Origin of the sequence: Amycolatopsis sp. NPDC051758 (assembly GCF_044453095.1) — a bacterium.
Classification (GTDB): Bacteria; Actinomycetota; Actinomycetes; order Mycobacteriales; family Pseudonocardiaceae; genus Amycolatopsis.
The window spans coordinates 1-41521 of record NZ_JBITCJ010000007.1 but is presented as its reverse complement, the minus strand read 5'-3'; the positions used below and the strand labels follow the sequence as shown (position 1 = coordinate 41521).

Genomic DNA, 41521 nt, shown 5'->3' with positions numbered 1-41521 from the left:
CCGCACCCCGCCACCGAACCCACCGGCCGACGACGGACCGCAGGCCCCGAGCCCGACGGAACGTCGCCCGCCCACCCACGATCGGCCACCGACCCGCAGCCACTTGCCGCGAGATTTCCAGGCACCGGACGAGAACCACGCCCGCCAGCGCGGCCAGCACGCTTGCCAGCACGATCCCGATCCACTCGACCGTTCCTGCCGTGCCGGGCAAGCGCACCGGCGCGCCCGGTAACACGTGCGCAGTAAGCGCTCCAGCGACCGAACCCGCCACCGCCGCCGTGAACTCGAGCCCTGTCACCCCGTCCAGCAGCAGCTCCAGCACCAGCACGACCCCGGTCAGCGGCGCTTCGAACGTCCCACTGATCCCGCCCGCGACGGCCGCGACGGCCACCGGCCGTGTGGGAACCGCCGCGAGGCGGGCCAGCGCCGAGCCGAGGGCTGCCGCCAGGTGGATGATCGGCCCCTCGGTGCCGGCGGATCCGCCGGCACCGACGGTCAGCCCGCTAGCCAGCGCATGCGCGCCCGCGGACCGGCCGCCGACCGGTGCGTCACCTGCGAACGCACGGCGCACCAACGGGATCCCGCCCGCGGTGACCAGCGACCCGTACAGCAAGCCGCCCACTGCGGGTGTCACCAGAATCATCAAGCCGTGCACCGAAAACCGGGCCAGCACCTGTCCGAAAGCGACACCGGACACCGCGGCGAGCACGCCCGCGAGCGCCGACCACGCCAGGGTCCGCGCCCGCACCGCTCAGGCCGAGGTCAGGCGCCGGAACAGCTCCCACGACGCGCGCTCGACGTGGTTGTGCAGCAGCTTGCCGTCCTCGCGCACTTCCCACACCGCCGTGCCGCTGAACGAGATCGGCTGCCCGTCCGGCTCGGTGCCGAGGACGCCGTTGTTGCGCCCGTGCACCTTCCACCGGGACGCGACGCGGCTGCCGTCGTGGTTCTGGAACGTCTCGACGATCTCCAGCTCGAGGTCGTGGACCTGCTCCAGGAAGGCAGCGATCCAGGCCTTGAAGTTCTCCCGTCCTTCGATGCGCTCCCCCGCGTTCGTGATGACGAAGTCCTCGACGACGAACTCGTCGACGGCCTCCGGATTACGCCCGTTCCACACCGCGTGCCAGAACGATTCGACGATCTCGGCCGAGTTCATGCCCACCTCTATGTTTGACAGCAGTGTCAAACATAGGCGCGCGGCACGACCCTGCCAAGGAGGTGCGAGCAGGACCACACGGTTGACCAGAACTCGCGATCTCTTGCTCGATCCTGCCGAGTTGCCCGCGGACCACTCCGTCCGCTCTAGCGTGCCGGTCGAGGCAACGAGAGGAACACGATGACCAATCCTGCGCACAGCGAGATTTCGCTGCGGGTCAACGAGGTGACCCACCACCTGCCGGTGGACCACCGCCGGACGCTGCTCGACATGCTCCGCGAGGACCTGGGGCTTTCCATGGCCCTGCACACGGTCTAGGCGAAATCGGCACCTCGGGCACCGCGGCGGCGATCGCCAACGCCGTGTGGCACGCGACGGGCACCCGCCGGCGCTCCCTCCCGATCCGCCTCGACCGGGTGCTGGAGCCCAGCGCCGGGGAAGCCGTGGCCGGCTCGCAGTGATCACCCGATGTGCCGCTGCGGCAGCCAGGAAGTGCCGCAGCGCCGACCGGTTGCGCCGAGATCACCGAAGCTTTCGACGTCCCGGCCGGCGCCCGCCGGCTACTTCTGCCACTGCCCCGGTTTGGGCACCCCCGGCAACGCGGTCGTGTTCGTCCAGCTGGTCTGCGGGTTGGCCAGCCCGCCGCCCGGCTGCTTCCACAGCTGGAGGTTGATCGGGCGGCCGCTCTCCATCGCCGCGGCGAAGGAGTGGTGGCCGTCGCCGGCGAGCTTGAGCTGGTTGGAGCCCGGTGGGTAGTAGACCTTGACGTCCAACGGCTTGTCCATCAGGCCGTCCTGCTTCCACTTCGCGATCTTGTCGTCGATCACGCCCTGGAAGACGTGCTCCTGCATCGGGGTCACGTCGCCGTAGTTGCTGCCGCTGATCTTCTGCGGCTCCGGCTTGAACGTGTACTCCCCCTGCAGCTTGCTCGGCGCGCCCGGGGGCGGCTGGTGGAAGTCGTCCTTGCCCGGCGGTGGCTTCGGCGCCGGGTTGCCCGCGGTGCCCGGTGCGCCGCCCGCGTCCGGCTTCGGGTTCGACGGCCCGGGGGTGTCCGGGGTGTCGGGCTTGGGGTCGATCTTCGGTTTGGTGTCCCGCGGCGGCACCGGGGGCGGCGGCGGCTTGCTGCCCGACGGCGTTGTGGTGTCCGGCTTCGGTTTCGGCTTGGGCGGCACGATGGGCTTGCCGTTCGGCCCGAGTTTCGGCGGGATCTTCGGCTTCTTGTCCCTCGGCGGCACCGGCGGCGGTGTGGGCTTCCCGTCGCTGCCGCCCGTGTTTCCGGCGTCGTGCCCGCCCCTCGGGGTCTGCGGAGCACCGTTGCCGCCGCCCGCGGACTGCGAACTGGTGGAACAGTTCATCAGGCCCAGCGCGTCGAACTCCGCGTACGGATCGGGCACGTAGGCATACGGGTCCGGGCCCGGTTCGAGACCCAGCGGGTCCTGGCTCAGGTAGCGCGCCGTCGCCGGGTCGTAGTAGCGGAAGACGTTGTAGTGCAAGCCTGTTTCGGCGTCGGCGTACTGGCCCGGGAAGCGCAGCGGTGTCGGCGCGGCGGTCAGCTCCCGGCCGTGCGCGGTGCGGCGGCTGGTCCACACCAGCCCGCCTCGCTCGTCGAGCAGGTCGGTCGGTGTGCCGACGGAGTCGGTGACGAACGTGCGCAGCCGCGTGCCCTGGGCGTCCCGCTCACGCTGGACGACCGGGGTCACGGTGCCGGGCAGGTGGTCCCAGGTGACGACCCGGCCGGGCCCGGCCTCCTCGATCAGGGTGGTGCCGTCCCAGGTGTGGATCGTGGTGACGGTGGTGCCGTCGGCGCCCTGGCGGGTCTTGCCGATGCGGCGGCCGAGCGGGTCGTAGTGGTAGCTCCAGACCGTGCCGTCCGGTGTGGCCGCGGCCGTGAGCCGGTCACCGGACCACGTGAACCGCAGCGCGCCCTGGCTCACCCGCCGCCCGTACCCGTCCTCGGTGAGCGCGAGGTCCGGCGGCGGGAACAGCGTGCCGGTGGGGTCGTAGCGGTACTCCTCACGCCCGTGCGCCGCGGTGACGCCGACCACCCGGCCGGCGACGTCCCGGGTCACCGCGGTGGTGCCGGTGACGTCGTCGTGCAGCGTCGCGAGTGTCCCGTTCGCCTGGTAGCCGAGCGACCGCCGCTGCACCGGGACACCCCCGGCGACGACGGTCTGCGTGACGAGCTCACCGTTGCCGCCGAAGGTCTGGCCGAGCTGGGCGGCGCCGTCGTGCCGGCCGACCACGCGGGACGCGGTGTCGTGGCGGTACACGATCGCCTGCCCGCCCGCGAGCAGGCCGATCGGCCGGTCGAGGTCGTCGAAGAACCAGGTGGACTCGACACCGCCGGGGGTGCGGCGGTGGATGTAACCCGACTCGTCGTACTCGAACGTCACGCTCCGCCCGTCGACGGATTCCCGGACGACGCGGCCGAGGGCGTCCCATTCGAATTCCACTGTGGACTCGCCGTTCGCGGCGTGCACCAGGTGGCCGACGGGGTCGTAGCGGTAGGTGGTGGTGCGTTCCGGCGTCCGCACCTCGACGAGGTTGCCGACGACGTCGTGGCGGTAGGTGGTCACCAGACCCGCCGGGTCGGTCGAGCGGACCAGCTGGCCGGCGGCGTCGTAGGCGTACGTGCGGGTGCGTCCGGCGAAGTCGGTCTGCGCCTGCAGGCGCCCCAGCTCGTCGTAGCGGTAGTGCCACGTGCGGCCCTGCGGGTTGGTCACCGAGGTCAGCCGCAGCTCGGTGTCGTAGCCGTACACCGTGCGCGCGCCCGAGGGGTCGGTGAGCGCCGTGAGCACGTCGAACGGGCCGTACTCGCGGCGGGTGACCCGGCCCAGCTCGTCGACGTGCTCGGTCTCGTTGCCTTCCCCGTCGTACCGCCAGAAAGCGCACTCCTGCCGCGGCCCGACCCGGCCGGCCCGGCGGCCTTCGACGGTCCAGCTCAGCGCGACCGGCCCGGCTGCCCTCGGCCGCCCGAACTGATCGGGCTCCACCCCCTCGGGAGCGGGCGGTTCCGCACTGTCCAACGAGATCGAGGTGGCGACGCCGACCGGTGTGGTGCGCGGATCCGGCGCGTCGTCCTCGTACCGGCGGCGCCAGCTGCTTTCTCCACTGTGGACGGTGATCGCGGGCCCCTCGACCAGCACCACGGATCCGTCCGGTCGGTGCACCTCGGACAGGACGCCGTCTTCGTCGTAACCGTAGCGAGTGGTGCGGCCCAGCGGATCGGTCCGGGAAAGCAGCCGGTCGTAGCGGTCCCATTCGGACACGGTGACGCCGCCGACCGGGTCGACCTCGCGCACGACCTGGCGCGCGTCGTTGAGGTGGAACTCGGTGACGTGCCCGAGCGAGTCGGTGTGCCGCGTGACCTGGTCCGCGTAGCCGAACGTGCCGCTGAGGAAACCGCCGTCGCCGCTGGTGCGGACGCACCGGCCCAGCTCGTCGTAGGTGTAGGCGTAGTGGACGTCGTTGCGGTCCTGCCACGCCGTGAGGCGCCCGGCCTCGTCGTACTCGAACCGCTGCGCCTGCCCGGAGGAGTTGGTCACCGCGCTCAGGTGGCCGCTCGGGGAGTAGTCGAAGCGCATCGCCGTGACGTCCGGCAGACCGTCACCCAGGACGACGAGCTCGGTCACCCGGCCGCGCCGGGTCCGCAGGGCGACGCGGACGCCGTCCTCGCGGCGCAGCAGGGTCGGGGTGCCGAAGTCGTCGTAGAAGACCTCGACCCGCTGCTCGCCTTCGAAGGCGCGCAACGGCACCACGCGACCGGAGCCGGAGAACTCCAGCACCGCGTCGTCGGTGGTGAGGGTGAACGTGTCGCCGTCGCGGGTGAGCGGCCAGCGCGCTCCCTCCAACGGCAGCTGCTCTCCCTCACCGCGAGGGTAGACGAGGATCGTGCCGGCCGGGGAGAAGTAACAGACGTGCTCGTCGTCCACCTCGAGCCGCTGGTCCACAGTGGACGACCAGGAGACGCCGAACCAGTGGCCCGCCCGGTAGGTCGACACGTGCGTGCGCGCCAGCACCAGCGAGCCGAGCTCGAGGTCGAGCTGTTCGAGGATCACCTCGCCGCTCGCGACGTCGACCGGGTCGTCCTTGCACACGCGGTTGTCGGGATCGGGGGCGGTGTCGCGCGGGTTGTCCGGTTTGTTCGACGACGGGGTGGTGCCGTTGCCCCCGGACGAGCCGTTCGACCCGCCGCCGCTGCCGCCGGGAGAGCCGCCGTGGCCGCCGGGCGGGGTGTCGCCGTTGTTGCCCGCGCCGGAGGGCGAGGTGCCGTCGTTCTTGGGCGGCGGGCCGTCGTGCTTCGGCGGGGGCGGGCTGCCGTCCGCGCCGGAGGTGGTGGTGCCGTCACCACCCTTGGGCTTGGGCTCCGGCGCCTTCGGCGTGCCGTCGATCTTCGGGCCCTTCGGCGGCGCGGACACCTTGCCGGGCTTGATGTTCTTCAGCGCCTTCGCGGCGTCGTCGAACAGCGAGCCGGCCCGCTTCAGCAGCGGGATGAGCGCCTTGAGGGCCTTGACGAGCCGGGTGACGAGGTCGGCGATCTTGGACGCCGTCTTGGCGACCGCCGCGACGACCTGCGGAACGACCCAGGTCAGGCCGATGCCGAGGGTGAACACGACCTGCAACGCCCAGCTGATCAGGTGCCCGACCAGCTCGGCGATGATGTCGCGGACCAGCGCGCGGACCGCACCGACAACCTCACCGGCGGTTTTCACGCCGCTGGAAGCGCCTTCACAGCCCTTTTGCGCGGTTTCCAGGAGCGTCGTGGTGTCCGACGCGCGCTGGCGGTAGGCGTCGGCCGCCGGGCCGGTCCACGACTGCAGGTCGGCCTTGACCATGTCACCGAGGTCGGTGCCGACGCTCTGCAGCTCTCCCGCGATGTTCTTCCACGTCTCCGACTGGGCGGCGATCTCGTCGGCGTTGCCGGTGAGGCCGTTGAGCGCCTCCTTCAGCGGGCCGACGTGCTCGATCAGCCAGCCCACGCCGGCGGCGAGGATCGCGCCGAAGGGGTCCATGGCCATCGACAACGCGTCGAGGGCGGTGCCGACCGCCCCCATCGCGACCGAGGCCCAGTCACCGCTCTCGATCGCGGACTTCAGGTCGTTCGCCGTCTCCAGCAGGGAGATTCCCGAGTACGCCTTCGTCGAATCCTGCGTCGGCGCGATCAACGGGTTGCTCATGTGGTGGGACCATCCTCGTCGCAGAAGCCGCTCTCCGGCTCACCTTGGTCGGCCCGAGATCGTTTTCCAAGCTACCAACCCCCCGGGATGCCGCGCCGGGCCCACCGGTTCGACTGCCCGTCCGGTCACCCGCGATGCCCGCAGGTGCCACACATGCCCGTGTGACGGAACCGCACGGGTTCGTGACGGTTCCGCCGCGACTCCGGGCCGGTGTGCCGGAGCGCCTTTACGATCATCGAGCATTTCGATCCCGGGAGAACCATGTCGCGCATCCTGCTCGTCGAAGACGACGCTGCCCTGGCCGAAGCCCTCACGCTCGCGTTGAAGGCGCTCGGGCACGACGTCGTCGCCGCGCCGACCGGGGAGCGGGCGCTGGAGGCGCTGTTCACCGACCGGCTCGAGCTCGAGTTCGTGCTGCTCGACGTGATGCTGCCCGGCATGGACGGCTTCGAGGTCTGCCGCCGGATCCGCGCCCGGAGCCGCCTGCCGCTGGTCCTGCTGACCGCGCGCGGCGACCCGATCGACATCGTCGCCGGGCTGGAGTGCGGCGCCGACGACTACGTGGTCAAACCGGCCGAACCGCGGGTGATCGACGCGCGGATCAAGGCGATCGGCCGGCGCGCGGTCACCGCGCACGGGCCGTCCGCGGGCCTGCTGCGGATCGGGCGCCTGGAGATCGACGCGGGCGCGATGAGCGTGACCCGCGACGGCGCCGAACTGGCGCTCACCGCGACCGAGATCCGCCTCCTCGTCGAGTTCGCCGAGCACCCCAACCAGGTGCTGAGCAGGCAGGCACTGCTGAAACGGGTCTGGGACTACGGTTACGTCGGCGATTCGCGGATCGTGGACGCGGCGGTCGCGCGGCTGCGGGCCAAGATCGAGGACGACGCGGCGAACCCCGTGGTGCTGAAGACGGTGCGCGGACTCGGCTACCGGCTGGCGGACCGGTGAGGCGGCCGTCCGTCGGGCTGCGGGCGAAGGTGACGGCGGCGGTGGTGCTGGTCACCACGACGGCGACCGCGGTGATGGCCTTCACGGCGTCGAAACTGCAGGAAGACGACGCCGTCGACAGCTTCGCCTACACCGCGACGACGTCGTTCGGCGCTTTGTTCGAGCAGTCGTGGCGCGGGCTCGAAGCGATCGGGGCGGGCCGGGCCACGGTGAGCGACTTCGCCCGGCAGATGAGCGGCCGGACGGCGGAGTGGGCGCTGTTCACCAAGCGCCCCGACGGCTCGGCCGACCTGGCGGAATACGCTTCGACCGACCTCTGGTACCGGCCGCATCCGGTGCCGGTCCGGGTGGGCGACCGGGAACGGCTCGTGGCCGCCGTCGCCGACCGGGTGCTCGTCCGCACGGACAAGACGATGGACCTGCTCACGGCGATCACCGAGGAGCAGGAGACCGGCCGGCGGCTGCTGGTGGTCAGCGGGAACTTCACCGGCTACTGGCTCGTGCAGTTCTTCGACCTCACCCCGCTCGACCTCGACCTGGCCGCGCAACGGACGAAGCTGGTGTACATCGCGCTCGGGGTGACGGTGCTGGGGATCCTCGCGGCGGTGTTCGCCGCCTGGAACATCCAGCGGCCGGTGCGCCGCGTCGCGTCCGCCGCCCGCGAGCTGGGTGACGGCGCCTTCGACGTTCGTGTCCCGGCGAAGGGCCGCGACGAGCTCGCCGGCCTCGCCAGGTCGTTCAACGTCATGGCCCAGCGGGTCAGCGAGTCGATCGAGGAGCTGCGCGCCAAGGACCGGCAGCAGCAGCGGTTCGTCGCCGACGTCGCCCATGACCTGCGCACCCCGCTCGCCTCGATGGTCGCCACGGTCGACAGCCTCGACAGCGCCGCCCCCGAGACCCGGACCCGCGCGACCGAACTGCTCGGCACCCAGGCCCGGCGGCTGGCGCGGCTGGTCGAGGATCTGCTGGAGATCTCCCGCTTCGACGCGGGTTCCGCGGACTTCCGTCCCGAACCCGTCGACCTGCCCGCGCTGGTCGAGGACGCGATCGAGGTCAGCGTGCCGGACACGGCCGTCGAGGTCACCAGCGCCGGTGACACGAGCGTCTTCGCCGACCCGCGCCGCGTCCACACCATCGTGGGCAACCTGCTGGTCAACGCCGCCCGGCACGGCCGGAGCCCGATCACCGTGTCGCTGGTGGGGACGGCCGACGCCGTGACGATCCGGGTGGCCGACTCCGGGCCGGGGATCCCCGAAGACCTGCTGCCGATCCTGTTCGACCGGTTCGTCCGGGGTGACCACGCGCGCCGGGCGACCGAAGGCAGCGGGCTGGGCCTGGCGATCGCCCGGGAGAACGCGCTGATCAACGGCGGGGAGCTCACCGTGCACAACGATCGCGGCGCGATCTTCACCTTGCGTCTTCCACGGGAGTCACCAGCGTGAGCCCGCGGGGCGCGTAGCCGTCGAAGTACGGCATCGGCACGTGCGTGAGGACCAGCAGGAGCGCGGCCAGCACGCCGGCCCGGGGCAGGTCCAGTTCGCGGCGGCCGAGCCGGAGCCACAGCACGAGGGCGAAGTTGCTCACCAGCAGGAAACCCCAGCGCGCGTCGTCCCAGCCGCCGAAGGCGAGCAGCACCGGCGCGGCGACGGCCACCGCGGCCGCGAGTGCCGGCCGCTGCAGGAGCAGGAGACCGCCGATCACCACGATCGCGATCGGGACCAGGTAGAGCAGCACCCGGGTGACGGAGTAGAGCTGCCAGCTCTGGGCCTGCGTGCGTTCGAACAGGCTCAGCGCGTCGACGCGATACCGGAAGTCCGCCGTGGACAGTGTGTTCCGGAGCTTCTCGACGGCACCGGGAGCGGCCGGCGGCAGGGCGAGGATCACCAGGCAGGCCACGGTGGACGGCGCCAGCAGCGCACCGGCGCGCCGGAACGGGAACTTCCGCAGCAGGGCGAAGCCGAACACCGGCAGCACGGTGAACAGCGCGATTTCGTGCACCGTCACGGAAAGCGTCATCACCACGCTCGCGAGCACCGGCCGGTTCCGGTGCAGTGCCCACGACGCCCCGGCCAGCAGCAGGTACAGCACCTGGTCGAAGTAGCCGACCTCCTGGAACAGGTAACCGCCGGTCGGCGCCAGCAGCCAGCCGACGATCACCAGCCGCCGGCTTTCGGTGCGGCCGCGGAAGAACGCGATCGCCACGGCCGTCAGCAGGGCGGCGAGGACGAGGAAACTCGCGACCGCGTAAACCAGGTAGTGGTGGCCGAACGGTGCCAGCAGCGTGCCCACGAGGAAGCGCCGGTGGAACCCGTCGGTCAGGGAGACCGACTGCAGCGTCGCCGCCCACTCCCCCGGCAGCCGGAACCCGGTGTAGGCGGCAACTCCGACGGCAACGACGAAGAGGGCGGTGATGGTGGGCCGCGGGGTCTTCGCCTGGACGCGGATCGGAGCGGGGCGACGGTCGAGCAACGTGGTCATGACGTCAAGCTAGGAATGGATCATGCCCCTGCGGTGACCGTGGAGCACCGGTTCCGCACGGCTTCGCCGCCTGGTACCACGCCTGCTGAAGTCCCGCCGGTGACCGGCCACCCGGGAGCCGCGCGCTCCCGGGTGGCCGGAGTCTCAGCCGACCTGCAGGTCGATGCAGGAGTAGAACGCGTTCGACGTGTCGGCGATGTTCCACACCGCCAGCACCGTCTGCCGTCCGGTGTGGCCGGACAGGTTCACCTGGTGCGAAACGGTTTCCGGCGGCTGCTCGTTGTTGCCGCCGATGTCGGCGACCTTCTCGTTGCCGATCCAGTACTCGTAGTTCGACGTCTTGTGGCGCGCGGTGAAGGTCCACGTGAAGGTCGCGTCGGTGCCGATCGGGGTGGCGTGCCAGCCCTTGCCGTTGTCGTTGAGCTCGGCGAACTGGGAAACCCCGCCGTTGCAGGACTTCAAGCCCTTCGGCCCTTCGACGCTCTGGGGCTCGTAGGTGATCTGGCCACACGACACCGTGCCCTGGGCGCACTGCGCCTGCCGGCTGGCCGGGGAGTTCACGTAGCCGTGCGCGCTCGCGATCCCGGCGGGGTTGAGCACCACCAGCACCGGGGCGAGGAGAGCACCCGCGGCGACCGCGACCAGTTTCCGGTTCGCTTTCATACCAGCTCCTTCGGGGGGACGGGCTCGCTTCCCGCCGCCGGGTACGGCGAAATCGCGGCCACGGCCTCGCCGGGAGGCCCCGCCGCGCTCGGGAAGGGGGTTCGAGCGAAGGAAAATTGTGGTCTAGACCATACGTCCCTTCGGCACCCAGGTCAACAGATGGCAAAGTACTCACTCATGTTGGTAAGACGCCAACTGTCACCCGATGTTCCGGTCAGCGGGACCGGGCACCCGGACCAGGCGGCGCCCCGTGGCACACCTGCCTCTAGGATTCCGCTGGTGACCACCTACGACGACACGTTCGAGCACCTCGACGCCTCCGCCCTGCCGGAGCGGCAGCAGAAGATCCTGGTCGCGATCCGGGACTGGGTGGTCGACCACGGCTACTCCCCCAGCACCCGGGAGATCGGCGAGGCCGTCGGGCTGCAGTCGACGTCGTCGGTGTCGAAGCACCTCGCGAGCCTCGAGGACAAGGGCTTCCTGCGCCGCGGCGCCACGGTGTCCCGCCCGATCGACGTGCGCGCGTTCCTGCACGGCACCGCGGCGGCCGGGGACGGCGACTCGGTGCCGGTGCCCGTGGTCGGCGACATCGCCGCCGGCACGCCGATCTCGGCGGTGGAGCACGTCGACGACGTGCTCAAGCTGCCGCGCGACCTCACCGGCCGCGGCACCGTCTTCGGCCTGCGCGTCCGCGGCGACTCGATGATCGACGCCGCCATCTGCGACGGCGACATCGTCGTGGTCAAGCAGCAGAGCGAGGCCCACTCGGGCCAGATCGTCGCCGCGATGATCGACGAGGAGGCGACGGTCAAGGTGTACCGCCGGCGCGACGGCCACGTGTACCTCGAGCCCCGCAACCCGGCCTACGACGTCATCGACGGCGACCGCGCGACGATCCTGGGCACGGTCGTTTCGGTGCTGCGCAGCGTCTGACCGGTATCACCAGGTGATCGGCAGCTCGTAAACGCCGTAGACGGATCCGTCGTGCTTGAACGGGATCCGCTCGACGCCGGTGGCCAGTGCGAGCGTCGGGATGCGCCGGTACAGCGTGCTGTAGACGACCTGGAGCTCGAGCCGGGCCAGCGGCTGGCCGAGGCACTGGTGGACGCCGAACCCGAAGGCGATGTGGCGGCGCGCGTCGCGGTTCAGGTCGAGCCGGTCGCCGTCGGGGAACACCTCCGGGTCGCGGTTCGCGATGTCGTTGGCCATGATCAGGCCCTCCCCCGCGCGGATCACCTGCCCGGCGACCTCGATGTCCGCCAGCGCGAGGCGGCGGCGCCCGTTGTGCGTGATGTTCAGGTACCGCAACAGTTCTTCGACGGCCGAGGCGACCAGCGCCGGGTCGTCGGACTCCCGCAGCAGCGCCAGCTGCTCGGGGTGCTCCAGCAGGGCCAGGGTGCCGAGCGCGATCATGTTCGCCGTCGTCTCGTGACCGGCGATGAGCAGGAGCACGCCCATCTGCGCGGCCTCCAGCCGGGTCAGCTCCCCCGCGCCCACCCGGGTGGCGAGGCCGGAGAGCAGGTCGTCCGCGGGGCGCTCGAGCTTCTCGCCCATCAGCCGGTCGAGGTACCCGACAAGCGCCTGGTGCCCGGCGGCCCGCTCCTCGGGCTTCGCGTCCCGCCGGATGATGACCTTGCTGTTCTCCTGGAAGAAATCGTGGTCGGTGTAGGGCACACCCAGCAGCTCGCAGATCACCAGTGACGGCACCGGCAACGCGAACGCCTCGACGAGGTCGACCGGCTTCGGGCCGGCCAGCAGGGCGTCGACCTGGTCGTCGACGATCTTCTGCACGGCCGGGCGCATCGCCTCGACGCGGCGGATCGTGAACGGCGCGGTCACCATCTTGCGCAGCCGGGCGTGCTCGGGGTTGTCCATCAGGATGAAGCTGATGCCGGTGCCGCCTTTCGGCAGCGGCGCCGGGCTCGGGTAGCCGGGGCGGCTGACGTCGGCGCTGACGCGGGGATCGGCCAGCAGCGCACGCTGTTCGGCGTAGCGGGTCACCAGCCACGGGGTGCTGCCGTCCCACAGCCGGACCCGGGCGAGCGGGGTCTCCCCCTGCAGCGCGCGAGCGGCGGGCGGCGGGTCGAACGGGCAGCCCGCGGCCCGGGTCATCGGGAAATCGGGGGCTTCCACGGTGCTCGTCATCGTTCCTCCAGCCGCCTTCGTGGATCCTCCTCGGCACCGGCCGGGAGCTCGTGATCAGTCAACCGAAGACTGCTACGCTAAGTCAAGCGACTGATTTAATTCGGACATCCGGAGGCCCGCTCGTGCCCGCTTCATCCACGCCCGCCAGAGAGGCGTCGCCGCGCGCGAACCTCGTCGTCGCGGTCCTCGCGCTTGCGGGCATCACCGTCTCGCTGATGCAGACGCTGGTCATCCCCCTGATCCCGGCCCTGCCGGGGCTGCTGCACGCCTCCGCCGCCGACGCCACCTGGGCCATCACCGCGACCTTGCTCGCGGGCGCGGTGGCGACGCCGACCATGGGCCGGCTCGGCGACATGTACGGCAAGCGCCGGATGCTGCTGATCAGCCTCGGCGCCCTGGTCGTCGGCTCGGCGATCGGCGCGCTGTCCGACACGCTCGTGCCGATGGTCGCCGGCCGGACGCTGCAGGGCCTCGCCGCCGGCGTCATCCCGCTCGGGATCAGCATCATGCGTGACGAGCTGCCGGCCGAACGGCTCGGCTCCGCCACGGCGCTGATGAGCGCGTCGCTCGGTGTCGGCGGCGCGCTGGGCCTGCCCGCGGCGGCACTGCTGGCCGAAAACGCCGACTGGCACGTGCTCTTCTGGACCGCGGCCGGGCTCGGGCTGGTCGTCACCGCGCTGGTCGTCGCGCTCGTGCCGGAGTCGCCGGTGCGCACCGGCGGCCGGTTCGACGTGCCGGGCGCGGCCGGGCTCTCGATCGCGCTGGTGTGCCTGCTGCTGGCGATCTCGAAGGGCGCCGACTGGGGCTGGGGCAGCGCGGCGACGCTGGGGCTGTTCGCCACCGCGGTGGTCGTCCTGCTGCTGTGGGGACGCTGGGAGCTGCGGACCCGGCAGCCGCTGGTGGACCTGCGGACGACCGCGCGGCGCCAGGTGCTGCTGACCAACATCGCGTCCGCGGTGTTCGGCTTCGCGATGTTCGCGATGTCACTGGTCCTGCCGCAGCTGCTCCAGCTGCCGACGGCCACCGGGTACGGGCTCGGCCAGTCGATGCTCGCGGTGGGTCTGGTGATGGCGCCGTCCGGGCTGGTGATGATGGCGCTGGCCCCGGTGTCCGCACGCATCTCGAGGACCCGCGGCCCGAAGACGACGCTGATGCTCGGCGCGGTGGTCGTCGCGGCCGGTTACGGCATCGGCATCGTGCTGATGAGCGCGACGTGGCACCTCGTGCTGGTGTCGAGCATCATCGGCGCGGGGATCGGGCTGGCGTACGGCGCGATGCCCGCGCTCGTGATGGGAGCGGTGCCGGTCTCGGAGACCGCGGCGGCGAACAGCCTCAACACGCTGATGCGCTCGATCGGCACGTCGGTCTCGAGCGCCACGGCGGGTTTGGTGCTGGCTCGGTTGACCATCCAGTTCGGACCGGTGGCCCTGCCGTCGGAAGGCGGTTTCCGGCTGGTGCTGGCGATGGGATCGGCTGCGGCGTTGATCGCGTTGGCGGTGGCGGCGTTCCTGCCGGGCCGCGCACCGGCTGCGACGGCTGCGGTCGCACCTGAGCCGGCGGGCGTTCTGCGCGGCTGACGCGGGTTCGACTGCGGCGCACATCGCGCTGGCGGTGGCGGTGGCGGTGTTCCAGCCGTCGGCCGCGGCGCCGGTCACTCCGGCCGGCGTTCGCCGCGGCTGACGCCCGGTCCGGCGCGGCGCACATCGCACTCGCGGTGGCCGCGTTCCTGCCGGGCCGCACGCCATCGGCCACGGCGATCACCCGGCGGGCGATCGCCGTGGCTCGATGCTCGGTCGGCCGCGGCGCGCATCGCGTTGACAGTTGCGGCCGGGCTCGTGCCGGCTCCGGTCCCCTGAGCTGGCGCGCGACTTGCGCGGCTGACGCCCATCCGGCCGGGTCCTCCTGCAACCCGGCCGGACCGGCGTTCAGGCTCTCGCCGCCACACCGTCGAGGTGGAGCACACCCTCCGTGTGGTGCTCGGCCACGAACTCCGGCCCCTTGGTCACCAGCCGCGCGATTGCGGTCGCGTGGCCGTGGCCCAGGCCGTGGTCCGTCTTCAGCCATGCGACGATTTCGCCGTGCTTCGTCAGCTTCTTGCCCGCGGCCAGGTCGAGGAAGCCGCGCGGGGTGATGCCGGTCTGCTTCTCGGCGTTGTCGAGGTAGGCCTGGAAAGACATGGCTGCTCCCATGGTGGCGGCCACGATCCGGCTGGGGTCAGCCGTTCGCGCCGAAGGTTGTCCGGTTCGTTTCGCTGCGCACCACCGTCTCACCGACAACTTTTCTTGTCAAGGCTTCGCCGCAGCCACCGCGAGGGTCGTGTACGGCAGGACAAAAGCGCCGCCGATGCCGTCGATCGCGTCTCCGACTTCGGACAGGACCTCCGCCAGCACGTCCGGCGGCAGCCGCGTCAGGCCGCCGGTCGTGGGCAGGAAGTCCAGCCATTCGTCCCGCGTGTACGACCGTTCCCAGCCGAACCGCCACCGCTGCGGGTCACCGAAGCCGCCCGCCTCGCGGATCCCGTCGGCGAACCGGGTGAACATGACGTCGTAGATGTCCGCGGCACTCCTCGACTCCCCCGCGAACGGCGAGTCCGGCAGCACCCGCCGAATCGCCGCGGCGAGTGCGTCCGCCACCACGGCCGGCGGCTGGAACACGTGCGCGAACACGGCGAGCAGCCCGCCGGGCCGCAGCACCTGAGCCGCCTTGGCCGGGCCCGCGACGGGATCCACCCAGTGCCAGGCCTGCCCGGCGACAACCGCGTCGAAGACACGCCCGGCCGGCTCCCAGTCCTCGAACTTCGCGACCTCGACGTCGATCCCGCCCCGCCGCGCGAAGCCGGCCATCCGCGCATCGGGGTCAACACCGAGCACCCGGCACCCTGCAGCACGGAACTGGCGCGCTTCGATCCCGGTACCGCACCCGACATCCAGGAAGTCCGGCCCGGGACTCGCGGCGACAACCTTGGCCACCAGTTCGACGGGATACTCGGGGCGGGCGCGGTCGTAGCGTTCGGCGTCGGTCCCGAACGACTCGGCCATCCGGCGCTCTTCGTGAGGTTGAGTGGGCATGCGCCCACTCTAATGGGCACATGCCCACTCGACAACTGTGTGCGCGTTCGCGCTCGGCGTACCGGAGAATGGTCCTCATGCCGACCGGGGTCCACCTGCGCGACGTGCGCAAGCAGCTGTTCGACGCCGCCGAGCGCGTCCTGCTCCGCGACGGCCCGAACGCGCTGACCAGCCGCGCGGTAACCGCCGAAGCCGACGTCGCCAAGGGCGTCCTCCACCGGTACTTCGCCGACTTCGACGCATTCCTGGCCGAACTGGTCCTCGACCGCATCACCCGATTGGCAGACCAGTCGGCCCTCCTGCGCGCCGCAGCCGGAACCCGCACGGTCGCCGAAAACATCATCACCGCACTGACGGAGTTGTTCGACCCGGTGACGGTGGCCCTCACCAGCCTGGTCTTCTTCCGCGACGAACTGCGAGCACGACTACGCAAAGGCGGCCCAGCCCAAGGCATCCCCCTACTGGCAGAAGCGCGAGCCATGTTCGCCGGCTACCTGGCAGGCGAACGCGAACTGGGCCGCATCGCAGCAGACGCCGAGGTGGACTCCCTGGCCCTGTCCCTGATCGGCGCCGGCCACCTACTGTTCGCCGGCCGCCGCCAAGGCACCCACCCAGACGAAGCAGAGCTCGAAAAAGTAGTCCAGACAGTCATCGCAGACGCACTCCAACGCCGACTGCTGTAAAAACGACGCCTGCCGTAAAAGCACGACTGCGGTAAAAGTCCAATGTGGACAAGCCGAAACCCACCACGGAACGCAACCACACGCGGGGGTCCGGGGGCGTGCCCCCGGCGGGGGCGTGGGGGCTCGGCCCCCACAAGACACGACGAGAGGGTCATGTTCGCGCTCTCCGCGAACACAACCCTCTCGACCATCTCGTGGGCGATACTGGGATCGAACCAGTGACCTCTTCGGTGTGAACGAAGCGCTCTCCCCCTGAGCTAATCGCCCGTGGTACGAACTTCCACGAAATCCGGGGGTGGACTCGTGGTGCGCGATACTGGGATTGAACCAGTGACCTCTTCCGTGTCAGGGAAGCGCTCTCCCGCTGAGCTAATCGCGCGCTGCGGAACTTCGTACTGACGGTAAGCATATCGGACGCCCACGGGGCGTGTGCAGGGGCCTCCTCCATCGTGCGGTGTGACCGGCTGCACTGGGGAAACCGCCGTGACAGCGGGGTGCGGGGACAGGCAGACTGCAAGGGACAGCCCGCCTTCGCCCCACGACCGTCGCCGGCGTCGAAGGCGTCAACTCCGCCGGCGCGGCCGATCCAGGAGAGCTCCCGCCCCGATGACCGAAACCGTGTCCACCGAGCCCACCGGCCTGCACCGCCCGCCGCCGCGGTCGGGACTCCTCATCGGCGTCCTGGTGCTGTCGGCGTTCGTGATGATCCTCAACGAGACGATCCTGAGTGTCGCGTTGCGGGACCTGACCGTCGACCTGCGGGTGCCGACCACGACCGTGCAGTGGCTGACCAGCGGGTTCCTGCTGACGATGGCCGTGGTCATCCCGACGACCGGATTCCTGCTCGAACGGTTCACGCCGCGGCAGGTCTTCCTCTTCTCACTGTCGGCGTTCAGCCTCGGCACGCTGCTGTGCGCGCTCGCGCCCGGGTTCGCGATGCTGATGGCCGGGCGCGTGGTGCAGGCGTGCGGCACGGCGGTGATGCTGCCGCTGCTGATGACGACGGTGATGCGGCTGGTGCCGCCGGAGCGGCGTGGCGCCACGATGGGGACGATCACGATCGTCATCGCGGTCGCGCCGGCGATCGGGCCGACCATCGGCGGGGCGGTGCTGTCGTCGCTCGGCTGGCGCTGGATGTTCTGGATCGTGCTGCCGCTGTCCATCGCGGCGCTGGTGACCGGCGCGCTGCGGCTGCGGCTGGAAAGCGAGCGCCGGCCGGTGCCGCTGGACGTGCCGTCGGTGCTGCTGTCCGCGATCGGGTTCGGCGGCCTGCTGTACGGGCTGTCGTCGACCGGCGAGAAGGGTGTGGAACCGCCGGTGCCGCCGTGGCTGTCGATCGTCGTCGGTGTGGTCTCGCTGGCCGTGTTCACCTGGCGGCAGCTGCGGCTGCAGCGGCGTGACCGGGCCCTGCTCGACCTGCGGCCGTTCACCTACCGCAGTTTTGTCCTCTCGCTGGTGCTGACGGCACTGCTGTTCGTCTGCCTGATCGGCGCGGCGGCGATCCTGCTGCCGCTCTACCTGCAGACGGTGCTGCACACCAGCACGTTCGTCAGCGGCCTGGCCGTGCTGCCGGGCGGGCTGGTGCTCGGCGTGCTGGGCCGCCCGGTCGGCGCGCTGTACGACAAGGTCGGCGCGCGCCCGCTGGTCATCCCCGGTGCGGGCGCCGTGGCGGCGTCGCTGTGGCTGTTCACCATGCTGGGGGCGGGCTCGCCCCTGATCGCGGTGATCGGGATCCACGTGCTGCTGATGGCCGGGCTCGGCCTGATGATGACGCCGCTGTTCACCGAGTCGCTCGGCGCCCTGCCCGACAACCTGTACTCGCACGGCAGCGCGATCCTGTCGACGCTCCAGCAGGTGGCCGGAGCGCTCGGCACGGCGGTGTTCGTCAGCGTGGCGACGCTCGGAAGCGCGGACGCGGCGGCGACCAGTCCCGACGCTTCGGGCCTGCGGGCGGCGTTCGTGGTGGCAGGCTGTGTCGGGGTGGTGGCCTTCGCGGCAACCTGGCTGCTCCGCAAGTCCACGGGCGCGGTGGCCGCACCGAAGCACTGAAGCCTGGCGGGCCGCTGTCCACTGAGGACAAAGAAAGTCCCGCTTCCGCTCGGCGAAGGCTGGGGGGAGACCTGCGAGCGGAAGCGGGAGTTCGGGGCCGGTACGGGGGTCGCCTCGCGGCGAGTGGCTCGACACGGCTCCAGCCGAACTGGACTTCTGTTGATGCACAGAGCCGTGAAGGCATGGGGTGAGGCCCGGGGACTCCTCCGTACCGACACCCGTTACAACGCCTGGCGCCCCACGGTGTTCCCCGACGTGACCCGGCTCATGCGAGCACCCGGGCCAGCAGCGCGCCGAGGCGCTTTCGCTCGGCAGCACTGAGATCGCCGGTCAGCGGCGCCATCAACGAAGCGACCTCCGCGGTCACCTGACCGGCCAGCCGGTGCCCCTCCGCCGTCAAGCCGACGCGCACCGAGCGGCCGTCGTCGCGGCTCGCCTCCCGCTGCACCAGGCCGCGGCGGACGGCGCGGTCGATCAGCCCGCTGACCGAAGACCGGTCCAGGCCGAGGTGGTCCGCGAGCTCCGCCATCTTCGGCGTGCGGTCGCGCAGGATCGCCAGTACCCGCAGCTGCGTCAGGGAGAACTCGTGCGCGGCCGCCGCCTGGCTCAGCAGCGCCATCACCCTGAAGGACACCTGGACCAGGCCGTCCAGCACTTCGTCGGGTTCGGTCATGCCGCAAGACTACCTTGAACTAGTTGGCACTGCCATCTAATGTAGTGGGGAATACCAACTAAAGGAGCCACCATGCGCGCAGCCGTCGTGACCGCGTTCGGCACCCCGCCCACCTGTCAGGACTTCCCCGTGCCGGAACCGGCGACAAAAGACGAGGTCCTCGTCGATGTTGTCGCCGCAGGCCTGCACCCGCGCGTCCGCTCCCAGGCCGACGGCTCGCACTACACCGAAAAGGGTGAACTTCCGCTCGTCCCCGGCATCGACGGTGTCGGGCGTGCTCCCGACGGCACACTGCGGTACTTCGTCCTCCCGGACACCACGATGGGCGCGATGGCCGAACGGACCGTCGTCGACCTGCGGCGCAGTGTGGTCCTGCCGGACGACGCCGACCCGGTGCTGGTCGCCGCGGGCATGAACCCCGCGATGTCGGCGTGGGTCGCCCTGCGCCGGCGGATCGACTTCGCCGCCGGGCAGGACGTCCTCGTGCTCGGCGCGACCGGCAACGCGGGCCGGCTCGCCGTCCAGGTCGCGAAGCACCTCGGCGCGGGCCGGGTCTTCGCGGCCGGCCGCAACCCGGAACGCCTCGCCGCGCTCCCCGCCGACCGGGCGCTCACCCTGGACGACGTCGGCGAAGCAGCCGACGTCGACGTTGTCCTCGACTACCTCTGGGGCCCGCCCACAGCCGATGCACTGCGCGAGATCGTCACGCACCGCGCCGACCGCGGCCGCCCGCTGACCTGGGTCGAGATCGGCTCGGTGGCCGGGCGGACCACCGAGCTCCCCTCGGCCGCGCTCCGGGCGGCACGGCTGCAGCTCGTCGGCAGCGGTCAGGGGTCGGTGCCGACCCGCGACATCGTCGCCGAGCTGCAGTCGCTCGTCGCCGAGCTCGGCGCCTTCCGGATCGACGCGCGCACGGTGCCGCTCGCCGACGTCGAAACCGCTTGGAAGGAGACCGGCGACCAGCGCCTCGTGGTCACTCCTTGACCTTCGGGGTCGCCCGGACGCCGGTGTGCAGGTACCGCTCCCCCGTCGGCAGCGTGTAGAAGGTCACCGAAACCCAGCCCCGCATGCCCGCCGGGCTGTGCGCGAACTGCGCGGGGCCGATCGGGACCAGCTCGTCCTCGGTGGTCGGTTCCGGCACGAGCTCGGCGATCGGGCCGGTGACCGTCTGGCGCATCCGCAGCTCGCCGTCCCGCTGGAGGATCTCGATCCGCATCGACTCCCGCTCGTAAACACCGAGGAACTCCTCGACGGCCACGGCGGGCGGCGTCGCGGCGGGTTCGAGCGGTCGCGGCATCGCCACACCGGCGAGCTCGGCGAAGATCTCGCGGTAGAGCTCTTCGTACAGGTCGTGCGCGCTGCCGCCGTTGGTGAGCAGCGTGACCGCGAGGTCCTGGCCGGGGAGGATCCGGAGGAACGCCGACTGCCCGATCGTGTTGCCGTCGTGGCCGTACACGCGGTGGCCGTCCCACTCGAAGCGGATCCAGCCGAGGCCCCACGAGTCGCCGAGCGTGTCCTTGTCCGGCATCTCGAACTGCTCCTGGGTCATCGCCTCCGCGGACGCCGCGGAGAGCACCCGCACGCCGTCCGGGCCGAGGCCGCCGGTGAGGTGCAGGCGCGCGAAGGCCAGCACGTCCGCCGGGGTCGCCGTGATCAGGCCGGCCGGGCCCGCCGAGCGCGGCAGCCCCCACACGGGCGCGGGCTGCGGCTCGCCGTCGCCGGCCGCCACGTGCCCCATCGCCGCGCGGAAGAGCAGCGCCTCCTCGGGCAGGGTGCCCGTGTGCGTCAGGCCGAGCGGGGTGAACAGCCGCTCGCGCAGGGCCGCGTCCCAGGTCTTGCCGGTCAGTTTCTCGATCACCCGCCCGACCAGGATGAACCCGGAGTTGCAGTAGGACAGGGTCGCGCCGAGCGGGTGCGTCAGCGCGGCCTGGTCGAGCAGCGCGACGTACTTCTCGACGCAGTCGTCACCCCGGCCGGTGTCGGTGAAGACGTCCCCGTCGATGCCGCTGGTGTGCGTCAGCAGGTGCCGCAGCGTCACCTGCTTCGTGACGTCGGGGTCGGCCAGCCGCAGCTCGGGCAGCACGTCGACGATCGGCGCGTCCAGCTTCAGCAGCCCCTCGTCGACGAGCTGCATCACGACGGTGGTCGTCCACACCTTGCTGATCGAGCCGATCTGGAACACCGAGTCGTCGGTGACCTCGACGCCGGTGGCCTTGTTCAGCACACCGCTGCTCGCGAGCACCTGGTCGGCACCGCGCAGGATGCCCAGCGCCGCACCGGGAACACGGTGCTTGCGCGCGAGCTCGGCCAGGCGCCGCCGCCAATGCGCGGCGTCGAGCGGCACCCGCGCCGGCTTGCCCGGCTCCCCCGCGTACTGCTCGACCCAGTCGACGATGCGGCGGTTGAAGTCGGCGCGGTGCGACGGCCGGCCGTCGAGGATGAACAGGTGTGACGCGCCGGGGTAGAGCACCATCCGGGTCGGCACCCCCTGCTCGCGCAGCGCGGTGAACCACTGCTCGGCCTGCCCGGCCGGGCACCGGTCGTCGTCCGCGCCGTGCACGATCAGCGTCGGCGTGCGCACCTTTTCCACCTGCGCCAGCGGCGAAAGCGCCGCGTAGTGCGCCCGGTTCTCCGCCGGGACCGCACCGAGTTCCGCAACACCCAGGTAGTGCCCGCTGTCGGAGGTGCCGGCCATGCTGGCCGCGTCGCTGACCACGCCGCCGGCCACCGCGGCGGCGAACCGGTCGTCACGGCTGGTCAGGTAGCACGTCATGTAGCCGCCGTAGCTGTACCCGGACACGGCCAGCCGGCGCGCGTCCGCCACCCCTTCGGTGACGAGCTGGTCCAGCGGCTCGAGGAAGTCCTTGGCGTCGGCCAAACCCCACGCGCCAACGGCCGCGGTGTAAAACGCTTCGCCGTAACCATCACTGCCGCGCGGGTTCAGCAGCAGCACCGCCCAGCCGCGCCCGACGAGCTCCTGGTGGTAGACGTGGACGGCGTCGGCGGCGCCGTTCCACGCGTTGTGCGGGCCGCCGTGGATGTCGAGCAGCAGCGGCCGCGGGCCGGTGCGGGCGGGGTCGCGCAGCAGCCAGCCCTGGACGACCGTGCCGTCGGAGACGGTGAACTCCCGCTCCTCACGGGTGAACAGCTCGAAGTCGCCGTCACCGTGGGCGGTGCGCACCTCGAGCTCACCGCCGGGCAGGTCGACCGTCACGACCTCGCCGTGCGACGTCGGCGTCGTCAGCACGGTCACCGCGGTGGTCCCGGCGACGGCCAGCCCGTCCACGGCGTTGCCGGCGCCACCGACGACCCGCCGTGGCTCACCGCCGGCGACGTCGACGGCGTAGAGGTGCGTGCAGCCGCGGTCACGGGCGCAGAACAGCACGGTTTCCTCACCAGCGAGGACCGGCAGGGCGCCGGGGTACCCCGGGCCGCCCAGCATCACGGTGCGGTCGAGCGGGGCGGCGAGGTCGACCACCTCACCGCCGTCCAGCGGCACCCGCAGCAGCCCGAGGTGACCGGGGGCGGTGTCACCGCGGCCGACAACGAGCAGCGCGGCGCCGTCGGCCGTCCAGACGGCCGCGCCGCACATGCCGTCGCCGGAGCCGACCAGCTGCGGCTCGGCGGTGGTGTCACCGAGGGTGAGAACGTAGGCGCCGGACCGGAAAGTCAGGTCGGCGTCGGCGTCCGGCGCGGCCGGGAAGGCCAGCTGCGCGCCGTCCGGCGACCACGCGGGGTCACCCGCGTGCCAGTCCCCCGAGGTGACCTGCCGGACCTCGCCGGTGGTGACGTCGAGGACGTGGACGTGCTTGCGCAGCGTCCGCAGCAGGCCGGCGCCGTCGGCCTTGAAGTCGAGCCGGTCGGCGACCACCGGGGCGGCCGCGCGGCGGGACCGGGCGGCGTCGTCGTCACCTTCCTCCGCGACGAGGTCGACCGGGGCGCTGAAGGCGATCTCGGTGCCGTCCGGGCGCCAGACCGGGGTGCCCGCGCCGAGTGGGAGCGTGGTGACCTGCTCGGGCTCACCGCCGTCCGCGGGCAGCAGCCACAGCTGCGCCGGGCCGTCCTGGGCGCGCAGGAACGCGATCCGCGCGCCGTCGGGCGACCACGTCGGCGCCACGTCGCCGGTTCCCCGGGTGAGCGGCCGCGGTTTGCCGCCGGCGGTGTCGACCTGCCAGAGCGAGCGGGTGTCCTGGTCCGCGTCCCGGTCGGCGGTGCGCAGCACGTACACGATCCGGCTGCCGTCGGGCGAAATCGCCGGCTGCCCGGGGAACTCGAGGGCGTAGAGGTCGTCGGTGCCCAGACGTCGGGTCATGCGGTTCTCCTTGTGGGATGGGACGCGGCGAAGTGGCACGCCGCGGAGTGGGCCCGGCCGGCGGCCTCGTCGGCCGGGTCGGCGCTCACGCAGACGGTGCGGTCGGTGTGCACGAGCGGGCCGATCGGGCACCGCGGGTGGTAGCGGCAGCCGGCGGGCGGGTGGTGCGGGTCGGCGGGTTCGGTGTCGGCGAGGGCGTCGTCACCCGAGGTGTCGAGCAGGCGGCGGTCCGCCGACGGCGCGGCGGCCAGCAGGTCCCGGGTGTACGGGTGCTGCGGATCGGTGAGCACCTGCTCGGCGGGCCCGGCCTCGACGATCCGGCCGAGGTACATCACCGCGACGACGTCGCTGACGTACCGCACCACCGCGAGGTTGTGCGAGATGAACAGCATCGACAGCGCCAGCCGCCGCTGCACGTCGCGGACCAGATTGAGCACGGCGCCCTGCACCGAGACGTCGAGGGCCGAGGTGATCTCGTCGGCGATCAGCACCTTCGGCTGCCCGGCCAGTGCGCGGGCGAGCGCGACGCGCTGACGCTGCCCGCCCGAGAGCTGCCCGGGCAGCACGGAGGCGCGTTCCGGGTCGAGGTTCACCAGTTCGAGCAACCGCGCGACCTCTTCACGCCGGGCTGCGCGAGACGTGCCCCGCGGCATCGCCTCGGTGATCGACTCACCGACGGCCATCCGCGGGTCCAGTGACGAATACGGGTCCTGGAACACCATCTGCAGCGGGCGGCGCCGGGGCAGCTTCCGGACGTCGACGCCGTCGAGCAGCACCCGGCCCGCACTGACCGGCGCGAGCCCGACGGCCGCCCGGGCGAGCGTCGACTTGCCCGACCCGGACTCGCCGACCAGGCCGACGACCTGTCCGGAAGGGACGGTCAGGCGGACGCCGTCGAGCGCGGTCAGCTTGCCGTAGCGGACGCTCACCCCGTCGAACTCCAGTGCGCTCATGCAGCACCCTCCTCGTGCGACTGTCCGGAAAGGACACTCACCTGCGGGTGCCAGCAGGCGACCCGGTGTTCGTCGGCCGTCGGTTCCAGCACCGGATCCTCGTCGCGGCAGCGGTCGGTCGCCAGCGGGCACCGGGCGGCGAAGGCACAGCCCGCCGGCACCTGGTCCGGCTCCGGCGGGCGACCGGGGATCACGGCCAGCGGCTCGTCGCGGTCGGTGCCGAGGTCGACGGTCGTGGCCAGCAGCGCGCGGGTGTACGGGTGCTGGGCCGGGCTCCCGGTCGGCAGGTCCTCCACCACGCGCCCGGCGTACATCACCAGCATCCGTTCGCACGTCTGGGAAACGACGGCGATGTCGTGGCTGATGAGCAGGATCGCGGCGCCTTCAGCTCCGCGGGTGCGGGCGAGCAGACGCAAGACCTGGCGCTGGACGGTGACGTCGAGCGCGGTGGTCGGCTCGTCGGCGATGACGAGCTTCGGCTGCCCCATCAGGCCCATGCCGATCATCGCCCGCTGCCGCATGCCGCCGGAGAACTCGTGCGGGTACTGCCGGGCACGCCGGGCCGCGGCCGGCACGCGCACCGCGGTCAGCCGGTCGACCGCGCGGGCGAACGCCGCCCGCCGCGACAGGCCGTGGTGTTGTTCGGACACCTCGGCGAGCTGCCGCCCGACCCGGCGGGCCGGGTTGAACGACGTCATCGGGTCCTGGAACACCATGGCGAGCGACGTGCCGAGCTCGCGGTCCGAGGCGGCCGCCAGCGGTGTCCCGGCGAACTCCAGCCGGTCGGCGGTGACCACGCCGGGCGCTTCGATCAGGCGGGACACCGCCAGCGCGGTCAGGCTCTTGCCGGAACCCGACTCGCCGACAACGCCGATCGCCTCCCCCGCGCGGACGCTGAAGCTGACCCCGCGCACCGGCACGGTCCACCCGTTCGGGCCTGGGAACGCGACCCGGAGGTTTTCGACGACCAGCACCGCGTCGGCCGCGGGTTCGGCCACGGCGGCCGGGGGCGAGGCCGGCAGCGGAGCCGCCGAACGCCGGGTCGCCCGGGTCCGGACCCCGACGACGGCGGCCACCGTCTCCCCCACCAGGTTGAAGGCCAGCCCGGCCAGCACCACCGCCGCGCAGGGCCCGAGCGCCGCCACCGGGTTGACGTAGATGCCGTCCAGGCCCTCGCGCAGGAGCCGGCCCCAGTCGTAGTCCGGCGCCTGCACGCCGATCCCGAGGAACGACAGCCCGGCGAAGGCGAGCAGCGCCGAGCCGGCCCCGATGGTCGCGTTCACGACCAGGGGCTCGCCGATGTTGGGCAGCACGTGCCGGGCCAGCAGCCGGGTCCGGCCGACGCCGGAAACCCGGGCCGCGGCGACGAAGTCGCGTCCGCTCACCGACGCGGACAGCGTCTGCACCAGCCGGGCGAACGCGGGCGCCATCGCGAACGCGATCGCCAGCACCGCGCCGTGCGTGCCCACGCCGAAGATCACCGCGAGGAACAGCGCCAGCAGCAGGCCGGGGAACGCCACCGCGATGTTGATCACGGAGGTGAGCAGCCGGCCTGCCCACCGGGGCAGCACCGACGGCAGCGTCCCGAGGACAACACCGGCGCCGACTCCGATCGCGGTGGCGAGCACCGCGAGCCCGATGGACAGCCGGGTCGCCACCAGGGTGCGGAAGAACAGGTCCCGGCCGAGGGAGTCGGTGCCGAACGGGTGCGCCCCGGACGGGCCCTGGCCGATCGCGTCGGTGTCGATCGCCGCGGCCGCGTCCCCCCAGAGCAGCGGGGCCAGCACCGCCAGCACGACGACCACCGCCAGCAGCACCGCCGAGCACGCGCCCACCGGCGTGCGCACGGCCGCCACCCAGACCGAACCGCGTCGTCGCGCCATCTCACGCCTCCCGAATGGCCGAGCGCGGGTCGAGCAGCCCGAGCACGACGTCGACCAGCAGGTTCACCAGCAGCACGCCGACGCCGTAGACCAGCACGATCCCCTGCACCAGCGGGTAGTCCTTCTGCACGATCGACTGGACGATCGTCGAGCCGAGGCCGGGCCAGGCGAACACGTTCTCCACCAGGACCGTGCCCGCGACCATCGAAGTCAGCATCAGCCCGCCGAGGGTGAGCGTCGCGGTCAGCGCGTTCGGCAGCGCGTGCCGGACGTACACCAGCCGCGCGGGCAGCCGCTTCGCCCGCGCGGTGCGGACGAAGTCGGCGCCCAGCACCGAAAGCAGCTCCACCCGGATCATCCGGGCGAGGATCGCCGCCGGCCCGACCGCCAGCGCCGCGACCGGCAGCACGTACGCGCCCGCGTCGTCGGTGCCCGCCACCGGGAACCAGCCGAGGCCGACGGCGAGCAGCGCGACCAGGCCGACCCCGACGAGGAACTCCGGGACGGCGGCGAGGAACACGCTCACGGACGTGAACCCCAGCTCCGCGCCCCGGCGGCGGCCGCCGCGCGTCAGCACCGCGAAGCAGACGCCGAGCGGGACCGCGACGACGACCACCACCGCGAAGGCGAGCAGGGCCAGCTGAAGCGTCGAGGGCAGCCGGTCGCCGATCACCTGCGTCACCGGCTGCCCGCTCGTCATCGACGTCCCGAAGTCCCCGGTGAGCAGGCCGCGCACGTAGTGCCCGTACTGCACCCACAGCGGGTCGTCCAGGCCGAGCTCCGCCCGCTTGGCCGCCACCAGCTCGGCGGGCGCGGTCATCCCGAGCGCGGCCCGCACCGGATCCCCGGGGACCAGGTGGATCATCAGGAACGCCGCGGTCAGCAGCGCCCACAGCGAGACGGCGAACCGGGCGAGCCGCCGCGCGGCGAACGCCGGCCACGGGCTGCCCCGCAGGCCGGCGGGCGCCGCCGCGGTGGTCATTTCGCGTACATCCGGATCGACGCCGGCGTCACGCTGCCCTGGCTGATCTCGAACTTCGCGCCGCTGGCGTAGGTCGGCACGACGGAGTCGAAGTAGGGCACCGCGTCCACCCGCTTGACCAGCGCGGTCTCGGCCGCGGTCCAGTCGGCGCAGCTGGCGTCACCGGCCTTCGAAGCCGCCTGCTGGGCGCCCTGGTCGTAACCGGGGTTGCTGATGTGGGCGAAGTTCGTCCCGTCGGGCGCGGCCGGGCCGGAGACGAACGGGACCAGCTGGCTCGGCAGCGAGAACCCGACCGGGCCGAGGGAGACCTCCCACTCGCCGGTGCCGAACAGGGCCTGGCTGAGGCCGGGGCTGTCGACCGCCTTGAGCGTCACGTCGGCGCCGAGCGACTTCCACGTCTGCTGGACGAGCTCCGCGGTCGGGGCCATCGTCGGGCCGAGCTGGGTGCCGTAGAGGACAGTGAGCGCGAGCTTCTTGCCGCCCTTCGCACGCACGCCGTCCGGGCCCGCCTTCCAGCCCGCCGCGTCCAGCGCGGCCGCCGCCGCGGCCGGGTCGTGGGCCGGCAGGTTGCCGGTGACGGTGTCACCCGGGCACACCTTCGGCTCGTTCGTGATCATGCCCTTCGACGGTTTCCCGGCCCCGCTGGTCAGCACCTTGCCGAGCTGGGGCAGGTCGAGCGCCTGGGTGAGCGCCCGGCGGACGGCTTCGTCCTGCCCGGGCCGGCCGGTCGCCTGGTTGTAGAACACCTCGCCCATCGGCGCGGTGAAGTCGCCGTGGAAGAGCTTGCGCGCCTCCAGGCGCTGCCGGTCCGGCCCGTTGATCTGGGCTGCGCTGAGCTCACCCGACAGCAGCAGGTTCGTCGCGGTCGTGGTGTTGGGGATGACGCGGACGACGACCTTGTCCGGCAGGCCCGGCTCCGCCTTCCAGTCGCCGGGGCCCCACGTGTAGTCCTTGCGGCGGGTGAACGTGTAGTGGTCGTTCGGCACCGACTCGGAGACGGTGAACATCCCGGTGCCGCTGTCACCCTTGGCGAGCAGCTTCCGGTCCGCGAGCCCCTTGGCGCAGGCGATCGGCACCCCGCCGATGTTGCGGGCCAGGAACGCGTCCGGCTTCCCGCTGGTGACGGTGATCGTGCCGGCCGCCGCGTCCGCGGTCGCCTTGGTGCCCGGGGCGACGTACAGGCCGGCGATGGGCGACTTGTTCGCCGGGTCGCCGATGAAGTTCAGGTTGGCCGCGACGTCGGCGGCGGTCAGCGGGCTGCCGTCCGCGCAGGTGAGGCCCGGGCGGAGGGTGAAGGACGCGGTTGTCGTCGACGCTTCCCACTTCGCGGCGAGCCCGGCGACCGGTTTGCCGTCGCCGTCGACGTTCAGCAGCGAGTCGTAAAGGAACCGGTCGACCTGGATGGCCACCGACAGCACGGTCATGTGCGGGTCGAGGCTGCCGGGGTCGGAGCCGACACCGAGGCTGAACGTCTTGCCGTCCACCGGGGTCCCGTCGCCGGCACCGGAGCCGCTGCCCGATCCCCCGCAGGCGGTCGTGGCCAGGGCGAGCACCCCGAGCAGGACCACCGCGGTCCGTGTCTTGGTCATGGGGTTTCCTTCCGCAGGTGGGCCACGGCGAGGCGGGCGGCCTCGCCGATCGCGGTGTCGACGGCGGGTTGCCGCTCGGCGAGGGAGTCCGCGCGGGTGAAGACGGCGACGGCGAACCGGCGACCGTCCGGGTAGGACACGACGCCCGCTTCGTTGCGCACCGCGGGCAGGGTGCCGGTCTTGGCCGCGATCGTGACGTCACTCGGGAACCCCGACGAGATCCGGTGCGGCCAGATCTGGCGCGCCATCATCACCCGCACCCGTTCGCACGCGGCCGGGTCGCCGGCGCGGTCGGTCCACACCGCGTCGAGCAGCGTGGTGATCTCCCGGGGAGTGGACGCCGTCGTGCGCTCGGGGTCGAGCACCGCGAGCTTCCAGGTCTGTTCGGGGATCGCGCCGGCGAACACGGCGTCGAGGTCTTCGTCCTCGCCGGCGCCGAGGTCGGCGAGCACCGAGGCGAACAGGTCCTCACAGCAGCCGATCAGCCGGGTGCGGTGCAGTCCGAGGTCGGCGAGGACACGGTCGACGGCTTCCTGGCCGACGCGGTGGAAGACGACGTCGGTGGCGGCGTTGTCGCTCATGGTCAGCATGAACAGGGCGAGGTCGCGCCAGCTCAGCTCGACGTCGTCGGCGCAGCCCGCGGTGCCGATCCCGCCGATGCGGTAGCGCTTTCCGACACGGGTCCGGGCGGTCTCGTCCAGCCGTCCGGCGACGACTTCGCGGGCGTAGGCGACGGCGACCGGGATCTTGAACACCGAAGCCAGCACCACCGGGTCGTCCGCGCCGACGGCCACCTCCGGCCCGCCGCCGATTTCCTGTGCGTGCACAAAACCCCGCGCGCCGGCCGCGGCGAAGACCCCGGTGATCTCGTCTTCGACGGCCGTCATGCGCGCACCCGCCGGTCGGCCCGGCCGGTGTGCAGGTACAGCGCACGCCCGGTGCCGTCGTCACCGACGAAGGCGTGCGGCAGGTACATCCCCTGCATCGGCTCGGCCAGGATCAGCGTGTCGCCGTTCATGGCGACCAGCTCGGACTTCAGCGGGCCGCTGAGCTCCGCGAAGATGCCCTTCGGGACCCGCTCGACCCAGACCCGGCCGTCGTCGTCCTGGCTGACCACGATGTCCGCGACCGACGAGGAGTACTCCCCCACGTACCGCGTGGCGTCGACGCGCGGCGCGGCCGGGTCGGGCACCGGCGGCGCGGGGAGCTCGATGCCGGCCAGCTCACGCAGGACGTGGCCGAGGACCTCGGTGTAGACGGGGATCGGGTCACCACCGTTGGTCAGCAGCGCCACCGCGACGCCGTGCTCCGGGGCGACCCGCAGGAACGCCGACTGGCCGATCGTGCCGCCGTCGTGGCCGACAACCGCGCCGCCCGGCCAGTCGAAGAGGGACCAGCCGAGGCCCCAGGCGTCCCCCATCAGGCCGAGGTCGGGCAGCTCGACGCGGCGTTCCCGCATGGCGCGGGCGCTTTCCGCGCTGAGCACGCGGGTGCCGTCCGGGCCTTCGCCGTCCCGCAGGTGCATGCCGGCGAACGTCACGAGGTCGCGTGGCCGCATCGCGAGCATCGACCCGGCCGGGGCGTTGGACGGGGCCAGCGCCCAGATGGGCGCGGGCTCCGGGTCGGCGCCGGGCTTCGGCGTGACGTGCCCGAGCGCGGCGCGGAACAGGATCGCCTCGTACGGGCTCGCGGCGGCGTGCGTCAGGCCCAGCGGCGTGAACAGGTGCTCGGCCAGGCAGTCGCCGTAGCTCTTGCCGCGCAGGACCTCGATCACCCGGCCGAGCACGCAGAACGCGGCGTTGTTGTAGGAGAACATCTCGCCGGGCGGGAACAGCTGGGGCACGTCGCCCAGGGTGGCGACGTACTTCTCGACGCAGTCGGCGCCGCGGCCGGTGTCGGTGAAGATGTCGCCTTCGAAGCCGGCGGTGTGGCACATCAGCTGCCGGACGGTGATCCGCGCGGCGGCGTCCGCGTCGCCCAGCACGAACTCCGGCAGGTACTTGCGGACCGGCTCGTCGAGGTCGAGCGCACCCTCGTCGACGAGCTGCATCGCCAGCGTCGCCGTCCAGACCTTGGTGATGGAGCCGATCTGGAACAGCGAGTCCACGTCCGCCTCGACGCCGGTGGCCTTGTTGAGCACCCCGGCCGCGTGGTCGACGATCTCACCGCCGGCGTAGATCGCGACCGACGCGCCGGGCACCTGGTGCTCGGCCAGCAGGGCGGGGAGCCGGCTTTCGAGCCAGGCACCGAGTTCGGGAAGGTTCGACATGGTTGCCTCTCGTCCGACGATGGGGAACCGGCGATGCCGGGGATGCTAGGGCGGTGGCGGCGCCGCCGATTCGTGCGAACCGACGAGATCCGGGGGAAGATTCATCGCGGGCGACGAACTGCGCACGCCGTCCTTTGTGGAATCAATCGAGGGTGAGCCAGGACTTCGCGGTGGTGACCTCGGCCAGCCGCGCCGGGATCGGGGTGACCCCGAGGCCCGGGCCGGACGGCACGGGCAGCCGGCCGGCTTCGAGCACGAACGGCTCGGTGATGTCGGCGCGGTAGAACCGGTCGGACGCCGAGGTGTCGCCGGGCAGGGTGAACCCGGGCAGCGACGCCAGCGCGACGTTGGCGGCCCGGCCCAGGCCGGTCTCGATCATCCCGCCGCACCACACCGGGACGCCGTGCGCGGCGCAGACGTCGTGCACCCGTCGCGCCTCGAGGTAACCGCCGACCCGGCTCGGCTTGATGTTGACGATCCGGCAGGCGCCGAGCTTGATCGCGTCGGCGGCCGAGCGCGCGGAGACCACGGACTCGTCCAGGCAGATCGGCGTCCGGATGTGCCGGGCCAGCTCGGCGTGCCCGAGCACGTCCTCCTCTTCGAGGGGCTGTTCGATCAGCAGCAGCTCGAACGGGTCGAGCCGCTGCAGCTGCGGCACGTCCGAGAGCGTGTACGCGGTGTTCGCGTCGACCTGGAGCAGGATGTCGTCACCGAAGCGCTCCCGGACCGCGCGCACCGGCTCGACGTCCCAGCCCGGCTCGATCTTCAGCTTGATCCGGAGGTACCCGGCCTCGAGGTAACCGCCGACGACGTCGAGCAGCTGCGGGATCGAGTCCATGATCCCGACGGACACCCCGCACGGCACCGAGTCCGTTGTGGACCCGAGGGCGGTGCCGAAGGACACGCCGTGCGCACGCAGCTCGGCGTCGAGCACCGCCATCTCCAGCGCGCCCTTGGCCATCCGGTGGCCCTTGAACTTCGCCAGCAGCGGCGCGACCTTGTTCGCGGTGAGATCCCCGGCGGCGAGCAGCGCCGGCACGAGGAAGGTCCGCAGCACGTGCTCGACACCGTCGACGTACTCCGAGGAGTAGAGCGGGTCGACCATCGCCCCGCACTCGCCCCAGCCCTCGCCTTCGGAGGTCACCGCGCGCAGGAGCAGCAGCTCTCGTTCGGCCTGCGTGCCGAACGACGTCCGGAACGGCGCCACCAGGGGCATCTGCACACGGAGGACTTCCACACCGGTGAGTTTCACGAGGGCTCCTTGCTGAGCACGTACCAGCCGGCACGATCGAATCCGATGACCTCGGCGCCGCCGGCCATCAGGCCGCCCAGCACCTCGCGCAGCGCGACCCGCCACGCCCGGCCCTGACCGGGGTCGGCGCGCCGGAGCGCCTCGATGTCCGGCGGCACCGCGACGAGCACGAGCGGGCCGTCGGCGGGGCCGGTGACCGGGCCGCCGTCGGGCCCCGCCTCGAGCGCGACGTCGGCACCCTGGGTACGCAGCACGACCGCGTCGAACCGGACCGGTTCGGTGCGGGCGGCCGCGCGGACCGGCGGGCTGGCCAGGTCCCAGACGGCCATCAGCCGGTCGGTGTCCCCCGCGCCGTTGATGCCGTCGTGCATCGGGCCGTAGAAGTCGGGCAGGTAGTGCTCCGGGCGGGCGGCGAGCTTGGTCAGGTTGAAGTGGGCGTTGCGCCGCACCAGCGGGTCGAACGTCCACGAGATCACCGGGACGTCCTGGCTCAGCGCCCACGCGCGCTGGTGCAGCTTGAGCGCGAAGCCGATGCCGCGGCCGTGCCCGGCCGTCGCGACCCCGGCGATGTGGCTGTGCAGTCCCCCCTTAGCGGGCCCGCCGAAGAACCCGAAGCAGGCGCCGAGCAGTTCGGGCCCGTCGAACGCGCCCGCCACGTAGTTGCCGGCCGAGACCATGGCCCGCAGCAGTTCGGACGTCACCGGCTGGTTCCCCGGCGCGGGGCGCCAGATCGACTCGAAGAGCCGGGTCACGGCGGTCAGGTCGGCGACCTCGGCCAGGGTCCGGACCTGGACCCCCGAGGCCGTGGCGGCGGTGGCCGCCGAGGCGGCCGCCTCGTCCCGCAGGAGCGGGGCTGTGTTCGTCACGACGTCTGTCACGCCCACCATCCTTTCCGGACGCCCGCCCGGGGTCACCGTTGTCCCGCACCGGATTCACCGGGCGTGTTCGTCGTGGCGGACGAACTCCCTTGCGCCAGCACGGTTTTGGTGAGCGCGATGAGCAGCGCGGTCCGGCGGGGCAGCTCGGCGACGAGGACGTGCTCGTGGTCGGCGTGCGCTCCCCCGCCGACCGCGCCGAGGCCGTCGAGCGTCGGAACTCCCAGCCCCGCGGTGAAATTGCCGTCCGACGCGCCACCGACCGCGGCTTCGGTGAGCGGGTCCGGGCTGAGGCTGACGGCGAGCTTGAACAGGTCCGACGACGCTTTCCCGTCCAGCGGCGGCCGGTTGATGCCGCCGGCGATGTGGATCCGTGAACCGGCCAGCACCGGCCGCAGGCTCCGCACGGCCCGGTCGACGCGGTCCTGCTCGGCGGCGTCCCACACCCGCGCGTCGACCGCGACGCTGGCGGTGGCCGGCACGGTGTTGGTGGTCGTCCCGGCGGTCAGCGCGGTCGGGACGACGGTGGTGCCCCGGTCCGGATCGGCGAGCGCGGCCACCGCGAGGATCTGGTGCGCGACCTCGATCCCGGCGTTGACGCCCTTTTCCGGCTCGAGTCCGGCGTGCGCGGCACGGCCCTCAACCTCGATCCAGTAGCGGGAAACGCCTTTGCGGCGGGTCTTCAGCGCCCCGCCGTCGGCCGAGGCTTCGAGCACGAACACCGCGTCACAGCTTCGTGCCTCCTCCTCGATGAGCGGGCGCGACAGCGGTGAGCCGATCTCTTCGTCGCCGGTGATCAGGATCGACACGCCGGTGCGGTCGGGCAGCGCGGCGACGGCGTGCAGGGCCATCACGACGCCGGCCTTCATGTCGAAGCAACCGGGGCCGCGCAGCACACCGTCGCGGACTTCGAACGGGTGCGTGCGCAGGGACCCCAGCGGCCACACGGTGTCGTGGTGCCCGAGCAGCAGGACGCGCGGCGGGCCGTCGCCGAAGCGCCACCGCAGGTGGGTGCACCCGTCGGTGACCAGGCGTTCCGGCTCGGCGTCCAGCAGGCGGCGGCCGACCCCGGCGACCACTTCGGCGCTGCGCGCGACGGCGTCGTGGTCTTCCGACGGCGATTCGCAGAGGACGAGCGTCTTGATGTCGTCGATCATCGCGGCTCACCTCGCAGCGGCTTGCCCGGAAGAGCGTCGGTGTTGAGTTCTCCTTGGCTCACCACGGGAATCCCAGCGACGTACAGGTGCCGGACGCCGGCCGAGGGCCGTGTCGGGTCGGCGTAGGTCGCGGCGTCGGTGACACTTCCCGGGTCGAGGACAACGAGGTCGGCGTCCGCTCCGACGGCGAGGTGCCCCTTGCCGCGGGCCGCGGGCGCGACCTCGTCGAGGAGCCGTGAGGGCAGGTAGGAACAGCGGCGGAACGCCTCGAGCCAGCTCCAGGCGCCGGTTTCGCGGACCATCAGCCGCAGGGTCTTGGTGAAGGTGCCCGCGGTCCGCGGGTGCGTGGTGCCGCCCGGCGGCAGCGGCCACTCGGTGCTTTCGTTGCGGCCGTCCGGCCAGTGGACGGGCATCGCGTCGCTGGCGACCACGGCGTCGGGGAACGCGAGGGCCTGGTGCAGCAGCGTGCGATCGCGGGGGTCGGACTCGTCGAGGAACTCCAGGAGGCACGGCGCGCCGGGGTCCGCCTTCCGCAGCCGGCGCAGGCGGGCTTCGTCACGCACGCGCTCCCCGGTCTCCAGGATCACCACGCTCGACGGCTTGAGTCCCTTCAGGCGCAGGCGTTCCGGTTCGATGAAGGCGGCGCCGACCGCGGTGCTGCCGGCGCCGTACGGGTAGGCCTCGACGGTGACGCGGGAGCCTTCGGCGCGGGCGGTCTCGAGGGTGGCGAGGACCCGGTCGATGTGCTGCCCGGAGGTGCTGTTGACGTGGCAGTGGTGCATCGCGGCGCCGGTCTCCCCGGCGGCGGCGACCACCTCGACCGAGCCGTCCACCGGGATGGCCGGGTCGACCTCGACCAGCTCGCGGACGTGGGTGTAGGTGGGCACGCCGGCCTTCGCGGCCAGGTGCGCGACGGCGAGGAACTCACCGGGCTCGGTCGCGGGCGCGTAACCCATGAGGATGCCGATGCCCAGCGCGCCCTGCGCGAGTTCGGCTTCGAGCAGCGAAAGCCACGCGGCCAGCTCCTGCTTCGAGGAACTTCGTTGCCACCGCGGGTTCCCGAGCACGGCCAGGCCACTGGCGATGCTCGCGTCGGGCTTGATGCCCGCGAGGACCTGTGCCCGGGCGGCGCCCCAGGAGGCGGAGAAGCCGTAGTGCAGTGGGCGCCCCGCCGCGGCGGCTTCGGCGTAGGCGCGTTCGATGGGCATCAGCCCGGCTTCGAGGTCGAGCGCGGTGGTGACCCCGTCCATCGCCTGCAGCCGCTGGCCGGCGATCGAATGGACGTGGCTGTGCAGGTCGACGAACCCGGGTCCGACAACGAGCCCGGTGACGTCCAGCTCGGTGGCGTCCGTCGGTTCGAGCCCGGTGCCGACGGCGGTGACCTTGCCGTCGGTCAGGAGGACGTCGGCGACGCCGTCGAACCCGGTCCCCGGATCGATGACCCGGCCGCCCCGCAAGAGTGTCCGCACCCGCCTGCCTCCTCGTCGTCGCCGATCGAGGTGACGTTAGGAGGTCGGGCGGGCGAACCGTTCGTCCCCGGCGACGAACCGGGGCGGCGTGGTCCATCCGCCCGGACGAACCCGAGCCCGGCTTCGCGCCGGCGCCGGTCGGGAGCGCCGGTCAGGAGGCCGGGGTCACCGGGGCCAACAGCAGGCCCGTGATCGCGTCGATCAGGCCCGAGCCCGCGTCGTCCCAGGTGGCGCGCGGGGTTGCCGTGCCCTCGGCCAGCGCTCGTTCGCGCTCCGCCGTCATGTGGATCATCAGCTGGCGGGCCATGTCACCCCGCTCCGCGCGGACGTCCGGCGGCAAGCCGTCCAGACAGCGGTTCAGCCCCTCGACCGCGCGGGAGAGCGCGGGTGAGGACAGCGACTCCTCCGCGATGATCGCCCGCAGCGCCGGGTCGGTCATCACCTGGGCGCTGAACCGGGCGAACCACGTCGGGGCGCCCAGCTCACGCAGGTACGTCGTGCTCGGGCGGACCAGGCAGGCCACCCAGTCGCGCAGGTCGCCGTCGCCGTTGATGGACTCGACGAGGTCGGCGCGCAGGCGTTCCATCCGCTCGGAGTGCTTGCGAACGATCGCGCGGACCAGGTCGACCTTGGTGCCGAAGTGGTAGTTGACCGCGGCGTTGTTGCCCTGCCCCGCGGCCTCGCTGATGTGCCGGTTGGACACCGCGTGCACCCCGTGCTCGGCGAAGAGCCGCTCCGCCGTCGCGAGGATGCTTTCGCGCGTCGCACTCGCGCGGTCCGCCTTGACGTTCATCCGAACCACCTGGTCAGCCTGATCATCTGCAAGCCATCACCATACGGAGCCGTCCCCGGTGGCGGGAATCCGGTGGACCCTGGCCGGACAGCCACTGGCCGGTCGCGGACGCGGTTCCTACCGTCGAAGCCCATGATCGCGATACTGGCGCCGATCCTGATCGGCCTGCTCTACGTCCTGCTCAGCTCCCTCATCACCGAGCCGCACCGGCGGAAGTTCAACGCCGTGCTGGTCGGCGGCGCGGGCGCCGCCTACCTCTCCGGCGGCGCGCTCGGGCCGTGGGAGCTGCTGTTCTGCGCCGTCCTGACCTACGTCGCGTTCCGCGGGCTCGACTCGTGGACGTTCATCGGTGTCGGCTGGCTGCTGCACACCGGCTGGGACGTCGTCCACCACCTGAAGGGCCAGCCGATCCTGCCGTTCGCGCACGACTCGTCGTTCGGCTGCGCGTTCTGCGACCCGGTCATCGCGATCTGGTGCTTCACCGGCGGCCGCTCGGTCACGACGGCGCTGCGCTCGCGCTTCCGGCGGGTTGGCGCACCGGAACCGGGGGTACCCCGGTGAGCGCCGACCCCGAGGAGCCACCATGAGCAGTGCCGAAGGCACCGCCGTCGAACGCGCCGCGCACGCCTTCTGCCCGCGGTGCCACCCCGACCCGAAGCCCGGTGAGGTGCTCGTCGCGCTGTGCGGGGCGCGGCACCCGTACTGGGGCCGCCGCGACCGGCCGCTCAACACGTGCCCGGCCTGCGTCACCCTGGCGTCCGCGAACGTCTACCGGTGCGGCCACCCGGGCGGCTGATCACCCGTCGGGATCGTCCCCCGCGGCCGGGACCACGATCACGAACTCCCGGCGCGACACCTGGATGGTGCGCCACACCTCCCCGGTGGGTGCGAGCACCGACGCGGCGCGGACCACCGCGACCGACACCGGGGCGGCCCGGAACTGCGGACCGCCGGCCCGGCTCACCCCCGCGGGGACGATCCGGGCCGCCGGGTGGGGTCCGGCGGCGCCTCGCCGGACGCGGCCGGGACCACGGCCGACGCCACCAGTGTGACGAGCGGGACCCAGGCCCGGTTCACCCTGCGCATGTTTCCTCCCCTGTGACTCGACGCCGCACAGCGTCACAGGAGGGTCATGGGCAAACCTTGCGAGTTTCCTGCATCGTGCAGGTCCGGCCGCCGCCGGTCACGCACGGCGACTCACCTGGAACTGCCGGGCCGCGCGGATCAGCACCGGCAGCACGGCCACCAGCGCGATCCCCCGCACCGCCCCCGCGACCAGGTACGGCGCCCGCAGCCCCAGCCCGTGCGCCACCCACCCGCCGGCCAGGGTGCCGGCCGGGATCAGCCCCCAGCCGAGCAGCCGGTACACGCTGGTGACGCGGCCGAGCAGGACGGCCGGCACGAGCTGCTGGCGCAGGCCCACGGTCACGATGTTCCAGAGGGTCGTGACGAAGCCGTTCAGCGCGAGGACGACCCCGAGCACCACGGCGTCCGGGCTCAGGCCGATGCCGGCGAACGCGACGACGTTGGCGCTCAGCGCGGTCACCAGCGCCGGGAGGGCGCCGATCCGGGTCACGACGCGCGCGTTGACCAGGCCTCCGAGCACACTCCCGGCCGCGGCTCCGGCCAGCAGCACGCCGTAGCCGCGGGCGCTCAGGTGCACCACCTGGGTGGCGAGCAGGACCAGCGTCGTGTTGGCGAGCTGGCCGCAGAAGGTGTTGACGCCGAGCAGGACGGCGAGCGTGCGCAGCAACCGGTGCCGCAGCAGCCAGGCCACACCCTCCTTGACGGCGGAGCGCTCCGGGACCTTCCGGGTTCGCCGCGGCAGCGTCGCCACCACCACGGCCGACAGCGCGAACGAAACCGCGTCCAGCCCGAACGGGAGCGCCGCGGCCAGGCCGAACAGCAGGCTGCCGAGCGGCGGTCCGGCGAACTGGCCGGTGATCGTCGTGATCGCCTGCTGCCGGCCGTTGGCCCGGGGCAGCGCCGGCTTCGCCACCAGATCGGGCAGGATCGCCTGCGCCGCGGTGCCGAAGACGACGTCACCCGCGCCCAGCCCGAACGCCATGACGACGAGCACCGGGATGCCGATCCCGCCGCAGGCCGCCAGGACCGCGGTCACGCCGACCAGGGCCGCCTGGACCGCCTGCGCGCGCCACATCAGGCCGGCCCGGTCGTGCCGGTCGGCCAGGGCCCCGGCGGGCAGGGCCAGCAGCAGCCACGGCAGGTAGGCCGCGGTCGAGACGAGCGAGACGAGCCGCGGGTCGTGCGTGACCGTGACGGTCAGGAGAGGCACCGCCGCGGTGAACGCCCCGGTGCCGAGGCCGTCGATGCCGGTGGCCCACCAGAGCCGCCGAAAGGCTTGGGGCAGCACGGGTTTCGCGTCGAGCGTCGGCATTCCGGAATCCTCGGGCCGGGACGCGACGGCGGGCCAGCATTTAGCCCGGTGCTACATACTCGGGAGATGGCCCTGACGATCGAGCTCGGTGTCGCCGAGCTGGCGGCGACGCGGGTCGCGATCTCGCCGCTGTCGGAAACCGTGGCGTGCCTCCAGCAGCTGGCCGGCATCGACCGCCAGGCCGTCACCCTGCCGTGGCTGCGCTGGGCGGAGGACGAGCTCGCCCGCGCGCCGCTCGACCTGCCGTGGACCTGGCCGCTGCTTGTCAACGACCGGCCCAACTGGCCGGAGTTCCTCGTGCCCGCCCCGCGGGACTCCGGTCCGTCCATCGAGGACGACCTCGCCGCGCTGCGGCGCACGACCGCCCGGCAGGTCCGGACCAGCCTCGGCCGCGTGTTCGGCGAAGACCTGCGCGGAACGGTCGCCGAGCTGGCCGCGCACCCGGCGGCCGGGCTGAAGGTGATCGCGCGCGAGCTGCGGGCGGCGCACGACCGGCTGGTCGCCCCGCACTGGCCGCGGATCCGGGCCGTGCTCGACGCCGACGTCGCCCACCGCTCCCGGCTGCTGGCCGCCGGCGGCAGCGAACGGCTGTTCACCGGCCTGCACCCGGACCTGCGCTGGCACGACGGCCGGCTGCTGCTGACGGGTGACCGGTGGCCGGCCGACCACGTCGTGAACCGCGGTCCCGGCGGCCTGGTGCTCATCCCGGTTGTGCTCGGCTCGCCGTACGTCCTGATCAAGAAGCGGACGTCCACGCAGACGACGGTCCGCTACCCCGCGCGCGGCCGGGGCGCCCTGTGGACGGCGGGCACCCGGCCACCCGCGGGCGGCACGGTCCGGTTGCTCGGCCGGCCGCGGGCGCGGCTGCTCGAAGCGTTGCGCTCCCCCGCCACCACGACCGACCTGGCCCGCGCCCTCGGCGTCACGCCCAGCGCCGTGTCGCAGCACCTGGGTGTCCTGCGGGAAACCGGGCTGGTCGAGCGGGAACGGTCCGGGCGCCAGGTCGTGTACCTGATCACCGCGCTCGGCACGTCCCTGCTCGGCCGGCCGTAGGTCACGCGGGCAGCGCGGACAGCGGCACCGCGAACACCGAGCGGCCGCACGTCTGGCCCTGCGCCGTGCAGTCCGCGGTCGACCACTCGGACTGCGACCACACGAGCCCGGTCGACCAGTCGTAGGTGAGCGCCTCCGGGTGGACCGCCCAGCAGGCCGTGGTGGTGCCGCAGGTCGCCGAGGTGCTCGCCGCGGTCGTCTGGCCCCAGAGCTGGCCGTTGATGGTCGCCGAACTGTGGGCGACGTACCACTTGCCGTTGTGGGACAGGACGCCCTGCATGTTGCCGACCGAGCTGCGCACCGCCTCGGTCGCGGTCCCGGTCAGCAGGTAGTCCGTGCCCATCGGGAAGCGGTAGAGGCGGCCGTGGAGGGTCTGGTCGGAGAAGTACTCCGTCGTCACGATGCTCGCCGGGCTCGTGCTGCGGTCCAGCGAAATCGACGAGAAGCACGGCACGCCCGTGTCGGAGGCCATGCTGCAGGTGCCGCCCGCGTAGGTGTAGTAGCCGACCTGCATCATCGCGTACTTGTAGGTGTAGGCGGCATATCCGCCCGAGGTCTTGCCGATCGTGTTCGACGTCGTGTCGGTCAGCTGCAGGATGTGCTTGGTGCTGAAGACCCGGATCGCGGTCGAGGTGTTCCCGACGGCGGTCACGTAGATCTTGTCGCCGTACCAGGCCATCCCGCCCATGTGCGCCTTCGCCGCCGAGAAGCTGCTCCCGGTGCTGTTCGGCACGGCGAGGTACATCATCCGGTGCGCGGCCGCCGCCGGGTCGTTGTAGTTGACCGCCTGGATCCGCGCGTCGTTGTACCGGCCGAGCTCGTCGGTGCCGTGCCAGCCGGACAGGATGATCCTGTCCGCACCCCACAGGCCGTCGTCGTCGGCGTCACCGGAGGTCGTGATGCCCTGCGGGACCCACGTGGTGCTGCCCGCCCGCTCGGCGTCCCAGCACAACGACTTCGTGGCCACCGGCGCCTTCGGCAGCGCGGCCTTTTCGGCGGCGGTGCAGCCGGTCATCGCATAACTGGGATCGTTGACCACGGTGTTGAGGCTGACGTTCGGCAGCGCATTGTCCAACGCGGTCAGCGCGGCGGCGGGCGTGGCGTGCCAGACCAGGTTCTGCTTGGTCGTGGTGGTCAGCGGGTCGCTGTAGGCGGCGCTCGCCGTCCCGGACAGCGCCAGTGCGCCGGCCAGCACGGCAAGCACGAGGAGGAACACCTTCGGAATTCGCATGGGTGGCATTGCGCCACGCGTGGGTTCAAATTTTGTACACCCGGGTTTGTACGGCTCTTGTATCGGGCATCGCACTGCGCGACGCCATCACCGGAAACCCTTGGCTGCCAACGAACATCGAAGTAGCCTGAAGTAACCCGATCGTGTGATGAACATCCGTTCGATCGTCGGTAATCTTGGTGCGTGGACAGCGAAACGGTGTGGCAAGCAGATGCGGTGGCCTTGGCCGACCGTGTCTCCGCGCTGCTCACTGTGGTGCGGT

At 72.2% G+C, this 41521-nt stretch carries 36 protein-coding genes and 2 tRNA genes; 11 read left to right on the top strand and 27 right to left on the bottom strand.

The genetic code is table 11. The features are described from left to right. On the bottom strand, window positions 1-709 hold a 709-nt coding region (locus ACIA5G_RS30555), incomplete at its 3' end, for a chloride channel protein (RefSeq protein ID WP_395929367.1). A 42-nt stretch (window positions 710-751) separates the two neighbouring features. Continuing rightward, the gene (locus ACIA5G_RS30550; RefSeq protein WP_395929365.1) at window positions 752-1156 is read right to left on the bottom strand and encodes an ester cyclase; all 405 of its coding nucleotides are present in this window, start codon (window positions 1154-1156) and stop codon (window positions 752-754) included. Window positions 1157-1336: 180 nt separating this feature from the next. Here ACIA5G_RS30550 and ACIA5G_RS30545 point away from each other — a divergent pair, with 180 nt between their 5' ends. Continuing rightward, window positions 1337-1474: a hypothetical protein gene (locus ACIA5G_RS30545; protein WP_395929363.1), complete on the top strand. Its 138-nt coding sequence runs from the start codon at window positions 1337-1339 to the stop codon at window positions 1472-1474. A 242-nt stretch (window positions 1475-1716) separates the two neighbouring features. On the opposite strand, the gene ACIA5G_RS30540 is transcribed toward ACIA5G_RS30545, so the two are convergent. Next, window positions 1717-6333 carry an RHS repeat-associated core domain-containing protein gene (locus tag ACIA5G_RS30540; RefSeq protein ID WP_395929361.1) on the bottom strand — a complete coding sequence of 1539 codons (4617 nt, stop codon included), beginning with the start codon at window positions 6331-6333 and terminating at the stop codon, window positions 1717-1719. 261 nt (window positions 6334-6594) lie between these two features. Here ACIA5G_RS30540 and ACIA5G_RS30535 point away from each other — a divergent pair, with 261 nt between their 5' ends. Next, window positions 6595-7284 carry a winged helix-turn-helix domain-containing protein gene (locus tag ACIA5G_RS30535; RefSeq protein ID WP_395929359.1) on the top strand — a complete coding sequence of 230 codons (690 nt, stop codon included), beginning with the start codon at window positions 6595-6597 and terminating at the stop codon, window positions 7282-7284. Continuing rightward, window positions 7281-8726: a sensor histidine kinase gene (locus ACIA5G_RS30530; protein WP_395929357.1), complete on the top strand. Its 1446-nt coding sequence runs from the start codon at window positions 7281-7283 to the stop codon at window positions 8724-8726. The genes ACIA5G_RS30535 and ACIA5G_RS30530 overlap by 4 nt, the downstream gene beginning before the upstream one ends. Here ACIA5G_RS30530 and ACIA5G_RS30525 read toward each other — a convergent pair. Further along, the gene (locus ACIA5G_RS30525) at window positions 8692-9762 is read right to left on the bottom strand and encodes a hypothetical protein (RefSeq protein ID WP_395929355.1); all 1071 of its coding nucleotides are present in this window, start codon (window positions 9760-9762) and stop codon (window positions 8692-8694) included. The genes ACIA5G_RS30530 and ACIA5G_RS30525 overlap by 35 nt on opposite strands. A gap of 144 nt (window positions 9763-9906) precedes the next feature. Continuing rightward, window positions 9907-10425 (bottom strand): lytic polysaccharide monooxygenase auxiliary activity family 9 protein, encoded by a 519-nt coding sequence (locus ACIA5G_RS30520; RefSeq protein ID WP_395929353.1) that lies wholly within the window; start codon window positions 10423-10425, stop codon window positions 9907-9909. Window positions 10426-10704: 279 nt separating this feature from the next. On the opposite strand from ACIA5G_RS30520, the gene lexA reads away from it, so the two are divergent. Further along, a complete protein-coding gene (gene lexA, locus ACIA5G_RS30515) occupies window positions 10705-11358 on the top strand; it encodes a transcriptional repressor LexA (RefSeq protein WP_395929351.1) in 654 nt (217 codons plus the stop codon). A 6-nt stretch (window positions 11359-11364) separates the two neighbouring features. Here the strand turns inward: lexA and ACIA5G_RS30510 are convergent, their stop codons facing one another. Continuing rightward, on the bottom strand, window positions 11365-12570 hold the full coding sequence (locus ACIA5G_RS30510; RefSeq protein ID WP_395929349.1) for a cytochrome P450: 1206 nt from the start codon (window positions 12568-12570) through the stop codon (window positions 11365-11367). Between the two features lie 122 nt (window positions 12571-12692). On the opposite strand from ACIA5G_RS30510, the gene ACIA5G_RS30505 reads away from it, so the two are divergent. Continuing rightward, the gene (locus ACIA5G_RS30505) at window positions 12693-14147 is read left to right on the top strand and encodes an MFS transporter (RefSeq protein ID WP_395929347.1); all 1455 of its coding nucleotides are present in this window, start codon (window positions 12693-12695) and stop codon (window positions 14145-14147) included. 348 nt (window positions 14148-14495) lie between these two features. On the opposite strand, the gene ACIA5G_RS30500 is transcribed toward ACIA5G_RS30505, so the two are convergent. Next, a complete protein-coding gene (locus ACIA5G_RS30500) occupies window positions 14496-14747 on the bottom strand; it encodes a DUF4287 domain-containing protein (protein ID WP_395929345.1) in 252 nt (83 codons plus the stop codon). Between the two features lie 108 nt (window positions 14748-14855). Then, on the bottom strand, window positions 14856-15608 hold the full coding sequence (locus ACIA5G_RS30495; protein ID WP_395930318.1) for a class I SAM-dependent methyltransferase: 753 nt from the start codon (window positions 15606-15608) through the stop codon (window positions 14856-14858). A gap of 107 nt (window positions 15609-15715) precedes the next feature. Here ACIA5G_RS30495 and ACIA5G_RS30490 point away from each other — a divergent pair, with 107 nt between their 5' ends. Continuing rightward, window positions 15716-16321: a TetR/AcrR family transcriptional regulator gene (locus ACIA5G_RS30490; RefSeq protein ID WP_395929343.1), complete on the top strand. Its 606-nt coding sequence runs from the start codon at window positions 15716-15718 to the stop codon at window positions 16319-16321. A gap of 195 nt (window positions 16322-16516) precedes the next feature. Here the strand turns inward: ACIA5G_RS30490 and ACIA5G_RS30485 are convergent. Then, a tRNA-Val gene (locus tag ACIA5G_RS30485) sits at window positions 16517-16588 on the bottom strand. A gap of 37 nt (window positions 16589-16625) precedes the next feature. Next, window positions 16626-16700 (bottom strand) — tRNA-Val (locus ACIA5G_RS30480). Between the two features lie 227 nt (window positions 16701-16927). Here ACIA5G_RS30480 and ACIA5G_RS30475 point away from each other — a divergent pair. Beyond that, window positions 16928-18370, top strand: coding sequence for a DHA2 family efflux MFS transporter permease subunit (locus ACIA5G_RS30475; RefSeq protein ID WP_395929341.1), 1443 nt, complete (start codon window positions 16928-16930; stop codon window positions 18368-18370). 265 nt (window positions 18371-18635) lie between these two features. Here the strand turns inward: ACIA5G_RS30475 and ACIA5G_RS30470 are convergent, their stop codons facing one another. After that, the gene (locus ACIA5G_RS30470; RefSeq protein ID WP_395929338.1) at window positions 18636-19043 is read right to left on the bottom strand and encodes a MarR family winged helix-turn-helix transcriptional regulator; all 408 of its coding nucleotides are present in this window, start codon (window positions 19041-19043) and stop codon (window positions 18636-18638) included. A 72-nt stretch (window positions 19044-19115) separates the two neighbouring features. Here ACIA5G_RS30470 and ACIA5G_RS30465 point away from each other — a divergent pair, with 72 nt between their 5' ends. Further along, window positions 19116-20027 (top strand): zinc-binding alcohol dehydrogenase family protein, encoded by a 912-nt coding sequence (locus ACIA5G_RS30465; protein WP_395929336.1) that lies wholly within the window; start codon window positions 19116-19118, stop codon window positions 20025-20027. Here the strand turns inward: ACIA5G_RS30465 and ACIA5G_RS30460 are convergent. The 12 genes from ACIA5G_RS30460 to ACIA5G_RS30405 form a co-directional block, all read right to left on the bottom strand. Continuing rightward, entirely contained in the window at window positions 20017-23355 is a 3339-nt protein-coding gene (locus ACIA5G_RS30460) for a serine hydrolase (protein ID WP_395929334.1), read from the bottom strand. The genes ACIA5G_RS30465 and ACIA5G_RS30460 overlap by 11 nt on opposite strands. Further along, entirely contained in the window at window positions 23352-24308 is a 957-nt protein-coding gene (locus tag ACIA5G_RS30455; protein WP_395929332.1) for an ABC transporter ATP-binding protein, read from the bottom strand. Before ACIA5G_RS30455 ends, ACIA5G_RS30460 begins: the two co-directional genes overlap by 4 nt. Next, window positions 24305-26191 carry a dipeptide/oligopeptide/nickel ABC transporter permease/ATP-binding protein gene (locus tag ACIA5G_RS30450; protein WP_395929330.1) on the bottom strand — a complete coding sequence of 629 codons (1887 nt, stop codon included), beginning with the start codon at window positions 26189-26191 and terminating at the stop codon, window positions 24305-24307. Before ACIA5G_RS30450 ends, ACIA5G_RS30455 begins: the two co-directional genes overlap by 4 nt. A gap of 1 nt (window position 26192) precedes the next feature. Further along, window positions 26193-27173 (bottom strand): ABC transporter permease, encoded by a 981-nt coding sequence (locus tag ACIA5G_RS30445; RefSeq protein ID WP_395929328.1) that lies wholly within the window; start codon window positions 27171-27173, stop codon window positions 26193-26195. Beyond that, the gene (locus ACIA5G_RS30440; protein WP_395929326.1) at window positions 27170-28762 is read right to left on the bottom strand and encodes an ABC transporter substrate-binding protein; all 1593 of its coding nucleotides are present in this window, start codon (window positions 28760-28762) and stop codon (window positions 27170-27172) included. The genes ACIA5G_RS30445 and ACIA5G_RS30440 overlap by 4 nt, the downstream gene beginning before the upstream one ends. Continuing rightward, the gene (locus ACIA5G_RS30435; RefSeq protein ID WP_395929324.1) at window positions 28759-29649 is read right to left on the bottom strand and encodes a serine hydrolase; all 891 of its coding nucleotides are present in this window, start codon (window positions 29647-29649) and stop codon (window positions 28759-28761) included. The genes ACIA5G_RS30440 and ACIA5G_RS30435 overlap by 4 nt, the downstream gene beginning before the upstream one ends. Beyond that, window positions 29646-31031 (bottom strand): serine hydrolase domain-containing protein, encoded by a 1386-nt coding sequence (locus ACIA5G_RS30430; RefSeq protein ID WP_395929322.1) that lies wholly within the window; start codon window positions 31029-31031, stop codon window positions 29646-29648. Before ACIA5G_RS30430 ends, ACIA5G_RS30435 begins: the two co-directional genes overlap by 4 nt. Window positions 31032-31173: 142 nt before the next feature. Further along, window positions 31174-32283: an o-succinylbenzoate synthase gene (gene menC, locus ACIA5G_RS30425; protein WP_395929320.1), complete on the bottom strand. Its 1110-nt coding sequence runs from the start codon at window positions 32281-32283 to the stop codon at window positions 31174-31176. After that, window positions 32280-33170, bottom strand: a complete 891-nt coding sequence (locus tag ACIA5G_RS30420; protein ID WP_395929318.1) for a GNAT family N-acetyltransferase — start codon at window positions 33168-33170, stop codon at window positions 32280-32282. The genes menC and ACIA5G_RS30420 overlap by 4 nt, the downstream gene beginning before the upstream one ends. Window positions 33171-33193: 23 nt before the next feature. Beyond that, window positions 33194-34315, bottom strand: coding sequence for a M20 family metallopeptidase (locus tag ACIA5G_RS30415; protein WP_395929316.1), 1122 nt, complete (start codon window positions 34313-34315; stop codon window positions 33194-33196). After that, window positions 34312-35784 (bottom strand): amidohydrolase family protein, encoded by a 1473-nt coding sequence (locus ACIA5G_RS30410; protein ID WP_395929314.1) that lies wholly within the window; start codon window positions 35782-35784, stop codon window positions 34312-34314. Before ACIA5G_RS30410 ends, ACIA5G_RS30415 begins: the two co-directional genes overlap by 4 nt. Before the next feature lie 151 nt (window positions 35785-35935). Beyond that, entirely contained in the window at window positions 35936-36577 is a 642-nt protein-coding gene (locus ACIA5G_RS30405; protein WP_395929312.1) for a TetR/AcrR family transcriptional regulator, read from the bottom strand. A gap of 132 nt (window positions 36578-36709) precedes the next feature. Here ACIA5G_RS30405 and ACIA5G_RS30400 point away from each other — a divergent pair, with 132 nt between their 5' ends. Then, window positions 36710-37138 (top strand): DUF6010 family protein, encoded by a 429-nt coding sequence (locus ACIA5G_RS30400; protein WP_395929310.1) that lies wholly within the window; start codon window positions 36710-36712, stop codon window positions 37136-37138. Window positions 37139-37160: 22 nt separating this feature from the next. Continuing rightward, a complete protein-coding gene (locus tag ACIA5G_RS30395) occupies window positions 37161-37373 on the top strand; it encodes a hypothetical protein (protein WP_395929308.1) in 213 nt (70 codons plus the stop codon). Here the strand turns inward: ACIA5G_RS30395 and ACIA5G_RS30390 are convergent, their stop codons facing one another. The 3 genes from ACIA5G_RS30390 to ACIA5G_RS30380 all read right to left on the bottom strand — a co-directional run bounded on the left by ACIA5G_RS30390 (window position 37374) and on the right by ACIA5G_RS30380 (window position 38975). After that, window positions 37374-37541, bottom strand: coding sequence for a hypothetical protein (locus ACIA5G_RS30390; protein ID WP_395929306.1), 168 nt, complete (start codon window positions 37539-37541; stop codon window positions 37374-37376). Next, the gene (locus ACIA5G_RS30385; RefSeq protein WP_395929304.1) at window positions 37538-37663 is read right to left on the bottom strand and encodes a hypothetical protein; all 126 of its coding nucleotides are present in this window, start codon (window positions 37661-37663) and stop codon (window positions 37538-37540) included. Before ACIA5G_RS30385 ends, ACIA5G_RS30390 begins: the two co-directional genes overlap by 4 nt. Window positions 37664-37760: 97 nt before the next feature. Further along, a complete protein-coding gene (locus ACIA5G_RS30380) occupies window positions 37761-38975 on the bottom strand; it encodes an MFS transporter (RefSeq protein WP_395929302.1) in 1215 nt (404 codons plus the stop codon). Between the two features lie 66 nt (window positions 38976-39041). On the opposite strand from ACIA5G_RS30380, the gene ACIA5G_RS30375 reads away from it, so the two are divergent. Further along, window positions 39042-40028: a metalloregulator ArsR/SmtB family transcription factor gene (locus ACIA5G_RS30375; RefSeq protein ID WP_395929300.1), complete on the top strand. Its 987-nt coding sequence runs from the start codon at window positions 39042-39044 to the stop codon at window positions 40026-40028. Between the two features lies 1 nt (window position 40029). Here the strand turns inward: ACIA5G_RS30375 and ACIA5G_RS30370 are convergent, their stop codons facing one another. After that, complete coding sequence (locus ACIA5G_RS30370; protein WP_395929298.1) at window positions 40030-41259, bottom strand: hypothetical protein; 1230 nt, start codon at window positions 41257-41259, stop codon at window positions 40030-40032. Between the last annotated feature and the right edge of the window lie 262 nt (window positions 41260-41521).

Coding starts and splice junctions, on each gene's coding strand:
- ACIA5G_RS30495 (WP_395930318.1), bottom strand. CDS start 15,608: ATGGCCGAGTCGTTCGGGACCGACGCCGAACGCTACGACCGCGCCCGC.
- ACIA5G_RS30460 (WP_395929334.1), bottom strand. CDS start 23,355: ATGACCCGACGTCTGGGCACCGACGACCTCTACGCCCTCGAGTTCCCC.
- ACIA5G_RS30500 (WP_395929345.1), bottom strand. CDS start 14,747: ATGTCTTTCCAGGCCTACCTCGACAACGCCGAGAAGCAGACCGGCATC.
- ACIA5G_RS30370 (WP_395929298.1), bottom strand. CDS start 41,259: ATGCGAATTCCGAAGGTGTTCCTCCTCGTGCTTGCCGTGCTGGCCGGC.
- ACIA5G_RS30525 (WP_395929355.1), bottom strand. CDS start 9,762: ATGACCACGTTGCTCGACCGTCGCCCCGCTCCGATCCGCGTCCAGGCG.
- ACIA5G_RS30435 (WP_395929324.1), bottom strand. CDS start 29,649: ATGACGGCCGTCGAAGACGAGATCACCGGGGTCTTCGCCGCGGCCGGC.
- ACIA5G_RS30550 (WP_395929365.1), bottom strand. CDS start 1,156: ATGAACTCGGCCGAGATCGTCGAATCGTTCTGGCACGCGGTGTGGAAC.
- ACIA5G_RS30405 (WP_395929312.1), bottom strand. CDS start 36,577: ATGAACGTCAAGGCGGACCGCGCGAGTGCGACGCGCGAAAGCATCCTC.
- ACIA5G_RS30535 (WP_395929359.1), top strand. CDS start 6,595: ATGTCGCGCATCCTGCTCGTCGAAGACGACGCTGCCCTGGCCGAAGCC.
- ACIA5G_RS30455 (WP_395929332.1), bottom strand. CDS start 24,308: ATGAGCGCACTGGAGTTCGACGGGGTGAGCGTCCGCTACGGCAAGCTG.
- ACIA5G_RS30510 (WP_395929349.1), bottom strand. CDS start 12,570: ATGACGAGCACCGTGGAAGCCCCCGATTTCCCGATGACCCGGGCCGCG.
- ACIA5G_RS30545 (WP_395929363.1), top strand. CDS start 1,337: ATGACCAATCCTGCGCACAGCGAGATTTCGCTGCGGGTCAACGAGGTG.
- ACIA5G_RS30380 (WP_395929302.1), bottom strand. CDS start 38,975: ATGCCGACGCTCGACGCGAAACCCGTGCTGCCCCAAGCCTTTCGGCGG.
- ACIA5G_RS30440 (WP_395929326.1), bottom strand. CDS start 28,762: ATGACCAAGACACGGACCGCGGTGGTCCTGCTCGGGGTGCTCGCCCTG.
- ACIA5G_RS30385 (WP_395929304.1), bottom strand. CDS start 37,663: ATGCGCAGGGTGAACCGGGCCTGGGTCCCGCTCGTCACACTGGTGGCG.
- ACIA5G_RS30520 (WP_395929353.1), bottom strand. CDS start 10,425: ATGAAAGCGAACCGGAAACTGGTCGCGGTCGCCGCGGGTGCTCTCCTC.
- ACIA5G_RS30475 (WP_395929341.1), top strand. CDS start 16,928: ATGACCGAAACCGTGTCCACCGAGCCCACCGGCCTGCACCGCCCGCCG.
- ACIA5G_RS30540 (WP_395929361.1), bottom strand. CDS start 6,333: ATGAGCAACCCGTTGATCGCGCCGACGCAGGATTCGACGAAGGCGTAC.
- ACIA5G_RS30400 (WP_395929310.1), top strand. CDS start 36,710: ATGATCGCGATACTGGCGCCGATCCTGATCGGCCTGCTCTACGTCCTG.
- ACIA5G_RS30415 (WP_395929316.1), bottom strand. CDS start 34,315: ATGATCGACGACATCAAGACGCTCGTCCTCTGCGAATCGCCGTCGGAA.
- ACIA5G_RS30490 (WP_395929343.1), top strand. CDS start 15,716: ATGCCGACCGGGGTCCACCTGCGCGACGTGCGCAAGCAGCTGTTCGAC.
- ACIA5G_RS30465 (WP_395929336.1), top strand. CDS start 19,116: ATGCGCGCAGCCGTCGTGACCGCGTTCGGCACCCCGCCCACCTGTCAG.
- ACIA5G_RS30430 (WP_395929322.1), bottom strand. CDS start 31,031: ATGTCGAACCTTCCCGAACTCGGTGCCTGGCTCGAAAGCCGGCTCCCC.
- ACIA5G_RS30375 (WP_395929300.1), top strand. CDS start 39,042: ATGGCCCTGACGATCGAGCTCGGTGTCGCCGAGCTGGCGGCGACGCGG.
- ACIA5G_RS30450 (WP_395929330.1), bottom strand. CDS start 26,191: ATGGCGCGACGACGCGGTTCGGTCTGGGTGGCGGCCGTGCGCACGCCG.
- ACIA5G_RS30420 (WP_395929318.1), bottom strand. CDS start 33,170: ATGGTGGGCGTGACAGACGTCGTGACGAACACAGCCCCGCTCCTGCGG.
- ACIA5G_RS30395 (WP_395929308.1), top strand. CDS start 37,161: ATGAGCAGTGCCGAAGGCACCGCCGTCGAACGCGCCGCGCACGCCTTC.
- ACIA5G_RS30445 (WP_395929328.1), bottom strand. CDS start 27,173: ATGACCACCGCGGCGGCGCCCGCCGGCCTGCGGGGCAGCCCGTGGCCG.
- ACIA5G_RS30470 (WP_395929338.1), bottom strand. CDS start 19,043: ATGACCGAACCCGACGAAGTGCTGGACGGCCTGGTCCAGGTGTCCTTC.